Raw genomic sequence first — 56809 nt, 5'->3', positions numbered from 1 at the left:
CCACTCGGAGATGAAGCCGTGGCCGCCGTAGATCTGCATCGCGTGGTTGGTCGACTCGAACGCGTTGTCGGTCAGGAACGCCTTGATGATCGGCGTGAGCAGCGCGACGAGGTCGGCCGCTTCCTTGCGCACCGCTTCGTCGGCGTGCGACAGTTCCTTGTCGATCTGCAGCGCGGACCAGTACGTGAACGCGCGCGCGCCTTCCGCGTAGGCCTTCTGCGTAAGCAGCATGCGGCGCACGTCCGGGTGCACGATGATCGGGTCGGCCGGCTTGTCCGGCGCCTTCGGGCCCGTCAGCGAGCGCATCTGCAGGCGTTCCTTCGCGTACGTCAGCGAGTTCTGGTACGCGACTTCCGTGAGGCCGAGGCCCTGCATGCCGACGCCGAGGCGCGCGGCATTCATCATCACGAACATCGCGTTCAAGCCCTTGTTCGGCTCGCCGACCATCCAGCCCTTCGCGCCGTCGAGGTTCATCACGCACGTCGAATTGCCGTGGATGCCCATCTTGTGTTCGATCGAGCCGCACTTGATGCCGTTGCGTTCGCCCGGCTCGCCCGAAGCGTCCGGAATGAACTTCGGCACGATGAACAGCGAGATCCCCTTCGTGCCTTGCGGCGCGTCCGGCAGGCGCGCGAGCACGAGGTGGACGATGTTCTTCGACATGTCGTGCTCGCCGCTCGAGATGAAGATCTTCGTGCCGCTGATCGAGTACGAGCCGTCGCCGTTCGGTTCGGCCTTGGTACGCAGGATGCCGAGGTCGGTGCCGCAGTGCGGCTCGGTCAGGCACATCGTGCCCGTCCATTCGCCCGACACAAGCTTCGGCAGGTATTGCTGCTGCAGTTCCGGCGCGCCGTGCGCGTGCAGGCATTCATACGCGCCGTGCGACAGGCCCGGATACATCGTCCATGCCTGGTTCGCCGAGTTCAGCATTTCGTAGAGTGCGTTGTTCACGAACGCGGGCAGGCCCTGGCCGCCGTATTCCGGATCGCAGCCGAGCGCCGGCCAGCCGGCCTCGACGTATTGCCGATACGCTTCCTTGAAGCCGGTCGGGGTCTTCACGACGCCGTCGCCTTCATAGGTGCAGCCTTCGCGGTCGCCGACCTGGTTCAGCGGGAACAGTACCTCGGAGCAGAACTTGCCCGCTTCCTCGAGGACCTGGTTGATCGTGTCGGCGTCGAGGTCCGCATGCTTGGGCATTTGCTTGACTTCGGCTTCGACGTTCAGAAGCTCGTGCAACACGAATTGCATGTCGCGCAGCGGCGCGGCGTACTGTCCCATGACTCTCTCCAAAGGTGGGCAAAACGGCTCGAGCTCCTGGCGGGCGGTTCACGCGCCGCTAACGGCTCTCGCTCTGATACGAAACAATCGTCTTTTCCAGCGCGGCCCACGTGAGGCGCACGGCGTCCGGCGAATGCAGGAAGCGTGCGTCGTGATGCAGGCCGAGCGTGAAGCTGTACAACTCGAAGAGCATCAGTTCCGGATCCGTGTCCGTGCGCAGATGCCCTTCTTCCATCGCCTGCGAAATGGCGCGCAGCAACGCGGCACGCCAGGCGGTCACGCTCGCGATCAACTGCTCGCGCACGGGGCTGTCCGGGCGGTCGTCGTACTCCACTGCGCCGCTGATGTAGATGCACCCGGTCGTCACCTCCTGGATGCGCTTCTCGATCCAGCGCGCCAGCATCGCCCGAAGACGCGGCAGACCGCGCGACTCGCGCAGGCTCGGAAAGAACACCTCGTTTTCGAAACGATGGTGATACTCGCGCACGACCTCGACCTGCAGGTCTTCGCGCGAACCGAAGTGCGCGAACACGCCGCTCTTGCTCATCTGCATGCGCTCGGCCAGCAGGCCGATCGTCAGCCCCTCCAGCCCGTCACGGCTGGCGAGGTCCAAAGCAGCTTCGAGTATCGCGGCACGCGTCTGTTCGCCTTTTCGCATAGCTATTTCTGTAACCGTTCGGGGGTTCGAATAAAATCGAACGGCCGTACTATTATTGAGTGCGGCCGCTCGCGAAACAAGGAAATTATTAGAAACCGGTGTCTAACCGAGCCGCTATTTTGCGCGATTCCGGCGAGACCGGAGCGGCTTTTCCGCACGAACGTGCGGACAGATTTTTTGAAGCGAATACTTAGTCGGCGTCAATCGTAACCGCCGACCGTCAGCGCCTTCATCACGACACGATACGTGGTGTACGCGAGCCAGTTCAGCAGCCGCTCGACGCGCGGGCGCGCGGCGAAGCGCGCGGCGTCGATCTCCCGGCCTTCGGCGAACGCGGTGGCGATCGCGTCGCGCAACTGGTTCGTCACCGCATCGTAGCGCACCAGCACGACGTTCGCTTCATTGTTCAGCATCAGGCTCAGCGCGTCCAGATTCGACGAGCCGACCGTCGCCCAGTTGTCGTCGATCACGGCGACCTTGCCGTGCAGGATCGTCTTGTCGTATTCGGCGACGCGCACGCCCGCGCGCAGCAGCGTGTGATAGAGGAACGGCACGGCCGTATCGAGCGCCGCGAACTCCTTGCGGCCTATCAGCACCCGCACGTCGACGCCGCGCCGTGCCGCGCCCGTCAGCGCGCGGCGCAGCTTGCGGCCCGGCATGAAATACGGATTCGCGAGCAGGATCCGCTGGCGTGCCTGACCGATCGCCGCGAGATAGGCCTTCTCGATCGCGCGGCGGTTCACGACGTTGTCGCGCGCGACGAACGCGACGCTCGGCTCGGTCACGACCCGCAGCGCGCCGGCCTTGATCCACCGGTGGCTGCGCATCCAGCGCCGGAACATCTCCGGGAACGCTTCGCCGCCGTGCAGCCCGGCCGCGTACTGCGCATAGGGCTTGTGGCCGAACTGGATCCGGTGCCACTGCAGCTCGAACGCGGCGCGCACGTCGGACACCGCGGGCCCGACCATCTCGACCGCGAAATCCCAGCGCGGGAACGGCAGCGTCGCGCTGCCCTGCGTGTAGTCGTCGACGATGTTGATGCCGCCGCAGAACGCGACCGCATGATCGATCACCGCGAGCTTGCGGTGCGTGCGCGAGAAGCCGAAGCGGCCGAACAGGAAGCGGTTGTAGACGCAGTGCTCGACGCCGGACTCGGCCCACGTGTCGAACAGCGGCAGGCGCGCGGTGCCGATGCCGTCGGTGATCACGCGCACGCGCACGCCGCGCTGCACCGCGCGGATCAGCGCGGCCGACACCGGGCGACCGGCGTCGTCGTCGCAGAAGATGTAGGTTTCGAGCATCACCTGCTCGCGGGCGGCGTCGATCCGATCGATGAGCGCCTGGAAGAATTCGCCGCCGGTTTCGCACAGCCGCACCGTATTGCCGGCCGTAAACGCGAGCCGCGACGCGGAGCCCCGCTCCTGCAGGAACATCTGCCGCAATTGCGCGAAACGCTTGCGGGTCTCCGCATTCATGCGGACGAGCCGTGCGGCGCACGCGCGAGTGCCACGCGCGCGGGCAATTGCAGGATCGCTTCGGCGTTCGACGGCGAGAAGCAGCGCGCGGCCGCTTCGCGGAAAGGCAGCCACGCATGATCGACATGCTCGCGCGGCGACAGCGTCACGTCGACGCGATGCGGCACGCACAGGCCGAACCAGTGCTCGACGTTGCGCGTGACGCCCGGCGCATAGCGGTGCAGGTATTGAGGATAGATCGTGTATTCGATCCGGTGATGCCAGTCGACGAGCGCGGTGGCCGGCACGTCCGGCGTGCCGATCGCGATGCCGGTCTCCTCGGCCACTTCGCGCGCGGCGGTGAGCGCGAGCGGCTCGTCGAGCGCGTCCTTCGAGCCGGTGACCGATTGCCAGAAATCGGACTGGTCGGCACGCTTGATCACGAGCACATCGAGCTCGGGCGTGTAGATCACGACGAGAACGGATTCGGGGATTTTCGGCGGCTTCGTCATCTTTGTTTCATGCGGCACGGGGCCGTGCGTCGGCCCGTGCCCGGAACGTGCGGCAAGTGCTGCGACTGTACCGCAAAAAATGAAAAAGGCGCATCGCTGCGCCTTTTTCAGGGGTGTCGTGTGGGCATGACCGCACACACGACCTGCGCGGCGGCGTTACGCCTTCGGCTGCTCCGGCTGACGCAGCCGGATGTGCAGTTCGCGCAGTTGACGCTCGTCGACCGGGCTCGGCGCCTGCGTGAGCAGGTCCTGCGCACGCTGCGTCTTCGGGAAGGCGATCACGTCGCGGATCGAATCGGCGCCGGCCATCATCGTGACGATGCGGTCGAGACCGAATGCGATACCGCCGTGCGGCGGCGCGCCGTACTGCAGCGCGTCCAGCAGGAAGCCGAACTTCAGCTGCGCTTCTTCCGCGCCGATCTTCAGCGCGCGGAACACCTTGCTCTGCACTTCCTCGCGGTGGATACGCACCGAGCCGCCGCCGATTTCCCAGCCGTTCAGCACCATGTCGTACGCCTTCGCGAGGCAGCGGCCCGGGTCGGTCTCGAGGTACTCGAGGTGCTCGTCCTTCGGGCTCGTGAACGGATGGTGCGCGGCGACGTAGCGCGCGTCTTCGTCGTCGTACTCGAACATCGGGAAGTCCACGACCCACAGCGGCTTCCAGCCGGCCTGGACGAGACCGTTCGCCTTGCCGAATTCCGAATGGCCGATCTTCAGGCGCAGTGCGCCGAGGCTGTCGTTGACGACCTTCGCGCGGTCGGCCGCGAAGAAGATGATGTCGCCGTCTTCAGCGCCGGTGCGCTCGAGGATCGCCGCGATGGATGCGTCGTGCAGGTTCTTGACGATCGGGCTCTGCAGGCCGTCGCGGCCCTTTGCCTTCTCGTTGACCTTGATCCATGCGAGGCCCTTCGCGCCGTAGATGCGCACGAATTCCGTGTAGCCGTCGATGTCGCCGCGCGACAGCTCGCCGCCCTTCGGCACGCGCAGCGCCGCGACCCGGCCGTCCTTCGCGTTGGCCGGCGTGCTGAACACCTTGAAGTCGACGTCCTTCATCGCGTCGGTCAGCTCGGTGAATTCGAGCTGCACGCGCAGGTCCGGCTTGTCCGAACCGAAACGCGCCATCGCTTCCGAGTACGGCATCACCGGGAATTTCGCGTCGAGCTCGACGTCGATCGTCGTCTTGAAGATGTGACGGATCATGTCTTCGAACAGGTCGCGGATTTCCTGCTCGCCGAGGAACGACGTCTCGCAGTCGATCTGCGTGAATTCCGGCTGGCGGTCGGCGCGGAGGTCCTCGTCGCGGAAGCACTTGGTGATCTGGTAGTAACGGTCGAAGTTCGCGACCATCAGCAGCTGCTTGAACAGCTGCGGCGACTGCGGCAGCGCGAAGAACTGGCCCGCGTTCACGCGCGACGGCACGAGGTAGTCGCGCGCGCCTTCCGGCGTGCTCTTCGTCAGCATCGGCGTTTCGATGTCGATGAAGCCCTGCTCGTCGAGGTACTTGCGCGCCTCGATCGCGACACGGTAGCGCAGGCGCAGGTTGTGCTGCATCTGCGGGCGGCGCAGGTCGAGCACGCGGTGCGTGAGACGCGTCGTTTCCGACAGGTTGTCGTCGTCGAGCTGGAACGGCGGCGTGACCGACGCGTTCAGCACGTTCAGTTCGTGGCACAGCACTTCGATCTTGCCGCTCTTCAGGCCAGCGTTGACCGTGCCGTCCGGACGGTTGCGCACGAGACCCTTGATCTGCACGCAGAATTCGTTGCGCACGCCTTCGGCGGTCGCGAACATCTCGGCGCGATCCGGGTCGCATACCACCTGCACGAGGCCTTCACGATCGCGCAGGTCGATGAAGATCACACCGCCGTGATCGCGGCGGCGCTGCACCCAGCCGCACAGCGACACGGTTTGGCCCAGCAGGTGTTCGGTCACGAGACCGCAGTATTCAGTACGCATCGACATGATGTTTGCTTTCGTTCGGTTTGATCAACGGGCGCCGCAACGCGCGGCCCGGGCGATGATTCTTTACTTACAGCGGCGGCTCGACGGGGCGGCGGGCGGGCGCCGGAGCCGGCGCCGAAGGCGCCACGACGCCCATCGAGACGATGTACTTGAGCGCGGCATCGACCGACATGTCGAGTTCGATGACTTCGCTCTTCGGCAGCATCAGGAAGAAGCCCGACGTCGGGTTCGGCGTCGTGGGCACGTACACGCTCACGTACTCTTCCGTCAGATGGTTGACCACGTCGCCGCCGGGCGCGCCGGTCAGAAACGCGATCGTATACGAGCCGCGGCGCGGGTATTCGATCAGGAGCGCCTTGCGGAACGCGTTGCCGCTGCTCGACAGCAGCGTGTCCGATACCTGCTTGACGCTCGTGTAGATCGGCCCGACGACCGGGATGTGACGCACGACCGCGTTCCACCACGTGACGAGCTTCTGGCCGATGAAGTTCTGCGTGGCCAGCCCGACCACGAAGATGAACGCGAGCGTCAGCACCGCGCCGATCCCCGGCAGATGGAAGCCGAGCATCCGCTCGGGCTGCCACGATTCGGGCAGCAGGAGCAGCGTCTGGTCCATCGTGCCGATGATGAGGCCGAGCACCCACAGCGTGATCGCGAGCGGGACGAGAACCAGCAGGCCGGTCAGGAACACCGTTTTCAGGGTCGTCTTTTTCATCATCTGCCGTCAATGAACCGCGCTGGAAGCGCGGGTTGGTCGCGACCCGGCCGGGCCGCGACGGTCAACTGCCGGCGGCGGGCGTCGCGGCCGGAGCCGGCGCGGCGCTCGTCGCCGTGGTGCTGCCCGAACTGCTCGACGCAGCCGGCGCGGCCGCGGCGGGTTCAGCCGTGGCGGGTGCTGCCGGCGCCGCGTCGCCCGAGCCGCCGCGGAAATCGGTGACGTACCACCCCGAGCCCTTCAGCTGGAAACCGGCGGCGGTCACCTGTTTGCGAAAAGCATCCTTCCCGCATTCAGGGCATTGCGACAGCGGCGCGTCGCTCATCTTCTGGAGCACGTCCTTCGCGAAACCGCACGCTTCGCATCGATAGGCGTAGATCGGCATGATATTTTTCCCGCAGAAACTGGAAACGGCTTGCAAAACCTTGAATTATAGCCGAAACCCGGGCGCGCTCCGGCATTGGCCGTGACGCCCGCGCATCAGCGGCGACGCCACGTGAGCCAGCGCTCGTGCCCGTCGAACACGGCCAGCGAATCGGTCACGGGCAACTCCTCGACCAGCTCGAAGTGCGGGGCAAGCAGCGCATCGAGTTCCGCACGCTCGATCCCGAACGGCGGCCCCTTCGGTTTCGCCACCACGAAGAAATAGCCGGCCAGCAATCCGTCCGCGGGCAGCAGCTCGGCCATCCGCGCCGCATAGCCGGCGCGCAAGCTCGGCGGCAGCGCGCACAGGAACGCACGCTCGTACACCCACTGCACGTCGAACGGCGGCCGGTACTGGAAAAAATCGGCCTGCTCGACGACGTCCGCATGCGCGCCGAGCTGTGCCTTCGCGGCAGCGACCGCCTGCGCGGCGAAATCGATCGCACGCACCGGCCAGCCGGCCTGCGCGAGCCATCCGGCCTCCTGCGCGCTGCCGCAGCCGGGAATCAGCACCGCGCACGGCTCGAGCCGATGGGCGAACTCACGAAAACCGTCCGGCACGCCGCCGAATTCCCACGGCGTCACGCCGCGTTCGAAGCGCTCGTTCCAGAACGACGCGCTACCCGGGTCGCGCGTCGCGAAATCGGCGGCCGACGGTGCGGCCGGTTGCTTCGGATCGGACATCGCCATGCTCCTTTCGATCAAGCGCCGTACGCGAGCGCGAGCAGCACGCGCGCGACCAGCGCCCCGACGCCGACGGCCAGGCCGAAGATCAGCAACGCCTGCAGCAGCCGGTTCGTCCGTTTCTGCTCGACGAGGACCTGGCGCATCAGCTCCTCGCTCGCGGCGCGCGGTGCGTCGTGGCGCGCGGCCATCGCATGGTGAATCAGGCGCGGCAATTGCGGCAGCGTCTTGCTCCACTGCGGCGCCTCGACCTTGAACCGCTCGTACCAGCCGCGCAAGCCGATCTGCTCGGTCATCCAGCGCTCGAGATACGGCTTCGCGGTCTTCCACAGGTCGAGCTCGGGGTCGAGCGAGCGGCCGAGCCCTTCGACGTTCAGCATCGTCTTCTGCAGCAGCACGAGCTGCGGCTGAATCTCGACGTTGAAGCGGCGCGACGTCGAGAACAGGCGCATCAGCACCTGGCCGAGCGAGATGTCCTTCAGCGCGCGGTCGAAATACGGCTCGCACACCGCGCGGATCGCGCTTTCGAGCTCCTCGACGCGCGTCTCGGGCGGCACCCAGCCCGATTCGAGGTGGAGCGTCGCGACGCGGTGGTAGTCGCGCTTGAAGAACGCGAGGAAGTTCTGCGCGAGATAATTCTTGTCGAAATCGGACAGCGCACCGACGATCCCGAAATCGAGCGCGATATAGCGGCCGAACGTGTTCGGATCGAGGCTCACCTGGATGTTGCCGGGGTGCATGTCCGCATGGAAGAAGCCGTCGCGAAACACCTGCGTGAAGAAGATCTCGACGCCTTCGCGCGCGAGCTTCTTGATGTCGACGCCGGCCGAGCGCAGCGTCTCGACTTGGCTGATCGGCACGCCGGTCATGCGCTCCATCACGAGCACCTGCGACGTCGAGAAATCCCAGAACATCTCGGGCACGAGCAGCAGGTCGAGGCCCGCGAAGTTGCGGCGCAGCTGGCTGCCGTTGGCGGCCTCGCGCATCAGGTCGAGCTCGTCGTGCAGGTACTTGTCGAATTCGGCGACGACCTCGCGCGGCTTCAGGCGCCGGCCGTCGGCCCACATGCGCTCGGTCCAGATCGCGATGTCGCGCATCAGCGCGAGATCGGAATCGATGACGGACAGCATGTTCGGGCGCAGCACCTTGACCGCGACGGCCTTGCCCGCGTGCACGCCCTCCTTGAGCTTCGCGAAATGCACCTGCGCGATCGACGCGCTCGCGATCGGCTCGCGCTCGAATTCGTCGAACAGCTCGTCGACCGGCGCGCCAAGCGACTTCTCGATGATCGCGATCGCGACCGCCGAATCGAACGGCGGCACCTGGTCCTGCAGCTTCGCGAGTTCGTTCGCGAAATCGACCGACAGCAGATCGCGGCGCGTCGACAGCACCTGGCCGAACTTCACGAAGATCGGGCCGAGGCTTTCGAGCGCGTGGCGCAGCCGCACGGCGGGCGGATCGGAATAGCGGCGGCCGATCGTCGTGATCCGCAACAGCAGCTTCACGCGCCGGTCGTCGATCCGGGACAGCATCACTTCGTCGAGACCAAAGCGGATGACGGTGTAGACAATCTTGATGAAACGGAAAATGCGCATGCCCTGCGGCCCTCAGTGCGCGCCGCGCGGGCCGGAACCCGTGCGCGCGCCGATTTTTTGTTCGAGTCGCTCGACCCGCTTTTCGACCCGTGCGAGCGCATCGCGTGCGCGCGCCAGTTCGGCGTCGAAGCCGCCGAGCGACGCGCGCCGGACGACTTGCGGGTTCTCGTCGAGCCAGTATTCGGCGACGGAATCGAGCACGTTGCGGCCAGTGCGGCGCGCGCGCGCCCCGGCGTCGCGCACGACCGTCGCGATCCGGTACGCCGCCGCGTCGCCGACCAGCTTCGCGAGATCTTCTTCCGGTTCCCAGCGCAGGTGCTCGGCCAGCTTCGCGATCTGCGTCGCGAATTCCGCGTCGCCTTCGATCTTCACGTGCTTCATCACGGCCGCCTGGCCGCCCTGCAGGAACGCGGCGAGCGTGTCGCCGGCCAGCGCGATCGACACGTCGACCTGTTGCGCATCGTGCGCGTCGACGGCCGACAGATAGCCGTCGGGCTGCACCAGCAGCGTGAGCGTGACGGGAGGCACGTCGATGCGGGCAGTCTTGCCCGCATAGGGAATCAGGCGGTCGCGCGCCCACGATTCGCGCGCGAGCAGGTGATTGACGGCAGCAGCAAAAGGCTTGGCGGCAAAGGTCATCGGGCTGGGAAAGAAAAAACCCGCGCGGGCCGGGCGCCCACGCGGGTTTCTATTGTAACGTCGGATCGTCGGCAGACCGTGCCTGACCGTACACCCGGGCGGCAAGCGGTCGCAGTGCGGCGGCCGTCGCCCGGGCGCCCGGCGGCGCGGGCCGCCGGCCACGCTCAGTGCGTGTTGATCTGCTGGATACCCGCGAGCAGCCAGCCCTGACTGCCCGACTTCGACAGGTTCCAGACTTCGTCGAACGGCGCGGCCGACGTATTCGCCGATTCGCGGATCAGGCCGTGGAAGCGCACGCTCGCCGACTGCTCGATGCCGCGATCCTCGATCGCGACCAGTTCCGCGTCGAGCTGCACGACATCGGTCTGGTTCGCTTCGTTGCCGCGCGAATCGAGGTCGATCTTGATCTCGGCGAACATTTCGGGCGTCGTGAACTCGCGGATGTCGGCCAGGTTGCCCTGGTCCCACGCCGCCTGCAGGCGCACGAAATAGACTTTCGCGCTGCGCAGGAACGCTTCGGTGTCGAAGCCGGCCGGCACCTGCAGCGGCGCCGCTGCCGCCGCGGCCGCGCCGGCGGCCGCTGCACCGCCGCCGCCGAACACGCCCTGCGCTTCGTTCGCATAGCTGCTGCCGCTACCCGCGTAGTTGCTGCCGGTGTTGCCCTGCTGGAACGACGGGCTTTGCGAGTAGCCGCCCGACGACGACGCAGCGCCGCCGACCGAATACGCCGGCTCCTGCGGGCGACGGCGGTTCATGAACTTGCGGATCAGCCAGATGCCGACCATGGCGAGCAACGCGATCACGATGACGTTCGCCATCATGCTCGCGAATGCGCCGCCGAGGCCGAAGTGCGACAGCAGCGCCGCGATGCCGAGGCCGGCCGCGAGCCCGGCGATCGGCCCGAGCCAGCGCGAGCGGTTGGGCTGCGCGGCCGGCGTGGGCGCAGCCGGGTTCGCACGCTGCGCCTGCGACGGCGCGGCCTGCTGCATCGGCTGCTGCGCAGGCGGCGTGGCCTGGCGCTGCGTGACGGTGGAATTCTGGCGGCCGATGCTGCGCCCGCCGCCCATGCGCCGGGCTTCGGCGTCGAGCGATGCGAACGTGCCGGCCGTGAGCAGGCCGACCATCAGCAGCGTGCCGACCCGTCGAGCCCACGGCTTCGACGGTTTGCTACGGTTGAACAACGAACGCGATTCAGACATCAGCTTCTCCGAATGTAAGACGAATGTAGGGAAAGAACCCCTTAGTACTTGGTCCCTAGGTGTAAAGCTACCACGCCACCTGACAAATTGTAATATTTGACGGCATCGAGGCCCGCTTGTTCCATCATCGTCTTCAGCGTGTCCTGATCGGGGTGCATCCGGATAGATTCAGCAAGATACCGATAACTTTCAGCATCTTTCGCGAACTTGTCGCCAAGCCACGGTAATACTTTGAAAGAATACAGATCGTACGCTTTTTTCAGCGGGTCCCAGACTTTCGAGAATTCCAGCACCATCACGCGGCCGCCGGGCTTCGTCACGCGGCGCATCTCGGCCAGCGCGGCATCCTTGTGCGTCATGTTGCGCAGCCCGAACGCGACCGTGACAACGTCGAAGTAGTTGTCCGGAAACGGAATTTTCTCGGCGTCGCACAGCAGCGACGGCGTCACGACACCCTTGTCGAGCAGCCGGTCGCGGCCGACGCGCAGCATCGATTCGTTGATGTCGGTATGCCAGACCTCGCCCGTCGGCCCGGCCGCCTTCGCGAACGACCTGGTCAGGTCGCCGGTGCCGGCCGCGATGTCGAGCACCTTGAAGCCCGGGCGCACATTCGCCTGCGCGATCGTGAACGCCTTCCACGCGCGGTGCATGCCCGCCGACATCAGGTCGTTCATCAGATCGTAGTTGCTCGCGACCGAATGAAACACGCCCGCCACTTTCTTCGCTTTTTCGTTTTCCTCGACGCTTTCGAAGCCGAAGTGGGTTTTGCTCATCGCGTTGATCCTCAGTAAATGGCAAGACGGCGCCGAGCGGGCGCCGTCGATTTCAGTGGCAGTGGCCGTGCGGCGCGCCGGCCGCCTGCATCGGCGCGTCGCGCTCGACGCCCGCCGCCTTCAGTTTGTCGAAATAGTCGCGCCACAGCGCGTCCTGCTGCGTCGCCAGTTCGTACAGCAGGTCCCACGAGTAGATGCCGGTCGAATGGCCGTCGGAGAACGTCGGCTGCAGCGCGTAATTGCCCACGCCCTCAAGCGCGGTGATCGTCACTTCGCGCTTGCCGGTCTGCAACGTCTCCTGGCCCGGTCCGTGGCCACGTACCTCGGCCGACGGCGAATACACGCGCATCAGCTCGAACGGAATCCGGAAGTTCTCGCCGTTCGGGTACTGCAATTCGAGCACGCGCGATACCGCGTGCACGACGACGCCGGACGGAATCGGCGTCGTGGAAGTCAAACCGCTCATGGCTGCCTCGAATCGGTCATGCGTTGAATTTCCTCGCGCACCGCATTGTGCAGCAGCGAGGCCTGTGCCGCGCGCGAGCGCAGCAGCGCCTCGGACACGCTGCGCTGGCGCGGCGCCCACACGGGCTGCGGGAAATGGGCATCGTTGGAAAAGCGCGGAATCACGTGCCAGTGCACGTGCGGCACCATGTTGCCGAGGCTCGCGAGATTCACCTTGTTCGGCTGCATCACGCGGCGCACGGCCCGCTCGACCGCGTAGACCACGCGCATCAGATGTGCCCGCTCGGGCTCGCCAAGATCGGAGAACTCGGCCACGTGCGCGCCCCAGATCACCCGGCAGAAGCCCGGGTAGTCGTGCTCGCCCGTCGCGAGCACGACGCGCAGCACGTCGTCCTGCCAGAGCACCTCGCCGCCGTCTTCACGGCAAAACACGCATTCCATCGTCGCTCCCATGTGGACGGGCGCCGGCATGGCTGCACCGGCGCCCGCTCATTCCCGGCCCGATCGGGCGGTCGTCATGCCCGCATTAGACCAGCACGCGCTCGATCCCGCCATGGTTCGCCCGTGCGACATAATCGGCCATCCAGTTCTCGCCGAGCACCTGGCGCGCGATCTCGACCACGATGTAGTCGGCTTCGAGGTTCGCGTCCTCGTTGTAGCGCGACAGCCCCTGCAGGCACGACGGGCAGCTCGTCAGGATCTTCACGTCCGGGCCGCCCGCGCTCGCGGCGGCCGGCACCGGCGCGTCGCCGGCCACCACCGGAATCGCGCGCAGCTTCGCAGCGCCCTTGCGGATCTCCTCTTCCTTGCGGAAGCGAACCTGCGTCGAGACGTCCGGCCGCGTGACCGCCAGCGTGCCCGATTCGCCGCAGCAGCGATCGTTCTTCTCGATCCGGTAGCCGTCCTTCTCCGCGCCCATCAGCTCGTTGACGAGCTTGACCGGATCCATCGTCTTGATCGGCGTGTGGCACGGGTCGTGATACATGTAGCGCGTGCCCGACACGCCGTCGAGCTTCATCCCCTTCTCGAGCAGGAACTCGTGGATGTCGATGATCCGGCAGCCCGGGAAGATCTTGTCGAATTCATAACCCGCGAGCTGGTCGTAGCACGTGCCGCACGACACGACCACCGTCTTGATGTCTAGGTAGTTCAGCGTGTTCGCCACCCGGTGGAACAGCACGCGGTTGTCCGTGACGATCTTCTCGGCCTTGTCGTACTGGCCCGAGCCGCGCTGCGGATAGCCGCAGCACAGGTAGCCCGGCGGCAGCACCGTCTGCACGCCCGCTTCCCACAGCATCGCCTGCGTCGCCAATCCCACCTGCGAGAACAGCCGCTCGGAGCCGCAGCCCGGGAAGTAGAACACCGCTTCCGAATCGACGGTCGTCGACTTTGGGTTGCGGATGATCGGCACGATCTTGTTGTCCTCGATGTCCAGCAGCGCGCGCGCCGTCTTCTTCGGCAGGTTGCCCGGCATCTTCTTGTTGACGAAGTGGATCACCTGCTCGAGCGCGGGCGGCTTGCCGGTCGTCGCCGGCGGGTGCTGCGTCTGCTTCGTCACGACCTTCTTCAGCATGTCGTTCGCGAAGCGCTGCACCTTGTAGCCGACGCCCATCATCACGCCGCGCGCGAGGTTGATCGTCTGCGGATTGGTCGCGTTCAGGAAGAACATGCCCGCCGCATTGCCGGCGTTGAATTTCTTCTTGCCCATCTTGCGCAGCAGGTTGCGCATGTTCATCGTGACGTCGCCGAAGTCGATCTTCACCGGGCACGGCGTCGCGCACTTGTGGCACACCGTGCAGTGGTCGGCCACGTCGTTGAACTCGTCCCAGTGCTTGATCGACACGCCGCGGCGCGTCTGCTCTTCATACAGGAACGCCTCGACCAGCAGCGACGTCGCGAGGATCTTGTTGCGCGGGCTGTACAGCAGGTTCGCGCGCGGCACGTGGGTCGCGCACACCGGCTTGCACTTGCCGCAGCGCAGGCAGTCCTTCACCGAATCGGCGATCGCGCCGATGTCGGACTGCTGCATGATCAGCGACTCGTAGCCCATCAGCCCGAAGCTGGGCGTGTACGCGTTGCGCAGATCGGCGCCGTCGAGCAGCTTGCCCTTGTTGAAGCGGCCGTTCGGGTCGACGCGCTGCTTGTACGCGCGGAATTCGGCGATCTCGTCGTCGGTCAGGAATTCGAGCTTCGTGATGCCGATCCCGTGCTCGCCGGAAATCACGCCGTCGAGCGAGCGCGCCAGCTTCATGATGCGTGCGACCGACGCGTGCGCGTCCTGCAGCATCTCGTAGTTGTCGGAGTTGACCGGGATGTTCGTGTGGACGTTGCCGTCGCCCGCGTGCATGTGCAGCGCGACGAACACGCGGCCGCGCAGCACGCGCTTGTGGATCGCCTGCGCTTCGTCGAGGATCTGCTTGAACGCGCCGCCGTTGAAGATCGCGCGCAGTTCCGCGCGGATCTCCTGCTTCCACGAAATGCGGACCGTGCGGTCCTGCGTGATGTGGAACACGGTCGCGCCCGGCTGCTCGTCCGCGCGATCCGCGAACTTCTCGGCGAGCGCCTCGTAGCCGAGCTGCACCAGGTAATGCTGCGCCTCGCGCAGCGGCTGGTCGAGCCGGTCGCGCACGAATTCCCAGCGTGCCCGCACGCGCTTGAGCAGCTCCAGCGCCTGCTGCACGCGATCCTCGAGCAGCTCCGCGCTCGGGATCTCGTTCGCGTCGTCGGTCTTGCCGAGCGGCAGGTTGCCGCCGCGGAAGAACGCCTCGAGCGCGTCGACGAGTTGCAGCTTGTTCTTCAGCGACAGCTCGATGTTGATCCGCTCGATGCCGTCGGTGTACTCGCCCATCCGGTTCAGCGGGATGACGACGTCCTCGTTGATCTTGAACGCGTTCGTGTGCTTCGCGATCGCGGCCGTGCGGCTGCGGTCGAGCCAGAAGCGCTTGCGCGCCTCCGCGCTGACCGCGACGAAGCCCTCGCCGCTCTTGCCGTTCGCCATGCGGATCACTTCGGACGTCGCGTGCGCCACCGCGTCGGCATCGTCGCCGACGATGTCGCCGATCAGCACCATCTTCGGGAATGAATTGCGCTTGCTCTTGGTCGCATAGCCGACCGCGCGCAGGTAGCGCTCGTCGAGGTGCTCGAGGCCCGCGAGGATCGCGCCGCCCTGCTTCGACGTCTCGAACAGGTAGTCCTTGATCTCGACGATGCTCGGGATCGCCTCGCGCGCCTGGCCGAAGAATTCGAGGCACACGGTGCGCGTGTGCGCGGGCATCTTGTGCAGCACCCAGCGCGCGGACGTGATGAGCCCGTCGCAGCCTTCCTTCTGCACGCCCGGCAGGCCGGCGAGGAACTTGTCGGTCACGTCCTTGCCGAGCCCTTCCTTGCGGAACCGGCGGCCTTCGATCTCGAGCATCTCGGTGCGCAGCAGTTTCTCGCCCGGCGCATACGCGCCATCGAACCACTTCAGCTCGAAGCGCGCGACCGCGATGTCGTGGATCTTGCCCTGATTGTGCTCGTGGCGCGTGACTTCCAGCCAGTTGCCGTCCGGGTCGACCATCCGCCACCACGCCAGGTTGTCGAGCGCGGTGCCCCACAGCACGGCCTTCTTGCCGCCCGCGTTCATCGCGACGTTGCCGCCGATGCACGATGCGTCGAGCGAGGTCGGATCGACCGCGAACACGTAGCCGGCCGCTTCCGCCGCTTCGGTCACGCGACGCGTGACGACGCCCGCACCGGAGAAGATCGTCGGCACCTTGTGCGCGACGCCCGGCAGCTCGGTCAGCTCGACCGCGCCGAGCTGTTCGAGCTTTTCGGTGTTGACCACCGCGGAGAACGGCGTGAGCGGCACCGCGCCGCCCGTGTAGCCGGTGCCGCCGCCGCGCGGGATCACGGTCAGGCCGAGCTCGAAGCACGCCTTGATCAGCGCCGCGATCTCGGCTTCGGTATCGGGCGTCAGCACGACGAACGGGTATTCGACGCGCCAGTCGGTCGCGTCGGTCACGTGCGACACGCGCGACAGCCCGTCGAAGCGGATGTTGTCCTTCTGCGTGCAACGGCCGAGCGCCTTGGTCGCGCGCCGGCGCAGCTCGGCCATCTTGTCGAATTCGTCCGCGAACTCGTCGACCGCGCGCTGCGCGGCCGTCTCGAGCATCTCGACGCGCGATGCGCGCTCGCGGCCCGCGTCGTCGCGGTGCTCGGTGAGATCCGCACTGCGGCGCTTGCCGATCTCGGTCAGGCGGTGGTTCAGCGCCTCGATCAGCAGCGCGCGGCGCTTCGGGTTGTCGAGCAGGTCGTCCTGCAGGTACGGGTTGCGACGCACGACCCAGATGTCGCCGAGCACTTCATACAGCATCCGTGCCGAACGGCCCGTGCGGCGCTCGGCGCGCAGTTCGTCGAGCACCGCCCACGCCTCCTCGCCGAGCAGGCGGATCACGATCTCGCGATCCGAGAAGGACGTGTAGTTGTAGGGAATCTCGCGCAAGCGGGGCGCGGGGTCGGCGGCGACGGCGGCGGCCGCGCCATGCGGATCGAAAACTTGTGGTGCGTTCATGTTCGGACGACTCGGAGGGCCGATACCCCGTGCACGGGCGTCGGCAAGCGCGTGGGCGCAATCTTGGGGAAATCTGTTCTGTTACCAGGCGCGCGGCTGTCCTTCATGGGGCCGGAGCGGGCGACTCGCCCCTCGTGGCCGGCGACAGGGCCTGGCGGCACTCGGAATCATCAGCACGATCGCGCGCGGCGCGCATGCCGTTCGGCCGCGGGGCTGGCTGCGCGCGGCGTCGGCTTCAACGGTGCGATCCGAGGGTGCCTCTGCATCTTCCGAATCCTTGATTCAAAACGGAATTCTAACCCATGATCGGGCCGCCCGTGACACGCCGGACAGGTCGTGGGGCTATCGCCGCGAGCCGCGCCGGGCGGGGCTCCGCGCGGTTTCGCGCGATCATTCGCCGTCCGTCCGGTCGGTAACCGCGCGGTTAAACCGGTAAAAAACGCCTCCGACGGCGCGAATGCCCTGCCCGCACGCGCACACGACCGGGGACGACCGCCCGCCCGGCATGCCGCTTGCGTGCGGGCGGACCCTTGGCGCTATCATTGACCCTTTACCGTCCGCATCCGCACTGCACGCGAGCACCCATGGCATCCCACGATTACCTGAAGAAGATCCTCACCGCGCGCGTCTACGACGTCGCGATCGAGACGGAACTCGAACCGGCCCATAACCTGTCGGCCCGGCTGCGCAACGCCGTTTACCTGAAGCGCGAGGACAACCAGCCGGTGTTCTCGTTCAAGCTGCGCGGCGCATACAACAAGATGGCGCACATTCCGGCGGACGCGCTCGCGCGCGGGGTGATTACCGCCTCGGCCGGCAACCACGCGCAGGGCGTCGCGTTCTCGGCGGCCCGGATGGGTGTCAGGGCCGTGATCGTCGTGCCCGTCACGACGCCGCAGGTGAAGGTCGACGCGGTGCGCGCGCACGGCGGCCCGAGCGTGGAGGTGATCCAGGCGGGCGAGTCGTACAGCGACGCGTACGCACACGCGGTCAAGGTGCAGGAGGAGCGCGACCTCACGTTCGTCCATCCGTTCGACGATCCGTACGTGATCGCCGGCCAGGGCACGATCGCGATGGAGATCCTGCGTCAGCACCAGGGCCCGATCCATGCGATCTTCGTGCCGATCGGCGGCGGCGGGCTTGCCTCCGGCGTCGCCGCGTACGTGAAGGCGGTGCGCCCGGAGATCAAGGTCATCGGCGTGCAGGCCGAGGATTCGTGCGCGATGGCGCAGTCGCTTGACGCGGGCGAGCGCATCGAGCTGAGCGAAGTCGGCCTGTTCGCGGACGGCACCGCGGTGAAGCTCGTCGGCGAGGAAACCTTCCGGCTGTGCCGCGAATTCCTCGACGGTGTCGTAACGGTCAACACCGACGCGCTGTGCGCGGCGATCAAGGACGTGTTCCAGGACACGCGCAGCGTGCTCGAGCCGTCCGGCGCGCTCGCGGTCGCGGGCGCGAAGCTGTACGCGGAACGCGAAGGCATCGAGAATCAAACGCTCGTCGCGGTCACGTCCGGCGCGAACATGAACTTCGACCGGATGCGCTTCGTCGCCGAGCGCGCGGAAGTGGGCGAGGCACGCGAAGCCGTGTTCGCGGTCACTATCCCCGAGGAACGCGGCAGCTTCAAGCGCTTCTGCTCGCTGGTCGGCGATCGCAACGTCACCGAGTTCAACTACCGGATCGCCGATGCGCAATCCGCGCACATCTTCGTCGGCGTGCAGATCCGCCGTCGCGGCGAATCGGCGGAGATCGCCGCGAACTTCGAATCGCACGGCTTCAAGAGCGTCGACCTGACGCACGACGAGTTGTCGAAGGAACACATCCGCTACATGGTCGGCGGCCGCTCGCCGCTCGCGCTCGACGAGCGCCTGTTCCGCTTCGAGTTTCCGGAGCGGCCGGGCGCGCTGATGAAGTTCCTGTCGTCGATGGCGCCGGACTGGAACATCAGCCTGTTCCATTACCGTAACCAGGGCGCGGACTACAGCTCGATCCTCGTCGGGCTGCAGGTGCCGCAGGCCGATCGCGCCGAGTTCGAACGCTTCCTCGCGGCGCTCGGCTATCCCTATGTCGAAGAGAGCGCCAACCCGGCGTACCGCCTCTTCCTGTCGTAAAGGCGTCACACGATGAATCCCGAACATTCCCCGCTCGGCAAGGCCACCGTCTACGCGGCGCAGTACGACGCGTCGCTGCTGTTCCCGATCCCGCGCGCCGGCGCGCGCGAGCAGCTCGGCATCACGTCGGCGCTGCCGTTCTTCGGCACCGACATCTGGAACGCGTACGAATTGTCGTGGCTCAACGCGCGCGGCAAGCCGCAGGTCGCGATCGCGACGTTCTACGTGCCGGCCGAATCGCCGAACATCGTCGAATCGAAGTCGTTCAAGCTGTATCTCGGCTCGTTCGCGCAGTCGAAGTTCGACTCGCTCGACGCGGTGCGCGACGTGCTGAAGCGCGACGTGTCGGCCGCGTGCGGCGCAAGCGTATCGGTGCAGCTGGTGTCGGCGCACGATTTCCGCAAGCTGGAGATGGACGAGCTCGACGGGCTGTCGCTCGACCGGCTCGACCTCGACACCGACGTGTACGAGCCGGACCCGTCGCTGCTGTCGGCCGCGGATGCCGCGGACGAAGCGCCGGTCGAGGAAACGCTCGTGTCCGACCTGCTGCGCTCGAACTGCCCGGTCACGGGCCAGCCCGACTGGGGCAGCGTGCAGATCCATTACGTCGGCCCGCAGATCGACCATGCGGGGCTGCTGCGCTACATCATCTCGTTTCGCAATCACACGGGCTTTCACGAGCAGTGCGTCGAGCGGATCTTCCTCGACATCCTGCATGCGTGCAAACCGGTGAAGCTCGCTGTGTATGCGCGCTATACGCGCCGCGGCGGGCTCGACATCAATCCGTTCCGCACGAACTACAACCAGCCGATGCCGGATAACGCGCGGACGGCGCGGCAGTAAATCGAGCAATGCTGGCGGGCATGTCGAAGCCCGCCGGCAGATCGATGCGCACGGACGGACGGCCTTTCACGGCAGTGCGGCCAATTGCGCGGCGCCCCATTTCCTTTCTACGGCAGCACGATGCAGGATCGCGAGCGTAACGGATTCGCGCTTGCGGCCACGCACCTTTCGAAGCACCCATCGCCGGAATAGCGAATGGCGCAACCCTTCGGACGTATCGTGTCGCGCTCTCGTCGACAGGATTTTATTCAAAGCGTAAAAATTCAGTGCCGACGCAACGGGGCCGGCGCACACCAATGCGCCGGCCCCGTCACACAACAATCCGCCCTCGCCGCGCTACTTCGCCGGCGCCTTGTAAGCAATACAATCGACCTCGACCTTGCAGTCGATCACCATGCTCGACTGCACGCACGCACGTGCCGGCGGATGCTCGCCGAAGTACGAGACGAACACCTTGTTGAACGACGCGAAATCGCGCGCGTCGTCGAGCCACACGCCGCAGCGCACGACGTGCTCGAGGCCGTAGCCGGCTTCCTTCAGGATCGCGATCACGTTCTCGATCGTCTGCTTCGACTGCGTGACGATCCCGCCTTCGACGACCTCGCCGTTCACCATCGGCGTCTGGCCCGACACGTACAGCCAGCCATCTGCCTCGACCGCGCGTGCAAACGGCATCACCTGGCCGCCGGTCCCCTTCGCTTCGCCTACGCCATATCGCTTCATCGTTTCACTCCTCGTTTGTCGACCAGCGTCGGCGCTTCAGCGCTGACTCCGGTCCCATGCAACGCTCGGTTGCGGATGCGCGCGCCGGCTGCTGCGGCACGCATGGAAGATCGGAATACGGGCGTTCAGAACGCCGCATCGGCACCGGCCGGCACGCGCTCGCCGCGCGCGACGAAACCGCCGGCGCGCTCGCCGGTCGGCTGGCCGTTTTCATAAGTCAGCACGCCGTTGACCCACACCGCGTCGATCCCGTGCGCGGGTTGCTGCGGCTTGTCGAACGTCGCGGCGTCGATCACGCGCGCCGGATCGAACAGCACGAGATCGGCGTGGTAGCCGACGTGCACCTCGCCGCGGCGCGCGATCCCGAAGCGGCGCGCGGACAGCGACGTCATCTTGCGGATCGCCTCCTCGAGCGGCAGCAGGTTCGTGTCGCGCACGTAGTGGCCGAGCACGCGCGGAAACGCGCCCCACAACCGCGGATGCGGCAGCGGATCGTTCGGCAGCCCGTCGGAGCCGACCATCGTCGCCGGATGCGAAAGGATGCGACGCACGTCGTCCTCGGACATGTTGTGGTACACGGCGCCCGCCGGACGGATCCGCTGCGCGGCCTCCTGCTCGGTCACGCCCCAGTCGGCCGCGATCGCCTTCAGCAGCTTGCCCGCGACTTCCGGGTGCGGCTCCGACCACGTAATCGTGATGTCGATGTCGCCCGTCACCTGCTTCAGGTCGAGCGTCGACGAACTGCGGCTGTACGGATAGCAGTCGCAGCCGACCGGCTGGTAACGGCGCGCACCTTCGAGCGACGCGAGCACCTCGGTGCTGCGCCCCCAGTTCGACGGACCCGCGCACTTCAGGTGCGAGATCACGACCGGCACCTGCGCGTGGCGGCCGACGCGGTAGGCCTCGTCCATCGCATCGAGGATCGCGTCGAATTCGGTGCGCATGTGCGTCGTGTACAGCGCGCCGGCTTTGGCGAGCGGCTCGGCGAGCGCCATCACTTCCTCGGTCGGCGCCGCGAACGCGGAGCCGTATGCGAGGCCTGATGACAGGCCGAGCGCGCCGTTCGCGAGCGCCTCCTCGAGCTGCGCGCGCATGCCGGCGATCTCGCCATCGGTCGCCGCGCGGTCGAGGCGGTCCATCTGGTTGTTGCGCAGCGCCGTATGGCCGACGAGCGCCGCGACGTTCACGGCCGGGCGCGCATCGTTCACGGCCGCGACGTAAGCGGCGAAGCTCGGGTACTGGAACGCATCGCGCCCGCCGAGCAGGTTCATCGGGTCGGGCGGATCGCCCGCGAGCGTCACCGGCGACGCGCTGATCCCGCAGTTGCCGACGATCACGGTCGTCACGCCCTGCGAGATCTTCGGGATCATCTCCGGCGCCCGGATCACGTGCGTGTCGTCGTGCGTGTGCACGTCGACGAAACCCGGCGCCAGCGCACGGCCGTTCGCGTCGACGACGTTCTCGGCGAGCCAGTTCGACAGGTTGCCGATCGCCGCGATCTGGCCGTTGCGGATCGCGACGTCGCGCGTAACGGGCGGTGCGCCGGTGCCGTCGTACAGTTGCGCGCCGACGATCAGCGTATCGGCCGCTTCGGGATGCGAATGCATGGTCAGTCTCCTACCGGTTGACGGTCTCCGCCGCCGCGATGCGCATCGAGTGCGTGCTTGATGCGGCGCAGCGATTCTCGGCCCGCATCGCCGAGCCGCAATGCGACTCCGGTGACGAGCACGTCGATCGCCATCATCATCGCGTAGCGCGATGTCGAAGGCTTGTAAATGAAATCGGTTTCGAATGCGACGACGGGAATCAGATGGTCGGCGAGCTTCGCGAGCGGCGACGCCGGCGCGGTGATCGCGATCAGCTTCGCGCCGTAGCGCTTCGCGAGCCGGCAGCTCTCGAGCAGCTCGGGCACGCGCCCGCTCACCGACAACGCGACGACGACCGCGTCGCTCGACAGCGTCGCGGCCACCATCCGCTGCAGCAGGCCGTCCTGGTAGCTCGCGACCGGCCGGCCGAACCGCACGAGCCGGAAGCGCAGCTCGTCGGCAAGCGCGGTCGAGCCGCCGCCCTGTCCGTACACGTAAATCATTTTCGCGCCGGCGAGCAAGTCGGCCGCCGCGTCGAACGACGTGTTGCGCAGCAACTGGTGGTTGTGCGCGAGCGCCACGCGAATCTCGTCGTAGACCATCGACGCGGGGCTCGTGTCGTCGGCCGGCGCGTCGTCGGACGGCACCAGAAAGCGCTGGCCGACGGCCGCCGCCTGCGCGACGAGCACCTTCAGCTCGCGCACGTCGCGGCAGCCGACGGCCTTCGCGAAACGCGTGACCGTCGCGACGCTGACCTCCGCGTCGCGCGCGAGCGCGCCGATGCTCGCATGCGCGGCGCGCGCCAGATCGGCGAGGATGAACGCGGCGACCTTGCGCTCGGCTTCGCGCAGCTCGGGCGCGCATTCGGCGATCCGCGCGACGATGTCGAGGACCGGCGGGGCGGCCTGAGCCGGATGGGGCTCGACGGCGGGCGAAGCGGACGGGGAAGCGGGCGTATTCATCGGCGGCAAAGGGTGCGAAGCTGGATGTTATTAAATAACATCACCGCGCAGATGCTACTTTCTGTACCATTTGCATGTCAACTTCAGTGCAATGCATAGTGATGATGGAGCGGGATGACATGAAAGTTACAAACTATCAGGAAGCGACGATCGATCCGTTCGGCAAGGGTCTGGGCAATCTGCCGAGCGCGAGCGTGCCGCTCGGCGATGCGGGCCGGCTCGAATGGAACCTGCTCGCGGAAGACGTCAGCCTGCCGGCCGCCGTGCTTTACGCGGATCGCGTCGAGCACAACCTGAACTGGATGCAGGCGTTCGTGCAGAAATACGGCGTCAAGTTCGCGCCGCATGGCAAGACGACGATGGCGCCGCAACTGTTCCGCCGCCAGCTCGACGCCGGCGCGTGGGGCATCACGCTCGCGACCGCGCACCAGACGCAGGCCGCGTATCACGGCGGCGTGCGGCGCGTGCTGCTCGCGAACCAGCTGGTCGGCCGCCAGAACATGACGATCATCGCCGGGCTGCTGTCCGATCCCGATTTCGAATTCTTCTGTCTCGTCGATTCCGCGGACAGCGTCGATCAGCTCGGCCGCTTCTTCGGCGACGCGAAGAAATCGCTGAACGTGCTGATCGAGCTCGGCGTGCCGGGCGGCCGTGCGGGCGTGCGCGATGCCGCGCAACGCGAGGCCGTGCTGGCCGCGATCGCGCGCTATCCGGACACGCTGAAGCTGGCCGGCATCGAACTCTATGAAGGCGTGCTGAAAGAGGAAGGCGAGATCCGCACGTTCCTGCAGCAGGCGGTCGCGCTCACGCGCGAACTGGCCGAAGCCGGCCGCTTCGCGCGCACGCCCGCGATCCTGTCCGGCGCCGGTTCGGCGTGGTACGACGTGGTCGCGGAAGAATTCAAGAAGGCGTCCGACGCGGGCTTCGCGGAAGTCGTGCTGCGCCCGGGCTGCTACCTGACGCACGATGTCGGCATCTACAAGAAGGCGCAGACCGACGTGTTCGCGCGCAACCCGATCGCCCGCTCGATGGGCGAAGGGCTGCTGCCGGCGCTGCAACTGTGGGCGTACGTACAGTCGGTGCCGGAGCAGAATCGCGCGATCGTCGCGCTCGGCAAGCGCGATGCGGCGTTCGACGCGGGCCTGCCCGAGCCGGCGCGCCATTTCCGTCCGGGCCGCGACGCCGCGCCGCGCGACGTCGCCGCCACCGAAGGCTGGGCCGTCACCGGGATGATGGATCAGCACGCGTACCTGCAGATTCCGCCGGGCGCGGACGTGAAGGTCGGCGACATGGTCGCGTTCGACATCTCGCACCCGTGCCTGACGTTCGACAAGTGGCGCCAGGTGCTCGTGCTCGATCCGCAATTCCGCGTGACGGAAGTCGTCGAAACCTTCTTCTGACGCATGCCGCGCGCCGCGCCGCCCTGCCGCTCGCGCGGGGCGGCCGTCACGCGCGCTTCAATCTGCCGGAGTACACTGCGCTTTCGTCCTCGGGGCCCGTCGTCGCCGTCATGCACGGCGCGACCGGGCCTTCAACGCTGTTTCACGGGAGAAAGCCATGGCCGCGAAGAAGATCCTGTTCCTGACCGGCGATTTCGCCGAAGACTACGAAACGATGGTGCCGTTCCAGGCGCTGCAGGCCGTCGGCCACCACGTCGACGCAGTCTGCCCGGGCAAGCGCGCGGGCGACAAGATCAAGACCGCGATCCACGATTTCGAGGGCGACCAGACCTACACCGAGAAACCCGGCCACCAGTTCACGCTGAATGCGGCGTTCGACGACGTCGATGCGGCGCGCTACGACGCGCTCGCGATCGCGGGCGGCCGCGCCCCCGAGTATCTACGACTGGATCCGAAGGTGATCTCGCTCGTGCGCGAGTTCGCCGAAGCCGGCAAGCCGATCGCGGCGATCTGCCACGCGGCGCAACTGCTCGCGGCCGCCGACGTGATCCGCGGCAAGCGCATTTCGGCGTACCCGGCCTGCGCGCCGGAGGTGAAGCTCGCGGGCGGCGAATACGCGGACATCCCGGTCGACGCGGCCGTGACCGACGCGCCGTTCGTCACCGCGCCCGCGTGGCCCGCGCATCCGGCCTGGCTTGCGCAGTTCCTCGCGCTGCTCGGCACGCGCATCGAGCTGTAAACGAAGTTGAAATGAAATGAGGCAACACGCCGGCCGGCGGCGGGTTCGAGCGCCCCGTATGCCGCGCCGGTCGCGTTCGGCCGAGGGGGGAACCCGTCGGGCCGCTTTCCGCCCCTTCCCGCCTGTCAGTGCGGCGCCGGTGTCGACCCGACGTCCGCGATCCGCGTTTCCAGCATCGCGAGCGCACCCGACAGCGCATTCAGCACGTCGTCCGGCAGCTGCGCCATCGTCTGTTCGAGAAACGCCTTGCGGCGCGGCAGGCACGCGTCGAACGCCGCGCGGCCTGCGTCCGTCAGCGTGACGTTGGTCACGCGGTTGTCGCGCGCGTCCGATTCGCGCTCGATCCAGCCGAGCGCGTCGAGCGACTTCAACTGACGCGTGAGCGCGCCCGGATCGATGCGCAGCACTTCGACGAGCTTCTTCTGCGACGAATGTCCGCCCATCGTGTGCAGCGCGACCATGATGCGCCAGCGCGGCATCGGCTGCCCGACGTGCGCTTCGAACGCGGTCATGAACGCGCGATACGTGCGTCCGAATTGCTGCAAGATCGCGACGCGGTCCTGTTCTTCCATGCGCTGATTTCGTTCCGGTGAATCGTTGAGTCGTCGAATCGCTCGCTCGCCTGCTCGGTCAATCGGCCGCGACGTGCGGTTCGATCTTGCGCCGCAGCGCGATCGGCGGCACGCGACGGCACTGCCACACCGACACCACGGCGACGACGGCCGCCATCGCGACGCCCAGGTGAATCGCGCCGACCAGCGATTCGCGGGCCGCTTCCAGCAGCAGCGCGCCATTATGCCCGGCACGCGTCAACTCCGCGACGAGACCGCCCTGCGCCGCGCGATCGATCAGGATCTGCGGATCGGCGAGCCGCGCGTGCCACTGCATCGCCTGATCGGCCGACAGCGCGCTGCGCACGCCGCTCGAATACATCTGGTTGACGAGCGTGCCCGTGAGCGCCGTGCCGAGCATGCCGCCGACCATCCGCAGCGACTGCAGCAGCGCCGTCGCGATGCCGAGGTGCTCGCGGCCGGCCGTCTGCTGCGCGAACACGGTGAGGTTCGGCAGCACGAAGCCGAGCCCGATGCCGCCCGCGACCATCAACGCCATCAGCATCCAGGTCGGCGTCGTGTGGGTCGACACGACGATGCCCGCGCACGCGATCGCGAACAGCGCGAAGCCGACGTGCAGCATCGCGTTCGGATGGCGGATACGCGTGACGACGCGGCCGTTCATGATGCTGCCGATCGTGATGAACACGACGAGCGGCGTGATCACGAGCCCGGCCTCCTTCGGCGACATCCCGAAGCCGCCCTGGAACAGCAGCGGCGCGTAGAACAGCAGCGAGAACATCGAGAAACCGGCGAGGATCGCGAGCACGAAGAGCGCCGACAACGCGCGGTTGCCGAACATGTCGAACGGCAAGATCGGCTGCGCGCAGCGCTTCTCCCAGTGCCACAGGCCGACGCCGGCCGCGACCGCGACGACGAGCAGCAGCGACGCCCAGCTCGCGACGCCGTACTTCGGCAGCCATTCGACGAACAGTTGCAGCGCGCCGAGCGACAGTGCGATCAGCAGCGCGCCGGGCCAGTCGAGCCGCATCTTGCGATCGTGCTCGACGTGGCGCAGGTGCGGCAGGTAGCGCCACACGAAGAACAGCGACAGCAGGCCGACCGGCAGATTCACGTAGAACACGGAGCGCCAGCCGAACGACTGGGTCAGCACGCCGCCGAGCGACGGGCCGACCGCGTTCGCGATGCCGAACGCGGAGCTCATCAGCACCTGCCAGCGCAGCCGCACGACGGAATCGGGGAACAGGTCGGGAATGCATGCGAACGCGGTGCCGACCAGCATCCCGCCGCCGATGCCCTGCAGCCCGCGCGCGAGGACGAGATACAGCATGTCGTCGGCCATCCCGCACAGCACCGACGCGCCGGTGAACACGACGATCGACACGATCACGAACGGCTTGCGGCCGTAATAGTCGCCGAGCCGGCCGAAGATCGGCACGGTGATCACGGAACTGAGCAGGTACGAGGTCGCGACCCACGCGTACAGGTCGAAGCCGCGAAGTTCGGCGACGATGGTCGGCAGCGCGGTGCCGACGACCGTCTGATCCAGCGCGACCAGCATGGTGACGAACGAGATCCCGATCATCGCGAGCAGCGATTCGCGGAACGGCAGGACTTGCCCGCTCGAATGGTGGGCGGCAGTATGGACGGGCATTTTTTGTCGATGCAACTTTTGCCGAGTCAAAGAATCTCAAAATTCTAGCATGCGGGAGTAATCTAGGCTGGCGATGGGTCAAGGCCCGTTCACGCCAAGGAGAAAGATGGAACCGATTTCAATCACCCCCGCCACGACGCTGTCGCCGGAGGACCGGGACGCGCTGCGGCGCGCGAAGCAGGTGCTGGAAAGCCCGTCGCTGACGATGAAGCTGACGGGCGTGCTCGGCGCGCCGGTCGAGAAAATGATCGCGCGGCTGCCGGACTTCGCGACCGGCAAGATCAACGATGCGACGCAGCTCGCGCTGCGCAAGTGCCTGAACATCGCGCTGCGCACGCTTGGCAAGCCGCAGTCGCCGGATGCCGAGCCCGAGAAGCCCAGCAACCTGCTGCACAAGCTCGCGGTCGCGACGACCGGCGCGGCGGGCGGCGCGTTCGGCTTTCTCGCGCTGCCGGTCGAGCTGCCGGTGACGACCACGCTGATCTTCCGTTCGGTGTGCGACATCGCGCGCAGCGAGGGCGAGAACCTGACGTCGGTCGATACGCAGTTGCAATGTCTGGCCGTGCTCGGCATGGGCGGCAACCCGGACAAGCAGGAGGAGGACGCCGATCTCGGCTATTTCGTGCTGCGCGGCGCGCTCGCGCAGGCGATCTCGAAGGCGTCGTCGGACATCACGGCGAAAGGCATCGCCGCGCACAGCTCGGCGGCCGTGTTCAAGCTCGTGCAGACGGTGGCCTCACGCTTCTCGGTGCAGGTGACCGAGCAGATGGCCGCGAAGTCGATCCCGGCGATCGGCGCCGTGCTCGGCGCGACCGTCAACACGCTGTTCATCGACCACTTCCAGCAGATGGCGCACGGCCACTTCACCGTGCGCCGGCTCGAACGCAAGTACGGGTCGGTGGCCGTCAAGGCAGCCTATCAGGCGATCGACGCCTCGCCGACGCGCTGAACCGCACGCTCGACCGCGACGCGGCGCAGGAACGCGGCCGCGCGGTCGAGCGCATCGCGCGCTTCCGGCACCATCGGCGCGTACAGCTGCCACACGTGCGGCATGTCGGGCCACACCTCGATCTCCACCGCCACGCCGGCCGCCTTCGCCTTCTCGGCGACGCGGCGCGAATCGTCGAGCAGCACCTCGGTGCTGCCGACCTGGATGTACAGCGGCGGCAGACCCGCGAAATCCGCGTAGAGCGGCGACGCGTACGGATTCGTCGCCGGCTCGTCGCCGAGATACAGCGTCGCGGCCTTCGGCAGCGCCGCGGCCGCGAACATCGGGTCGAGGCCGTCGTTGCCGCGCATCGTGCCGCCGGTGCCGGCCAGGTCGGTCCACGGCGAGAACAGGATCGCGCCGGCCGGCAGCGGCTCGCCGCGATCGCGCAGCGCGACGAGCGTCGCGAGCGCGAGGCCGCCGCCCGCCGAATCGCCGCCGAACACGATCGATTCGGGCGGCGTGCCGAGCGCCAGCAGTTGCCGGTACGCGGCGAGCGCATCGTCGAGCGCGGCCGGAAAGCGGTTTTCGGGCGCGAGCCGGTAGTCGAGCGAGAACGAGCGCACACCCGCGCGCTTCGTCAGGCCGAACACCAGCGGCCGGTGGGTTTTCGTCGAACAGAAGTAGTAACCGCCGCCGTGGAAATACAGCAGCGTGCGGCCGGGCCCGCGTGCCGCGCCCGCGTCGGTGCGTTCGAGCCATTCGCCGCGCAGCGGCGCGTCGCCGGCGCCGTAGCACTGGCGCAGCCGGTAGCCCGACGGCGCGCGGCGCGGCACGATCATCCTCAGGTCGGTAAAGCGCCGGGCACGCGCGGGGTCGAGCACCTCGCGCGTGGTTTCGGGGCGAAACTGCCAGCGCAGCAGCCAGCAGGCGAACTTGCTTTGCCAACTCATCGGACGCACTCCGTCATCACAGTGTGACGATGGTACGTGCGAACGTTCCCGCGTCGCTCGACAAGTGCCTCTATATCAAACACCGACGCTCAGTTCGCCGGCATCACCTGGCCGCGGATCTCGCCGGACGGGTGTTCCTTCGTATGAATATTGAAGTACCACTTGCCGCCCATCAGGTCCGTGACCTGTGCGTCGGTGAGTTCCTTCGAGCCCTTGATCGGACTCGCCAGCTCGTCCTTCGGCACCGGCACCTGTACGCCGGCGTTCTGGCCGACCGGCGCGGGCCCGTGGAAATGCGCGGCGGTGGCCGGCCCCGTGAGGTGTTCGTAAGTGACCGTCCACTGCAGCATGTGCGTGGCCGTGTCGTAGGTGGCGGCGACGGCGCCCGAACCCTTGGTCGCCGTCGGCGGTACTTCGCTCGACGGCTGCAGACTGGCGGACAGGCGCACCGTTTCCGCAACGGCGCTGCCGGCGGCGAGCACGCCCGCGAACAACGCGACCTGGAGCAAACGCAGCTTGAGCATGGATTCTCCTTGTACGACGGGGGACACCGCCCGAGCGGCGGCGCCACACAGGATGGTAGTCGATTGCCGGCCAATCCGGCAGCCTGCCGAAACCTGGAAGAGACCTTTGCAGCACGGCCCCTGAATCCGCGCACGGGCTTTCGCTACACTTCGTTTCACAGTTGCTTGTTTCCTTCGTCCGAAGGAGTCTGCGAGTATTCACGCGGCCGCCCGGCCGCGTTTTTTTTGCGTGTCTCCGGCGGCTAGAGGCATGCCGCGCACGAATGCCCCTTTCCGAAATACCAAGCAGGACGAATCATTTTTCGTCTCGCTCGAGTCGCGATCGGCGCGCGTACCCGCATGTTGTCACGATACGTGTAATACGTTATTGCGCGAACCCGGGTCGACACGTGTTTTCCCGAGCACGAAAATGATCGCGTGTTGTCGTGACTGGAAAGTGAACCGTGCCGGCCCGTCTCCCGATACCCTGCCCGACCCGCCCGTCCGCGTCCGCCCGCTGCTGGCGGCGCTCTGCTCCGTCGCCGGCCTCTACGGCGCGCCCGTCGACGCGCAGGAATTCTCGCTGTTCGCCGGCCCGCTGTGGGGCGGCAGCCAACGCACGTATTCGTGGGCGTTCGATTACCAGGAAGGCTTGAGCACGCACACCGCGCTCGGCTTCACGTGGTACAACGAAGGGCACATTCCGAATCACCACCGCGATGGCCAGGCGGTGCAGTTCTGGGGCCGCGTGCCGCTCGCGAACCGCCGCCTGGTGCTGTCGGCGGGCGCGGGCCCGTATCGCTACTTCGACACGGTGCCGGCCGCCGAAGGCCGCGGTTACTCGAATACACATGGCTGGGGCGTACTGACGAGCGTGCGCGCCGCGTACTACACGTCGCACCGCTGGATCGCGCAGCTTCAGGTCAACCGCGCGCAGGTGTTCAGTGGGCCCGACACGACGTCGGTGATGTTCGGCGTCGGCTACCAGCTCGATGCGCCCGCCACGCCGGGCCCGCGCGACACCGCGCTGCCGCGCACGCGCAAGGTCACGGACAACGAAATCACCGCGATGCTCGGCGAGACGATTCTCAACAGCCGCTCGTCGCCGTCGACGCTCGGCGGCAGCGTCGAATACCGGCGCGGCCTCACGCGTTCGATCGACTGGACCGCGACATGGATGTACGAAGGCGCGAAGCAGGCGGTCCGCCGCAACGGGATCGCCTCCGAGCTGTGGCTCACGCGTGCGTTCCTGAACGACAAGGCCACGCTGTCGGCCGGCGCCGGCGCGTATTTCACCGTCAACCAGCGCAAACGCGACGGCCAGCCGGGCCCGGGCGACGGCCGGTTCTCCGGCATCGTGTCGATCTCGGCCAGTTACCGGATCTCCGGGCGCTGGCTCACCCGGATCACGTGGAACCGCGTGGTCACGCGCTACGATCGAGACACCGACGTGATCCAGGCCGGCCTCGGCTATCGGTTCTAGTCGGCGCACGCATCGGGCGCGCCGCCCGCGTCACGCGCGATAGCCCGGATCGATCCGGTCGACGATGCGCTGCAGCGCATCGAACGCGTCCTGTCCCGCGCCATGCTTCGGATCGAAATTCAGTGAATCGCGCACGCACCCTTCGAGCACGGACGGCGCGATCGGCAGCGCATCGCCGATCGCATGCGTCGCGATCTGCACCTCGCACGCGCGATTGAGCAGCCACATCAGCGAGAACGTCTGCGCGAGCGTTGCGCCGATCGTCACGGGCCCGTGGTTGCGCAGCAGCAGCACGGGCCGCCCGCCCGCGCTCTCGACGATGCGCCGGCCCTCCTCGAGATGCACGGTGATGCCTTCGAAGTCGTGATACGCGATCTTCCCGTACAGCTGCGCCGAATAGAAATTCGAGAACGACAGCCCGTCGCGCGAACAGCACACGGCCATCGTGGGCGTCGTGTGCACGTGCATCACGCAGTGCGCATCGGGCAGCGCCGCATGGATCGCGCTGTGGAACGTGAAGCCGGCCGGATTGATCGGCCAGTCGGCATGGCCGATCACGTTGCCGTCGATGTCGATCTTCACGAGGTTCGACGCGCACACCTCGCGGTAATGGAGCCCGAACGGGTTGATCAGGAAATGTCCGTCCTCGCCCGGCACGCGCAGCGAGATATGGTTGTAGATCAGCTCGGTCCAGCCGAGGTAATCGAAGATGCGGTAGGCGGCCGCGAGCTGCACACGCGCCGGCCATTCGGCTTCGGAGAAGCGCGCGGGACGCGTGAACGGCTGGTTCGGTACACGTTGCATGGGGAACTCCGGTTGGCGCGCGCGCGGCCGCGGCGCATGGCGGTGCGCATCGTCCATCGTCTGACGGCACCGCGCGCGGTGCGTGCATGCACGTGCGGCGGCGCGTCGTTCGGCGCCGTTCCGCCCCGCATTTTTCGACGGAGCCCGCAGCGCCCTTCACGATATGCATATCGTTGCGCACACAACCATAGCATCTTTCCCCGCGCACCGGAATCGCGGGTTTTGCCGGAGCCGCTCCGGCCCTTACAACTGGTCGTCGACCGGCAGCAGCCTGAAGATGCCGGTCATCACGTTGCGCATCAGCCCGGCATGCGGGTCGACGTGATAGGTGGTGGTCTGACCGCCTTCGGTGCCCGTCCATTCGAGTGCGGGCGGGCTGCCGTCGGTTCGCGTCGCGAGCGTGACGCGGTAGCTTTCGTCCGGCTGCGTCACGCGCGCGAAGATCGCCGCGGCCTGCTGCGCGAGCACCGGGCTGTGGATCACGAGCGCGAGTTCGGTGTTCAGGTGCGCGGAACGCGGGTCGAGGTTCAGCGAGCCGATCACGACGATTTGCCGGTCGATCACGTACGCCTTCGCATGCAGGCTCGCGCGCGAACGCGAGCCGAACAGCCGCGCGGACTCCTGGTCCGGCTGCGACTTGAATTCGTACAGCTCGACGCCGCGCTGCAGCAACGGCACGCGATACGGCGCATAGCCGGCCTGCACCGCGACCGCGTCGGTCGCCGCGAGCGAATTCGTCACGATCGCGACGCGCACGCCGCGCGCGGCCGTGTCGCCGAGGATCTTCACGCCGGCGTCGTGCGGCACGAAGTACGGCGAAAACGCGAGGAATTCCTTCTGCGCGCCGCGCGTCAGCTCGGCCAGGCGCTGCATCGGAGGGCTCACGTACGTGCCGGTCGGCTGCGCGACCTTGGTCGGCGCGTCGACCTTGAATTCGGCCGGCGCCCACACGAGTTCGAGTTCGTCGCGCGCGATCTGCCGTGCCAGCGGCGTCGCGTTCAGCGGCTTCGCGTTGTACGGGTCGGCATTCTTGCGCCAGTGGTCGCGCAGCTCGTCGCGCATCGCGTCGAGATCCTTCGGATCGAACTTCTGATGATTGAGGACGCGCAACGGATAGCTGCTCGCGCTCGCCCAGTAGTCGTCGAAGCTCTTCGAGATGTCGTTCGTCACGGGGCCGGCCGCCAGCACGTCGAGATCGCGGAACTGCAGCGTCGGGCTCGCACTGAAATATTCGTCGCCGAGATTGCGGCCACCGACGATCGCGAGCTGGTTGTCGGCGATCATCGCCTTGTTGTGCATCCGGCGCGTGAAGCTGTCGATCCGCGTGAAGAAGTTGGCCGTGCGCTCCATCACGCCGCGCTGCGATGCGCCGAACGGGTTGAACACGCGGATCTCGATGTTCGGGTGCGTATTCAGCGCGGCCATCACGCGGTCGATATCGTCGAAGTTCAGGTCGTCGACCAGCATCCGCACGCGCACGCCGCGATCGGCCGCGTACAGCGCCGCGCCGAGCAGCAGCTTGCCGGTCGTATCCTCGGTCGCGATGTAGTACTGCATGTCGAGCGTCTTCGTCGCCGCACGCGCGAGCGCGATGCGCATCTGCAACGCGGTGGCGCCGTCGGCCAGCAGCCGGAAGCCCGACTGCGCCGGATGCGCGGCTGCCGGCGCGGCCAGCGCATCGCGCAGCGGCGTCGCGGTATCGGCCGGCAACGCGTGGGAGACGGGACGATCGAGCGAAGTGGCGGGCGGATGCGTCGCGCACGCAGCGAGCGGCAGCAGCGCGCAGACGATCAGCGCGCGGGCCTGGCGGCATGCGGCGCGCCACGACAGCGCGGCCGGTGCGCGCCGGATCAAGGACGTGAGCACGGAAGCTTCCTCGACAGTCGGATCAATGGGCACGTCATCGCCGCGGCGCGCGGCTGACAAGCGGTTCCGGTCGATTCTAGTGGGCGCCCGACGAACCGGTCAATTAGGTCGGGCCGCGTAGGCCGGGCCGCATAGGCCGAACCGCGTAGGCCGGATCGCGTAAGCCGGCCGCCCTGCCCGCGCCGCGCAGCCGCCCCCCACGCCGTCCACAGCCGCTCGTGACGCATACCCGACGCCGCGCGGGCTGGTGCGGCCACTGGTCCGACCAATCTCATGCCACGTCGCCGCTGCGCTCGAAATGGCTGCGCACGTAGTCGATATGCGTCTGCATCGCGGTGCGCGCCTCTTCGGGCCGGTGCGCGCAAATCGCCTCGCACACGACCCGGTGCTGCAACAACAGCAACTCGGATGCCTGCTCGTCCTCCGTCGTCATCCCGGCCACGTTGATCGAGATGTGCTCGCGCAGCATCCCGATCACGCTCGTATGCAGATGCAGGAACATCGTGTTGTGCGACGCGAGCGCGATCGCCTCGTGCAGCTTCGCGTCGGTCGCGGCTTCGACGGCCGCGTCGTCGTTCGCGTGCGCGGTGTCGAGCTCGCGCAGCAGCGCGCGGATCCGGCGCCGGTCGTTCGCATCGGCCCGCAGCGCGGCGAAATAGGCGGTCGCGCCTTCCAGCACGCGGCGGAATTCGAGGATGTCGTCGCGCAGCGCCGGATGATCGGCGACCAGCTGGCCCCACGGCGACGCGATGCCGGCGCGCAACTGGTCGGTCACGTAGACGCCCGCGCCGCGCCGGCTCTGCAGCAGCCCGCGCGCGACGAGCCGCTGGGTCGCCTCGCGCACCGTATTGCGCGCGACGCCGTACTGCTGCGCGAGCACGCGCTCGGCCGGCAGCCGCGCACCGGCCGGCCACGTGCCGTCGAGCAGCGCCGTCTCGATCTTGCGCATCACGCCTTCGGTCCGACCCCGTGCCGTCATCGCTGCCATCGTCGTGTCTCCCGTGGAATGCGTGCCGCGCCGATTGGCCCAACCAATTTGAGCTGTGGCGCGGACGCGGGAATTATGCAGCGAAATCGACGCTCCGCACGCCGGACCGTCGCCTCTGGAGCGAGACATGAACTCAAGGCCGTACCCCACCGCCCCCGCGCACGTGTATCTGTTCGCGACCTGCCTGGTCGACCTGTTCGTCCCCGAAGCGGGGCTCGACGCGGTCCGCCTGCTGGAACGCGAAGGCCTGACCGTCCATTATCCGCGCGGCCAGAGCTGCTGCGGGCAACCGGCCTACAGCAGCGGCAATCCCGATGAAGCGCGCCGTGTCGCGGCCGCGCAGCTCGACCTGTTCGCGCAAGCGTGGCCCGTGATCGTGCCGTCCGGCTCGTGCGCGGGCATGATCCGGCACCACTGGCCGGCGCTGTTCGCCGACGATCCCGTTCACGGCCCGAAAGCGCGCGCGATCGCGGAACGGACCTACGAACTCGCCGAATTCCTCGTCCATGTGCTCGACGTGCGGCTCGACGCGGTCATGGCCGGCGCCGGGCCCGACGAACGCGTCGTGCTGCACACGTCGTGCGCGGCGCGGCGCGAGATGGGCACGCGCGTGCACGGCGTCGCGCTCGTCGACGCACTGCCGGGCGTGACGCGCATCGAACACGAACGCGAATCCGAATGCTGCGGCTTCGGCGGCACGTTCTCGCTGAAGCATCCGGACATCTCCGGCGCAATGGTGGGCGACAAGGTCGCGTCGGCTTGCGCGACCGGCTGCGACCGGCTCGTGTCCGCGGACTGCGGCTGCCTGCTGAACATCGGTCACGCCGCCGCCAAGGCCGGCGCGGCGCTGCCGGTCGAGCATCTCGCGAGCTTCCTGTGGCGCCGCACGGCCGGCGCCGCATCGTTGCGCGGAGACGGGCAATGAGCGCGCGCGACGCGATCCTCGCGCGGCTGCGCGCCGCCGCGCCGGGCGTCGCCGCAACCACGGCTCCCGCGCTCGACGCACGCATCGACTCGCATTACGACACTCGTCGCGCATCGGCCGGGCACGCTCCCGAGGCGCGCGTGCAGGCGATGCAGACCGCGCTCGCCGCGTCGCACGCCGAAGTCTGGTGCGCGAGCGCCGACGCATGGCCCGCGCAGCTTGCCGCACGCCTCGCCGACGCCGGCGTGCGCCGCCTGCTGCTCGACCCGGCCCGCGCCGAATCCGCGGCACTCGTCCGCGCGCTGCCCGATACGGTCGGGCCCGTGCCGTTCGACCGGCCGATCGACGCATGGAAGGCCGATCTGTTCGACACGATCGACGCGGGCTTCACCGTCGCACGCTCGGGCATCGCGGCGACCGGCACCGTCGTGCTCGCGCCCGATGCCGGCACGCCGCGCACGGTGTCGCTGGTGCCGCCGCTGCATGTCGCGCTCGTGCACGCGAACACGCTGCATGCCGACCTGCACGCCGCCGTGCACGCGGAGCGCTGGCAAGCCGGCATGCCGACCAACCTCGTGCTGGTATCCGGTCCGTCGAAGACCTCCGACATCCAGCAGACGCTCGCCTATGGCGCGCACGGCCCGCGCCGCCTGTGGGTCGTGATCGTCACCGATTCGGCCGGGCCGCCGGCTACCCCCGCTTCCGAGGACCTGCCGCGATGAGCGACCACACGCTGCAATTCGTCGCCCCCGGCGACTTCAAGACCCGCGCGCGCGCCGCGCTCGACGATCCGGCGCTGCGCCGGAGCTTTCGCGGCGCGATGGACTTCCTGCAGGGCAAGCGCGCGACGCAGTTCCCCGACGACACCGAGCTGCAGCAGTTGCGCGATCTCGGCGAAGCCGTCCGCCAGCATGCGCTCGCGCAATTGCCGGCGCTGCTCGAACGGCTGGAGACGAAGCTCACCGCGGCCGGCGTGCACGTGTACTGGGCCGAGACGGCCGCCGACGCGAACGCGATCGTGCTCGGCATCGCGCAGACGAGGAAGGCGCGCCGCGTGATCAAGGGCAAGTCGATGGCGAGCGAGGAAATCGAGCTGAACCATTACCTCGCGGAGCACGGCATCGACTGCATCGAATCGGACATGGGCGAATTCATCGTGCAGCTCGCGGGCGAGAAGCCGTCGCATATCGTGATGCCGGCGATCCACAAGACCCGCGGCGACATCGCCGAACTGTTCGAGGCACACCTGCCCGGCACGCGCTACACGGAAGACGTCGACGAACTGATCCAGACCGGCCGGCGCGCGCTGCGCCGCGCGTTCGCCGACGCGGACATCGGCCTGTCCGGCGTGAACTTCGCGGCGGCCGACACGGGCACGCTGTGGCTCGTCGAGAACGAAGGCAACGGCCGCCTGTCGACGACGGTGCCCGACACGCACGTCGCGATCATGGGGATCGAGAAGGTCGTCGAGAAGCTCGAGCACATCGTGCCGCTGTCGAGCCTGCTCACGCGCTCGGCCACCGGCCAGGCGATCACGACCTACTTCAACCTGATCTCGGGCCCGCGCCGCGACGGCGAACGCGACGGCCCGCGCGAGTTGCACCTGGTGCTGCTCGACAACGGCCGCACGCAGGCGTACGCGGACGAACAACTGCGCGCGACGCTGCAGTGCATCCGCTGCGGCGCGTGCATGAACCATTGCCCCGTCTATACGCGCATCGGCGGCCACGCGTACGGCACGACCTACCCGGGCCCGATCGGCAAGATCATCTCGCCGCACCTGCTCGGCCTCGACGCGACGGCCGACCTGCCGACCGCGTCGACGCTGTGCGGCGCATGCGGCGAGGTGTGCCCGGTGCGCATCCCGATCCCGCAATTGCTCGTGCGGCTGCGCACCGAGGCGAACCGCAAGCCCGACGAGCCCGTCGCGCATCCGTTGCGCGGCCAGGGCGCGAACTATCACCGCGCGGAAGAACTCGTGTGGCGCTTCTGGTCGGGCGCGTTCGCGCATCCGCGCGCGTACCGCGCGTTCCGCTGGACCGCGACGCGTCTGCGCGCGCTGACGCCCGCGAAGCAGATGGGCTGGACGCAGCACCGCACGCCGCTCGAACCGGCGCCGCGCAGCCTGTCCGACCTGCTGCGCGCACGCGGCCAGCCCGAATAGCGCATCCCGTTTCAAACCCGTACCCCTATAAATCCATGGAGGAGACACCCATGCAGGTTTGGCATCAGATCTACACCCCGCTCGGCAGCCTCGGGCTGTCGGCACTCGTCGCCGCGATTCCGATCATCTTCTTTTTCGTCGCGCTGGCCGCGCTGCGGATGAAGGGCCACGTCGCGGCCGCGATCACGCTGCTGCTGGCGCTCGGCGTCGCGATCCTCGCGTACGGAATGCCCGTGCCGCAGGCGCTCGCGGCGGCCGGTTTCGGCTTCGCGTACGGCATCTGGCCGATCGCGTGGATCATCGTCGCGGCCGTGTTCCTGTACAAGATCGTCGTGAAGACCGGCCAGTTCGACGTCATCCGCGCGTCGGTGCTGTCGATCACCGACGACCAGCGGCTGCAGATGCTGCTGATCGGCTTCTCGTTCGGCGCGTTCCTCGAAGGCGCCGCCGGCTTCGGCGCGCCCGTCGCGATCACGGCCGCGCTGCTCGTCGGCCTAGGCTTCAAGCCGCTGCATGCGGCCGGCCTGTGCCTGATCGCGAACACCGCGCCGGTCGCGTTCGGCGCGATGGGCATCCCGATCATCGTCGCCGGACAGGTGACGGGCATCGACCCGTTCCACATCGGCGCGATGGCCGGCCGCCAGTTGCCGCTGCTGTCGCTCGCGGTGCCGTTCTGGCTGGTATTCATGATGGACGGGCTGCGCGGCGTGCGGCAGACCTGGCCGGCCGCGCTCGTCGCGGGCGGCAGCTTCGCGGTCACGCAGTATTTCACGTCGAACCACATCGGACCCGAGCTGCCGGACATCACGTCGTCGCTCGTCAGCCTCGTGTCGCTCGCCGCGTTCCTGAAGGTCTGGCAGCCGAGCAGCGCGAGGCAGACGGCGGGCGCGATCGTCGCGTCCGGCGGCGGCGCGGCGCTCGCGGGGTTCGGCGCGGGCGGCAACGGGTCGGGCGCGAGCCGCCAGGCGTCGCCGTACACGCTCGCGCAAACCGTGCGCGCGTGGTCGCCGTTCCTGATCCTGACGGCCGTCGTCACCGTGTGGAGCATCGCGCCGTTCAAGGCGCTGTTCGCCGCGCACGGCGCGCTCGCGTCGACCGTGCTGAAGTTCCACGTGGCCGGGCTCGACCAGCTCGTCGTGAAGACCGCGCCGATCGCCGCGACGCCGAAGGCGCTCGACGCGGTGCTGAAGATCGATCTCGTGTCGGCGGTCGGCAGCGCGATCCTCGTGACCGCGCTGATCTCGATGGCGCTGTTGCGGATGAAGCCGCGCGACGCGTTCGTCACGTTCGGCGAGACGCTGAAGGAACTGACGCGCCCGATCCTGTCGATCGGCCTCGTGCTCGCGTTCGCGTTCGTCGCGAACTACTCGGGGATGTCGTCGACGCTCGCGCTGATGCTGGCCGCGACCGGCGGCGCGTTCCCGTTCTTCTCGCCGTTTCTCGGCTGGCTCGGCGTGTTCCTGACCGGCTCGGACACGTCGTCGAACGCGCTCTTCTGCTCGCTGCAGCAGGCGACCGCCCATCAACTGGGCGTGCCCGAAACGCTCGCGGTCGCCGCGAACACGACCGGCGGCGTGACCGCGAAGATGATCTCGCCGCAATCGATCGCGGTCGCGTGCGCGGCGACGGGCCTCGTCGGCAAGGAATCCGAGCTGTTCCGCTTCACGGTGCGGCACAGCCTGCTGTTCGCGGTGATCGTCGGGCTCATCACGCTCGTACAGGCGTACGTGCTGCCGGGGATGGTGCCGTAAGCGGCAACGTGCACGCCCGAAAAACAAAAAACCCACGCCCGAACGAGCGTGGGTTTTTCATTTCGCGTGCCGATCGCCGGCGTCGACGACCGGCGATCGGTTACGCAATCAGCTGCTGAATCAGCTGCCTTTCGCGATGCGATCCTGGATATGCTGCGCACGGCTCGCCGACGACGGGTGCGAGCTCATCATCGAGCTCTGGCCGCCGTCCATCTGCGCGAGCTTCTGGAAGCCGGTGACGAGGCCCTTCTGGCTCATGCCCTTCTGCTTCATCAGGTCGAACGAGTAGTCGTCGGCCGCGCTTTCCTGCGACTGCGAGAACTGCGCGTTGATGAACTTCTCGGTGATGTCGCCGAGCTGCGAGCTCGACAGCGCCGCCACACCCGGCGATGCCGCGCCGGCCGCGCTGCGCGCCGCGCTCACGGCGTAGGCCGTCTGCATCGCCTTCTTCGAGTGACCGAGCGCGACATGGCCCATTTCATGGCCGATCACGCCGCGCAGCTCGTCGTCGTTCATCATGTCCATCAGGCCGCTGTACACGCGCACGCAACCGTTGCCCATCGCCCACGCGTTGACGTCCTTGGTCACGTAGACCTTGTAGTTGATCTTCTGGCCGTTCAGCGTCATGTCGCCGAAGCCCTTCATCACCTTCGTCAGGCGCTTCGCGTAGGCGCTGTTGGCCGGCGCGATCTTCGACTCGGCGTCGCTCGACTTGCACGATTCGTTCGACAGCGCGGCGATGTCGCTGTCCGACAGCGTCGCTGCCTTGTACAGATTGGTCCCCGCCGACGTCAGGCTGTTCGCGTCAAGGCCCTGTACCCCGCCGCACGCGCTCAACAGAAACGCCACGCCACACGCCGCCACCGCTTTCTTGAGTTGCATCCCGGAATCCCTCGATAGTTGTATTTGGGAGCGGCGATTTTGCATAATCCGGCAGAAAATTACCAGATGTTTACATCCGATGACACGTTGATTACTCAGCGGATTGAAATGACCCGGCGATCTGGCACCGTATTGACGACAAAAATCATGGCAATCGCCGCACGCCGGTACGGCGATCGGGGAAGGAGAATGGACGGGCCTGCGCTCAGGCCGTCTGGTCGCGGCGCCGCGTCAGGCGGCGTGCGACCAGCATCGGCAGCCGCATCGCGAAGCCGGTGAAAAGCCGCAAGTGCATCCACGCGAGCAGCGCGTTGTCGCGACCGTAGTGAAAGTGCGACACGCCGCCTTCATGGCGGCCGAAATAGCGCACCGGTGCGTCGATGCGGATCGGGCGCACGCCGGCCCAGCACAGCCGCACGGCCGCTTCGGGATCGAAGTCGAAGCCGCGCATCCACGGCTGGCGCCGCATGATCGCCGCCAGCGGCGCGACCGGATAGACCCGAAAGCCGTACAGCGAATCGCCGATCCCGGCCCACAGCGTCTCGAGGTCGGCCCACGCGTTCGACAGCCGGCGCCCCTGCACGCGCAACTGCGGCGCGCTCCCGTCGAACTTCGGCACGCCGAGCACCATCGCGTCGGGTGCAGCCTGCGATGCCGCCATGAAAGCGGGAATCAGGTCGGCCGGATGCTGGCCGTCGGAATCCATCGTCAGCACGTGCGTGAAGCCGCTCGCGGCGGCCGCGTCGAGCCCCGCGAGCACCGCGGCGCCCTTGCCGCGATTCTCCGGCAGCACGATCACGCGCAAGCCGGGATCGCGCTCGGCCATCGCCTGCAGCCGTTCGGCGCTGCCGTCGGTGCTGCCGTCGACGACGACCCACACCGGATTCCACTGCTCGCGGGCATTGTGCACGGTCGTGTCGACCTTGGCGCCCGGGTTGTAGCTCGGAATCAGGACGAGATGGGTGGACGAGGCGTGCAGCTCGGACATGGGAACAACCGATGGCGAAGACGGGGATCCTGACAAAAGTGTATGACGTGCCGACGACCGCCGGCACGCGTCGTCGACACCGGCCGCATGCGGGGCCGGTTGCCGGATCGTGAGGCCGTCGCGCTTCATGACAGCCACTCCACGGCATGACCGGCGCTGGCCTCGATCTCGACCAGCAGGTCGTCGCGACACACGTCCGCGTGAACGAACAGCGGCCGCACGTGGGGACCGGCCGCCTCGCGCAACACTTGCCCGATCGCGGCCAGCGTCGCGGTATCGCCGGCGTCGCGCACGTAGACGCGATAGCTGAGGTCGGCGAGCGAGAACGGGCCGTGCCCCTGCCGCGCGGCCTGCTCGAGCACCGCCGCGAGGTTCGCGACCGTCTCGCGCGTCTGCGCGACGACGTCGCCGCAATGCACGGTGCGGTGGCCGACGATGCTCGCGGTGCCCGATACGAACAGCACCGGCGCCGCCTCGCCGTCGGCCCATGCGGCGGCGCGCGCGAACGTCGGCGCACGCGGGCCGTACTGCGCCGGATAGTGATACGCGCTGACCTGGCGCGGATTCTCGATGGAATCGGCCGGCGTTCGGCTCGCGAGGAAGTAAATCGCGAGCGGTGCGGCCGGCGACGCGTCACCCGTGAGCGGCACGACCGAGCCGAGCGCGCATGCGGCCGGCACGCCGCCCGTCGATGCACGGCGGCACGCGTCGAACGCCTGCTGACGGCCGATATTGAACTGACGATAGCGCTCGATCCCGCCCTGCACCGCATTGATCGCCGGCACGGTATTCCAGATCCGCAGCGGATGCGGCATGCCGAGCGTATCGAGCAGGTCGAACAGCGCGCGGTACGCGTCGAACGTCGCGCGTTCGAGCGGCGTGCCGCCGTCGCGCGGTGCGTCGTATGCGGCGTCCGTCTCGTGCACGACGAGGCTGCCGAACACGAGCCCCGCCGCTTCGCTGTAGCGATAGCGCAGCGCACCTCGCTGCTCGCTGCACAGGTCGTGCGCATCGCATTGCCACAGTTCGCAGACGGCATCGCCCGCTGCGACCTCGGCGCCGAGCAGCATCATCTGCACCGGCGCGACCGGCAGGCCGGGCGCGGCATCGGTCAGCATCCGCACCATCGTCTCCGCGCGCGACTCGTCCGGCGTTCCCGCTGCGCCGATGCACACCGCGCCCAGTACGCCGGGAAACACGCGATCGAGTCCGTCGCCACGGCTATCCGCATCGTGCAGCAGCGCGACGAGCCGCGCATGGCTCATCCGGACGAGCCGCAGCGCGCGGCCGCCGGCGTGCGCGAACGGCGCGGCGGCAGACAACGGGGGACACGGGCGCCGTTCGGCGTGGACTGGATGCACGGACACTTCGATTTCCTCACTAGATGGCGTTGGCCGCCGCCCGACATCGCGGCCCTGCACCGCGTTGCGTTACGTCAGGCCAGCGCGACGCGCTTCGTCATGCGAGCCCGCCGTTGACGGACAACACCTGCCCCGTCACATAGGCCGCGGCGTCGGACACCAGATACGCGACCATCGCCGCGACTTCGTCGGGCCGGCCCGCACGCTGCGCGGGCACGAGCTGCTTGATGCGTTCGGCCGGAAACGCGTGCTCGGCCATCGGCGACGCAATGATGCCGGGCGCCACCGCGTTCACGGTGATGCCGCGCGACGCGAGCTCCAGCGACAGCGACTTCGTCGCGCCGATCAGCCCCGCCTTCGCGGCTGCGTAATTGGCCTGCCCGCGATTGCCGGTCACGCCGGCCACCGACGCGATGTTGACGATCCGCCCGCGCCGCGTGCGGATCATCGGCAACAGCAGCGGCTGCGTGACGTTGAAAAAACCGTTGAGCGTCACGTCGATCACGCTGCGCCATTGCTCGCGCGACATGCCGGCCATCGGCGCGTCGTCGTGAATGCCCGCGTTGTTGACGAGGATCTGCACCGGCGCGTCGTCGATGAACGGCTGCAGCGCGGCGAGCGTCGCATCGGCGTCGGTCACGTCGAACGCGATCGCGTGCGCGGCGCCGCCGGCCGCGACGATCTGCTGCGCGACGGCCTGCGCCTGCGCGAGATGGCGGTTCGCATGCACCCACACTTCATGGCCGGCCTGCGCGAGCGCCGTGCAGATCGCCTGCCCGAGCGCGCCGCTGCCGCCCGTCACGAGCGCCCGCATCGAATGGCTCCGTTCATCGCGTTGTTCACCTCGCTAGACGCGGCCGCGCATCGTCCTTCGAGCGCCGCCGCATGCCGTCTTCACCGTTGCGCTACGCCCGTGCGCTACGCCGTCACTTCGTGCGATGCGCGGCGACGTAAGCAGCCAGCGCACCGAGCGTCGCAAAGATCGTCTGGTTGTCAGGATTGTCCGAGCGCAGTTCGAAGCCGTACTTCTTCGAAATCAGCAGCGCGATTTCCAGGATGTCGATGGAATCGAGCCCGAAACCTTCGCCATACAGCGGCGTAACGGCCGTCACTGTGTCGAGCGGGACGTCTTCGAGATTCAATTCGCCGATGATCAGCGTGGCGAGCTCTTGTTCCAGTGCGTTCATCATGCGTGCGAGCAGGCGGCCATGGCAGCGGGAGGCGCCCGGAAACGGCAAACCGTCGGGCACGCCCGGCGCGTGCCAATCTCCGTCCCTCCGGCGTCTGCCGGCTTCCCCGCCTGCGTCGTTTGGGGATCGTTTGTAAAAGTTACGCGGATTCTAGACGAAGGGTATCGGGCCGTATACCGCGAATGGTTACAAGACTGGCGAGCCGCCGCGACGGCCCGTTTCGAACCCGAATGCACGAGACGCTTGAGCCGCTTCGGATGGAAATGGACCGACCCCGCGAAACCGGTCGCCCGGTGCCATACAATCGGTTACAAAACCCGGTCGCGGCCGCCCCGAACCCGCGCTGCCGCGGCCCTAAAATGAGCGTGCCCGACCACCGGCCCGGACCCGCGTCCCGGCCACCATTCATATGATGTTTGACGGCCCGCCCCCGCGCCCGTCCACGATCCGCCCGATGTCTCCCGTGATGCCGTGTCCGCCCTTGCGCTCCGTTCCGATTCGCCCGCCCGTCGGCCGCTGCAGCCCGGCCGCCGGCCGGAGTGCGCGCCGCGCGCCCGGAGGCCGCCGATGAGCCGGCTGCTGCCCGTCGTGCGCGGCGCCGCAGCGGTCGGCGCCGTGGCCGCGTACCAGGCCGGCGCGCATTACGCGAGCGCGACACCCGGCGCGCACGGCTTCGGCCTCGCGATGGCGCTCGTGCCGCCGCTGCTGCTCGCACTGGGCGTCGCGCTGCGCTCGCCGCGGCGCGCGTGGCTCGTGCCGGCATGGCTGCTGGCCGCCGCCGCGCTGTGGGCCGCGCGCGCGCCGCTCGCTCGGCACTTCGAATGGGGGCTGTATCTTGAACACGCGAGCTTCAACGTCGCGATGGCGCTGCTGTTCGGCCGCACGCTCGCGGCCGGCAAGGTACCGCTGTGCACGCGCTTCGCGGCGATGATCCACGGCACGGTCACGCCGGCCGTCGCGCGCTACACGCGGCGGATCACGCTCGCATGGACGCTGTTCTTCATCGCGATCGCCGCCGTGTCGACGCTGCTGTTCGCGACCGCGCCGATCGTCACGTGGTCGACCTTCGCGAACTACCTGTCGCTGCCGCTCGTCGCCGTGATGTTCGCCGCCGAGCATGCGTGCCGGCGTGTCGCGCTGCCGCACGAGCCGCGGCCGCGAATGATCGACGCGGTGCGCGCGTATCGCGCGTCCACCCACGCATCGCAGGCCTCGCGATGAATTCATGACCGGCGCGGCCCCACGGCCGCGCCGGCCTTCGTACCCGTCTTGACCGATTTATGCCGACTCACCCGCTGGTATTCCATGCCTCGCCCGACCAGACGATCGCCTGGCGCGACGGCTCGCCCGTCACCGTGCGCGCGTTCATCGCCGACGTCGCGCGCGTGGCCGCGGCGCTGCCCACCGGCGGCCACGTGTTCAACGTGTGCCGCGACCGCTATCGCTTCGCGGTCAGCCTGTGCGCGGCGCTCGTCGCCGGCAAGATCAGCCTGCTGCCGTCGACGCACACGCCGGAAATGGTCCGCCAGCTCGCGTCGTTCGCGCCCGACGCGTTCTGCCTGCACGATGCGCCCGATTGCACGATCGACCTGCCGCGCTTCGCGTATCCCGATGCCGCGCCCGGCGAACTCGCGAGCGATGCGCCGTTCGCCGTCCCGCGGATCGACGCGGCGCGGATCATGGCCTACGTGTTCACGTCCGGCTCGACCGGCGCGCCGGTGCCGCACCGCAAGACCTGGGGCTTCCTGGTCGGCTGCGTGCATGCGGCGGCCGATCGCCTCGGGCTGCTCGATGGCCGCGCGGCCACGCTGATCGGCACGGTGCCCGCGCAGCACATGTACGGCTTCGAATCGACGGTGCTGCTCGCGCTGATCGGCGGCCTCGCGTTCAGCAATCGCCAGCCGTTCTACCCGGGCGACATTCGCGACGAACTCGACGCGATCCCGCAGCCGCGCGTGCTCGTCACGTCGCCGATCCACCTGCGTGCGCTGCTGTCGGCCGGCCATGCGCTGCCGCGTGCGGCGCTGGTGCTGTCGGCCACCGCGCCGCTGTCGGAAAAGCTCGCGTGCGAAGCCGAGGCCGCGCTCGGCGCGCCGCTCGTCGAGATCTACGGCAGCACCGAGACCGGCCAGATCGCGACCCGTCGCACGTCACGAGGCGCGGCGTGGGAACTGTTCCCGGGCATCCGGCTCGACGCACGCGACGAACCGGACGGCGACGACGGCGGGCCGACCGTGTGGGTATCGGGCGGGCACGTCGAGGCGCCCGTGCCGATGGGCGATGCGCTCGAACTGCTCGACGACGGCCGGTTCCTGCTGCACGGCCGCAAGGCCGATCTCGTCAACATCGCCGGCAAGCGCACGTCGCTCGCGTACCTGAACCATCAGCTCAACGCGATTCCCCAAGTGGTCGACGGCGTGTTCTTCATGCCCGACGAAGCCGGGCCGGCACAGGGCGACACCGCCCTGGAGCCGGTCACGCGCCTCGTCGCGCTGGTCGTCGCGCCGACGCTCGCGGCGGCCGATCTGCAACGCGCGCTGCGTGAGCGGATCGATCCCGCGTTCATGCCGCGCCCGCTCGTGTTCGTCGATGCACTGCCGCGCAATGAAACGGGCAAGCTGCCGCGCGACGTGCTGGCCGCGCTCGTTGCGCAACATGCGCGCGCGACGGCCGCGCCGCCGGCCGAGCACGACCCGGCCGGCCCGCCCGTGCTCGCGTTCACGATCGCCGCCGACCATCCCGCGCTGCCCGGCCATTTCCCCGGCCATCCGGTCGTGCCGGGCGTCGTGCTGCTCGATCATGCGATCCACACGATCGGCGCGGCGCTGAACCGCCCGCTGCATGCGTGGCGGCTCGGGTCCGCGAAATTCCTGAGCCCGGTCGCGCCCGGCGAGCCGCTCGCGCTCGCGTACGACGCCGCGGCCAGCGGCGCGATCCGCTTCACGGTGCGCGCCGGGTCGCGCGAGGTCGCGACCGGCGTGCTGTCCGCGCCGCCGGCCGCGCAGGACGGCGCGCAGCCATGAAGCGCACCGCATGGGCCGAGCGCCAGGAGCGCAGCAACGCGGGCCTGCTGCGCGCGATGACGTGGATCTCGCTGCGCTTCGGCCGGCAACGCGCGCGCATCGTGCTGCACCTGATCGCGACGTATTTCGTGCTGTTCTCGCCGGTCGCGTGCGCGGCGTCGCGCGACTACCTGCGGCGCGTGCTCGGCCGCCCCGCACGCTGGCGCGACGTGTATCGGCACGTGTTCACGTTCGCGGCGACGATCCACGATCGCGTCTACCTGATGAACGAGCGCTTCGACCTGTTCGACATCCGGCTGCACGGCGAGACGCTCGTCGACGACGCGCTCGCGGGCGGGCGCGGCGCGTTCCTGATGGGCGCGCATCTCGGCAGCTTCGAGGTCGTGCGCGCGATCGGCCGCACGCATCCGGATCTGCGCGTGGTCGTCACGATGTACGAGAAGAACGCGCACAAGATCAACGCGACGCTCGCCGCGGTGAACCCGGCCGCGCAGCCGGAAGTGATTCCGCTCGGGCAGGTCGACTCGATGCTGAAGGTGCGCGAGCGCCTCGATGCGAACTGCATGGTCGGCATGCTCGCCGACCGCACGCTGCTCGATGACGCGGCCGCGTCGCTACGACGCTTGCCGCTGCTCGGCGCGCCGGCCGCGTTCCCGCTCGGCCCGCTTTACATGGCCGCGATGCTGAAGCGCCCGGTGATCTTCATGACGGGCCTCTATCGCGACGGCAACCGCTACGATGTGCACTTCGAGACGCTCGCCGATTTCTCCGACGTGCGGCGCGACGCGCGTGCGGCGGCGGTCGATGCAGCGCTCGCGCGCTACGTCGCGCTGCTCGACAAGTACTGCCGCATGGCGCCGTACAACTGGTTCAACTATTTCGATTTCTGGCAAGGCGGCGATGCCGAGGCCGCGCGCCGCGACGCGGTGCACGCCGCCGCCGACCTGCCCGCCACGAGGGATTCCGACGCATGATCGCCGTTCGCCGCCGCCCGTTCCCGTTCTCGCTGCCCCGCCTCGCCCGCGTGCTCGCCGCCGGCGCCGCCGCAGTCGCGCTGGCCGTGCCCGCGCACGCGGCCGACGCTGGTTCGGCGTGGAGCCTCGACCGGCTGATGTCGACGCTCGCGCAGCACAAATCGGGCCGTGCGACCTTCACCGAGACGAAGTACCTGTCGATCGCCACGCAGCCGGTCGAATCGTCGGGCGAGCTGGTGTTCGTCGCGCCCGACCATCTGGAAAAGCACACGCTGAGCCCGAAGCCCGAACACCTCGTCGTCGACGGCGACATGCTCACCGTCGAGCGCAACGACCGCAAGTACACGCTCGCGCTCGCGCGCTATCCGGAGCTCGGCGCGTTCATTGACAGTATCCGCGCGACGCTCGCCGGCAACCGCTTCGCGCTCGAACGGGTGTACAAGGTCGCCCTGTCCGGACGCGGCGACGACTGGACGCTGACGCTCACGCCGCTCGACTCGCGGATGCTGAAAGTCGTCAGCACGATCACGCTCGACGGCACGCGCGACGTGTTGCGCAGTGTCGCGATCCGGCAGGCCGACGGCGATCGTTCGGTGATGCGCCTGCAACCCGTGGCGGCGAGCGCGAACTGATGGACGATCGCACGCGCCCCTCCCCCGTCGCGCACCGCCAGCCCGCGTGGCGGCAGCGCGCGGTGCTCGTGTGGCTGCTCGCGCTCGTCGCGTGCGGCGTCGCGATCGGGCGTGCGCACTTCACGGCCGACCTGTCCGCGTTCCTGCCGAATGCGCCGAGCGCCGGGCAACGCGTGCTCGTCGATCAGTTGCGCGACGGCATCGTGTCGCGCCTGATCCTCGTCGCGATCGACGGCGGCGATGCGAGCACGCGCGCCGCGCTGTCGCGGCGCGTCGCCGGCACGCTGCGCGCCGATCCGCGGTTCGCGGCCGTGCACAACGGCGAAGCCGCGAACGACGCGCGCGACCGGCAATTCATCTTCGATCACCGCTATCTACTGAGCCCGGCCGTCACGCCGCAACGCTTCAGCGCCGACGGCCTGCACCGGGCGCTCGGCGACAGCCTCGATCTGCTGAGTTCGTCGGCCGGCCTCGTCGCGAAGGCGATGCTGCCGCGCGACCCGACCGGCGAAGTCGCCGCGCTCGTCGACGGCCTCGACAGCGCGGCCGAACCGGCGAGCCGCGACGGCGTGTGGGCGTCGCGCGACGGCACGCGCGCGGTGCTGGTCGTACAGACGGCCGCCGCCGGCTCCGATACCGATGCGCAGGCACGCGCGATCGACACGGTGCGGCGCGCGTTCGCCGCCGCGAAACGGGCCATCCCGAATGCAGCGGCAACCACGCTCGCAATGACAGGCCCCGGCGTGTTCTCGGTCGACACGCGCGACACGATCCGGCACGACGTCGAACGATTGTCGACGGCAAGCGTCGTGCTGATCGTCGCGCTGCTGCTCACGCTGTACCGTTCGCCGCGCACGCTCGCGCTCGGCCTGCTGCCGGTGCTGACGGGCGTCGCGGCGGGAATCGCGGCGGTCAGCGTCGCGTTCGGCACGGTCCACGGGCTGACGCTCGGGTTCGGTACGACGCTGATCGGCGAAGCCGTCGACTATTCGATCTACCTGTTCGTGCAATCGGCGCAGGACGGCACGCGCGGCGCCGCGCGCCCGGCCGACGCGACGCGCGCGTGGGTCGCCGCGTACTGGCCGACGATCCGGCTCGGCGTGCTGACGTCGGTGTGCGGCTTCGCGTCGATGCTGTTCTCCGGATTCCCGGGCCTCGTGCAACTCGGGTGCTATTCGATCGTCGGGCTGACGGCCGCCGCGCTCGTCACGCGCTTCGTGCTGCCGCACCTGCGCGGCGAGCATGTCGCGATCCGCGACGTATCGCGCGTCGGCGCCGTGCTGGCGCGCGCGGCCGACGCCGCGCCGCGGCTGCGCTGGCCGCTCTTGGTGCTCGTGGTCGCCGCATGCGCGACCCTCGCGCTGCATCGCGACAGCCTGTGGAGCCGCGAGCTCGCCGCGCTCAGCCCCGTGCCGGCGCCCGCGCAGGCGCTCGACGCACGGCTGCGCGCGGATGTCGGCGCGCCCGACGTGCGCTACCTCGTCGTGATTGCCGCGCCGACCGAGCAGGCCGCACTCGAAGGCGCGGAAAAAATCGCCGCGCAATTGCAGCCCCTCGTCGATCGCGGCGTGCTCGGCGGTTTCGAAAACCCCGCGCGCTATCTGCCGAGCGACGCCGCGCAGCGCGCGCGCCAGGCGAGCCTGCCGGATGCGAACGCGCTTGCCGCACGGATGCGCGATGCCGTCGCGCACCAGCCGATCGCGGTGAAGCCCGACCTGTTCGCGCCGTTCCTCGCCGACGTCGACACCGCGCGTCGCGCGCCGCTGCTGACGCGCGCGGACCTGCGCGGCACGTCGATGGCGCTCGCCGTCGATGCGCTGCTGACCGAACGCGACGGCCGCTGGAGCGCGATGCTGCCGCTGCGTGCGCCGGACGCCGCACGCACCGCGCAGCCGGCGCCGAGCCTCGATGCCGCGCCGATTCGCGCCGCCGTCGCGCGCGCGGGCGTGCCCGATGCGCTGTTCGTCGACATGAAGACCGAAGCCGATCGGCTGTACGTGAGCTACGTGCACGAGGACATCCGGCTGTCGCTCGCAGGATTCGCCGCGATCGCCGTGCTGCTGCTGATCGCGCTGCGCTCGCCGCGCCGCGCCGTGCGCGCCCTCGCCCCGCTCGTCGCGGCCGTGCTGGTCGTGACGGCCGGCTTCGCGCTCGCCGGCGTGCAGCTGACGATCCTGCACCTCGTCGGGATGCTGCTGATCGTCGCGGTCGGCTCGAACTACGCGCTGTTCTTCTGCCGGCGCGACGACGCGCAGCCCGTCACGCCGTACACGCTGGTGTCGCTGCTGATCGCGAACCTCGCGACGGTCGCCGGCTTCGGGCTGCTCGCGCTGTCGCGCGTGCCGCTGCTCGAAACCTTCGGGCTGACCGTCGGCCCCGGCGCGATGCTCGCGCTCGCGTTCGCGGCGATTCTCGCGCCGCGCGCCGCGACGGCGGCCGGCAATCGTGAACGAGGAGGCCGCGCATGAGTGCGCCGTCGTCGATTCCACCGCGTGACGCCGGCGACGCGCGGCGCTGGAAACCCACGCCGCTGATCGCGGGCACCGCCGCGCTGCACGCGGGCGCGGCCGCCGCCGTGATCGCGCAACCGGCCGCGTGGCCGTGGGCCGTCGGCAGCGTGGTCGCGTCGCACCTCACGCTGACCGCGGCCGGCCTGTGGCCGCGCAGCACGCTGCTCGGCCCGAACTGGACGCGCCTGCCGCCCGGCGCGGGCCGCCGCATCGCGCTGACGATCGACGATGGCCCGGACCCGGACGTCACGCCGCGCGTGCTCGACCTGCTCGACCGTCACGACGCGCGCGCGACGTTCTTCTGCATCGGCGATCTCGCGCGCCGTCATCCGCAGTGGATCGAGGCGATCGTCGCGCGCGGCCATGCGGTGGAGAACCACAGCCAGCGGCACCGCCATACGTTCTCGCTGTCGGGGCCGGCCGCGCTGCGACGCGAAATCGCGGCCGCACAGCAGACGCTGACCGATCTCGCCGGCACGCGTCCGCTGTTCTTCCGCGCGCCGGCCGGCCTGCGCAATCCGTTTCTCGAACCGGTGCTGTGCGAACTCGGCCTGCAACTCGCGAGCTGGACGCGGCGCGGCTTCGACACGCGTGCGCACGACGCCGCGACCGTCACGCGCCGCCTGCTGCACGGCCTCGATGCGCGCGACATCCTGCTGGTCCACGACGGTCATGCGGCGCGCGATGCGCGCGGCGAACCGGTCGTGCTCGACGTGCTGCACGCGGTGCTGCGCGCGGCCGCCGACGCGCAGTTGCACTGGACCACCCTGCGCGCGGCGCTCGCGCCCGAACCGTCCGGCCAGCCGGGCGTTCCGGCACCCCCCGTTTGATAAAATCTGACCTCGAACGGCGCGCCCGCCAGCCCTGCTGCGGCGCCCGTTCCGGCCCCCGGATGCGACCCTCGTGAAACCTCTCCTGCTCTCGCACTTCACCGCCACCAGCTGCATCGGCCGCGGCCTCGACGCGACCCTCGATGCGCTGCGCCACGCCCGCAGCGGGCTCGTGCCGTGCGACTTCGAGCGTGCGGACCTCGACACGTGGATCGGCGCGGTGGACGCCGTCGATACGCAACCCGTGCGTGCCGATCTCGCCGACTTCGAATGCCGCAACAACCGCCTCGCGCAACTCGGCCTGACGCAGGACGGCTTCGACGCCCGCGTCGCGGCGGCCGTCGCGCGCTACGGCGCCGCACGCGTCGGCGTGTTCGTCGGCACGAGCACGGCCGGCATCCTCGAAACCGAACGCGCATACCAGCGCCGCGACCCGGCGAGCGGCGCGCTGCCGGCCGACTTCCGCTATGCGCACACGCACAATCCGTATTCGCCGGCCGCGTTCGTGCGCGCGTATTTCGCACTGCGCGGGCCGGCGATGGCGATCTCGTCCGCGTGCTCGTCGGGCGCGAAGGTGTTCGGCTCCGCGCGACGCATGATCGAGGCCGGACTGATCGACGCGGCCGTCGTCGGCGGCGTCGATTCGCTGTGCCTGACCACGCTGTACGGCTTCAATTCGCTCGAACTGCTGTCGCGCCGGCCGTGCCGGCCGTTCGACGTCGCGCGCGACGGCATCTCGATCGGCGAGGCCGCCGCATTCGCGCTCGTCGAACGCGTCCCCGCGCCGCCCGCCACGCTCGACGACGACGCGATCCTGCTGCTCGGCATCGGCGAATCGAGCGACGCGCACCACATGTCGTCGCCGCATCCGGAAGGGCTCGGCGCGCGCGCCGCGATCGAGCAGGCGCTCGCGTCCGCCGGCCTCGGCGCGCACGATATCGACTACGTGAACCTGCACGGCACGGCGACGCCGAGCAACGATGCAGCGGAAAGCCGCGCGGTCGGCGCGCTGTTCGCCCGCACACCATGCAGCTCGACGAAGGGCGCGACCGGCCACACGCTCGGCGCGGCCGGCGCGCTGGAGGCGATCGTCGCCGCGCTCGCGCTGCGCGAGCAGTTCGTGCCGGCCGGCGTCAACACGACGCAGCCCGACCCGGCGCTCGCGGCCGATTACGTGCTCGCGAGCCGCGACACGCGCGTACGCGCCGTCCTTTCCAACTCGTTCGGCTTCGGCGGCACGAATTGCAGCCTGATCCTCGGCCGCGCCGATCACGCCCGCCGTTGAGGCTCGCCATGACACTGACCGCCTTCATCGAAAGCATCGGCCTCGTCGGGCCGGGATTGAACGACTGGCCGCACGCGGCCGACGTGCTCGCGGGCCGCGCGTCCTATGCGCCCGCCCGCACCGAGCTGCCGCCGCCGGCCGGCCTGCCGTCCGCCGAACGGCGTCGCACGGGCCCCGTCGTGCGCGCCGCGCTCGCGGTCGGCCACGAAGCGGTGGCCGCGAGCGGCTTCGACGCCGCGACGCTCGCGACCGTGTTCAGCGCATCCGGCGGCGACGGCCAGAACTGCCACGCGATCTGCGAAACGCTGGCCGGCGATGATCGACAGCTGTCGCCGACCCGCTTCCACAACTCGGTGCACAACGCCCCGGCCGGCTACTGGAGCATCGCGACCCGCGCGACGGCGACGTCGAACGTGCTGTGTGCGCATGACGGCAGCTTTGCCGCCGGCCTGCTCGAAAGCCTGTGCCAGGTCGTCGTCGATCGCGTGCCGAGCCTGCTGATCGCGTACGACACCGACTATCCGGAACCGCTGCGCACGGTGCGCCCGATCGGCGACGCGTTCGGCGTCGCGCTCGTGCTCGCACCTCAAGCCGGCGAGCGCACGCTCGCCCGCATCGACGTGCAGCTCACCGACGCAGCCGCGACAACGCTCGCCGATGCCGGACTCGACGCACTGCGCGCCGGCAATCCGGCCGCCCGCGTGCTGCCGCTGCTCGAGGCGCTCGCCGCGCGGCGGTCCACGCGCGTCGTGCTCGATTACCTGGCCGATACGCGCGTGCAGGTCGACGTCGCGATGCCCGAACCCGTCGCGGAGCGCGCGCAATGACCGCAACGGCCGCATTGACGCCGCCGCTCGACCATGCGTGGATTGCCGCGCACATTCCGCACGCCGGCACGATGTGCGTGCTCGATTCGGTCGATGCGTGGGATACCGAACGAATCCGCTGCACCGCGACGAGCCACCGCGATCCGCACAACCCGCTGCGTGCGCACGGCCGGCTCGCATCGGTCTGCGGCATCGAATACGCCGCGCAGGCGATGGCCGTGCACGGCGCGCTGCTCGGCGCGCACGAAGCGCGCCCGCGCGCCGGCTATCTCGCGAGCGTGCGCAACGTCGACGCGTTCGTCGATCGGCTCGACACCTTCGAGCAGCCGCTCACCGTCGACGCGCACCGTGTGAGCGGCGACGGCCGCTCGGTCCTGTACGGCTTCGCGCTGCGCTGCGGCGAGCGCGTGCTGCTGTCCGGCCGCGCGGCGGTGATGCTCGACGCATCGGCCGCCGGCGCGTTTCAACCGGCGCCTGCCGGCAACACGAATCCTCGATGACGAGGCTTACCTCAAGGAAACCGGTCGTGAAAGTTCGTCAGTTCATTGGCGCCGCGCTCGTTCTGGCGCTGCTCAGCCCGCTCGCACACGCGGACATGTCTGAAGTGAAGCAGGACATCAAGCGCGACTCGAAGGAAGCCGCGCACAAGACCGGCGACGCGGCGCGCAGCTTCGGCCACGCGACCGCGAGCGCCGCGAAGGCGGTCGGGCACGGCGTCGCCCATGCGTCGCGCGAAGGCTGGGAAGCCACCAAGCGCACGACGAAGCGGATCTTCCACAAGAACGACTCGGACGAGTCGGCTGGAAAAAGCGAAAAGAACGACTGATCACGCGTCCCGCGCGCATTGCCGAAGGCATGCGCGCGGGACGTGACCACGCATCGATCGATCGCCGATTGCGACGCGCCGGCGCCGCCGTCAGCGTGCGCCGCGCATGCGGCGCGGCGACCTCGCCGGCCTGCGCGCGAAGCACTTGCCGTACGCGACCAGCCAGCAATCGCGATGATCGAAGTTCCGCAGCAGCCGCGCGCGGCGCCGCTCGAGCCAGTAGAGCGAGATCGTCATCGCCAGCGCGACGGCCAGCGCCGCGCCGCCGATCACGAGTCCCATCCAGGTGTCGCCCATGCGTTCTCCGGAATGCGAGGCCGAAGCGGCGCGCCTGCCGCCGCTCCGGCACGGGATAGTGGGGAACGCGGCCTGCACGGGTCCGAACGCCGTGCGGGCCGCCGCGCGTCAGTGCATGTGCTGACCGCCGTTGATCGCGATGTTGGAACCCGTCACGAAGCCGGCCTCCTCCGAGCACAGGTAGGCCACCAGCGCCGCGACTTCCTCGGGCTTGCCGAGCCGGCCCGCCGGAATCTGCGGGAGGATCTTCGTGTCGAGGATGTCCTGCGGGATCGCGGTGACCATCTTCGTCGCGAGATAGCCCGGCGACACCGTGTTCACCGTCACGCCCTTGCGCGCGACCTCGAGCGCGAGCGACTTCGTGAAGCCGTGCATGCCGGCTTTCGCCGCCGCGTAGTTGGTCTGGCCGACCGATCCCTTCGAGCCGTTCACCGACGAAATGTTGACGATGCGGCCCCAGCCGCGCTCGACCATGCCGTCGCAAACCGGCTTCGTCATGTTGAACACGGAGTCGAGGTTCGTGCGGATCACCGCGTCCCAGTTGACCTTGTCGAGCTTGCGCAGCGTCATGTCGCGCGTGATGCCCGCGTTGTTCACGAGAATGTCGACCGGGCCGACGTCCCGCACGATCTTCTCGATGCATTGCTGGCACGAGTCGTGATCGGCCACGTCCACGGGGTACGCATCGAACGCGCGGCCGGCCGCATGCATCTCGGTCAGCCAGCGGTCCGCGTTGGCGTTGTTGGGCGAATACGTGACGACTACCCGGTGACCCGCATCGTTCAACCGGATGCTGACCGCTTCACCAAGGCCACCCATGCCACCCGTCACAACTGCAATTCTCTTAGTCATCCTATTCACTACCGACAAAAAAGTAATCGATGAAAGGCCGGGCGACGGCATCGCAATGCGGCCGCCCCGCCGCTTCGATGTGCGTGCGACCCCCGCATCGCGGGCGCGGCGCGCACCGTCACCTCGCGCGTATTGTTGACCGCCTGTCTTGCGCGAAAATCGCCTGGCTCACCCGCGGCGCCGATCCGCGCCGCAAGCGAACCGTGCCGTCAGCCCCGGCTCAGTCGCGCTCGACCGCGAGCGCGACACCCATCCCGCCGCCGATGCACAGCGACGCCAGCCCGCGCTTCGCATCGCGCTTGACCATCTCGTGCAGCAGCGTCACCAGGATCCGGCAGCCCGATGCGCCGATCGGGTGGCCGATCGCGATCGCCCCGCCGTTCACGTTCACCTTCGACGTGTCCCAGCCCATCTGCTTGTGCACCGCCAGCGCCTGCGCCGCGAACGCTTCGTTGATTTCCATCAGGTCCAGGT

Annotated in this window: 52 protein-coding genes and 1 pseudogene (1 of these 53 cut by a window edge); 20 read left to right on the top strand and 33 right to left on the bottom strand. The window is 68.5% G+C overall.

Going from position 1 to position 56809, the window contains the following annotated elements; all coding sequences use genetic code 11:
* From C4B30_RS11955 to C4B30_RS11885, 15 genes are all read right to left on the bottom strand, one after another.
* Positions 1–1278, bottom strand: the 5' portion of a protein-coding gene (locus C4B30_RS11955) for an acyl-CoA dehydrogenase C-terminal domain-containing protein (RefSeq protein ID WP_027785393.1). Its footprint begins 510 nt before the window's first position; 1278 of the gene's 1788 nt are visible here — the first part of the coding sequence; the start codon lies at positions 1276–1278; its stop codon lies beyond the left edge, outside the window.
* Between the two features lie 58 nt (positions 1279–1336).
* The gene (locus tag C4B30_RS11950; RefSeq protein ID WP_006485742.1) at positions 1337–1936 is read right to left on the bottom strand and encodes a TetR/AcrR family transcriptional regulator; all 600 of its coding nucleotides are present in this window, start codon (positions 1934–1936) and stop codon (positions 1337–1339) included.
* A gap of 200 nt (positions 1937–2136) precedes the next feature.
* Complete coding sequence (gene clsB / locus C4B30_RS11945; RefSeq protein WP_027785394.1) at positions 2137–3411, bottom strand: cardiolipin synthase ClsB; 1275 nt, start codon at positions 3409–3411, stop codon at positions 2137–2139.
* The gene (nudB, locus tag C4B30_RS11940; RefSeq protein WP_027785395.1) at positions 3408–3902 is read right to left on the bottom strand and encodes a dihydroneopterin triphosphate diphosphatase; all 495 of its coding nucleotides are present in this window, start codon (positions 3900–3902) and stop codon (positions 3408–3410) included. The genes clsB and nudB overlap by 4 nt, the downstream gene beginning before the upstream one ends.
* Positions 3903–4058: 156 nt before the next feature.
* Positions 4059–5861 carry an aspartate--tRNA ligase gene (aspS, locus tag C4B30_RS11935; protein ID WP_059820390.1) on the bottom strand — a complete coding sequence of 601 codons (1803 nt, stop codon included), beginning with the start codon at positions 5859–5861 and terminating at the stop codon, positions 4059–4061.
* Positions 5862–5928: 67 nt separating this feature from the next.
* Positions 5929–6579, bottom strand: coding sequence for a DUF502 domain-containing protein (locus C4B30_RS11930; RefSeq protein ID WP_027785397.1), 651 nt, complete (start codon positions 6577–6579; stop codon positions 5929–5931).
* A 61-nt stretch (positions 6580–6640) separates the two neighbouring features.
* Positions 6641–6961 carry an FmdB family zinc ribbon protein gene (locus C4B30_RS11925; RefSeq protein WP_027785398.1) on the bottom strand — a complete coding sequence of 107 codons (321 nt, stop codon included), beginning with the start codon at positions 6959–6961 and terminating at the stop codon, positions 6641–6643.
* Positions 6962–7056: 95 nt separating this feature from the next.
* A complete protein-coding gene (locus C4B30_RS11920) occupies positions 7057–7683 on the bottom strand; it encodes an SAM-dependent methyltransferase (RefSeq protein WP_027785399.1) in 627 nt (208 codons plus the stop codon).
* A gap of 17 nt (positions 7684–7700) precedes the next feature.
* The gene (ubiB, locus tag C4B30_RS11915; protein ID WP_027785400.1) at positions 7701–9278 is read right to left on the bottom strand and encodes a ubiquinone biosynthesis regulatory protein kinase UbiB; all 1578 of its coding nucleotides are present in this window, start codon (positions 9276–9278) and stop codon (positions 7701–7703) included.
* Between the two features lie 12 nt (positions 9279–9290).
* The gene (locus tag C4B30_RS11910) at positions 9291–9917 is read right to left on the bottom strand and encodes a ubiquinone biosynthesis accessory factor UbiJ (RefSeq protein WP_027785401.1); all 627 of its coding nucleotides are present in this window, start codon (positions 9915–9917) and stop codon (positions 9291–9293) included.
* A 164-nt stretch (positions 9918–10081) separates the two neighbouring features.
* Positions 10082–11116: a Tim44 domain-containing protein gene (locus C4B30_RS11905; RefSeq protein WP_027785402.1), complete on the bottom strand. Its 1035-nt coding sequence runs from the start codon at positions 11114–11116 to the stop codon at positions 10082–10084.
* A 41-nt stretch (positions 11117–11157) separates the two neighbouring features.
* Positions 11158–11889, bottom strand: coding sequence for a bifunctional demethylmenaquinone methyltransferase/2-methoxy-6-polyprenyl-1,4-benzoquinol methylase UbiE (ubiE, locus tag C4B30_RS11900; protein ID WP_027785403.1), 732 nt, complete (start codon positions 11887–11889; stop codon positions 11158–11160).
* 52 nt (positions 11890–11941) lie between these two features.
* Positions 11942–12355, bottom strand: a complete 414-nt coding sequence (locus C4B30_RS11895) for a gamma-butyrobetaine hydroxylase-like domain-containing protein (protein ID WP_027785404.1) — start codon at positions 12353–12355, stop codon at positions 11942–11944.
* Positions 12352–12795, bottom strand: coding sequence for an HIT family protein (locus C4B30_RS11890; RefSeq protein ID WP_027785405.1), 444 nt, complete (start codon positions 12793–12795; stop codon positions 12352–12354). The genes C4B30_RS11895 and C4B30_RS11890 overlap by 4 nt, the downstream gene beginning before the upstream one ends.
* Positions 12796–12880: 85 nt before the next feature.
* Complete coding sequence (locus C4B30_RS11885; protein ID WP_027785406.1) at positions 12881–16906, bottom strand: DUF3683 domain-containing protein; 4026 nt, start codon at positions 16904–16906, stop codon at positions 12881–12883.
* A gap of 584 nt (positions 16907–17490) precedes the next feature.
* On the opposite strand from C4B30_RS11885, the gene ilvA reads away from it, so the two are divergent.
* Positions 17491–19014, top strand: coding sequence for a threonine ammonia-lyase, biosynthetic (gene ilvA, locus C4B30_RS11875; RefSeq protein ID WP_027785407.1), 1524 nt, complete (start codon positions 17491–17493; stop codon positions 19012–19014).
* Between the two features lie 12 nt (positions 19015–19026).
* Complete coding sequence (gene queF, locus C4B30_RS11870) at positions 19027–19857, top strand: NADPH-dependent 7-cyano-7-deazaguanine reductase QueF (protein WP_027785408.1); 831 nt, start codon at positions 19027–19029, stop codon at positions 19855–19857.
* Positions 19858–20193: 336 nt separating this feature from the next.
* Here queF and C4B30_RS11865 read toward each other — a convergent pair whose 3' ends face one another.
* From C4B30_RS11865 to C4B30_RS11855, 3 genes are all read right to left on the bottom strand, one after another.
* On the bottom strand, positions 20194–20580 hold the full coding sequence (locus C4B30_RS11865; RefSeq protein ID WP_006751946.1) for a RidA family protein: 387 nt from the start codon (positions 20578–20580) through the stop codon (positions 20194–20196).
* A gap of 125 nt (positions 20581–20705) precedes the next feature.
* Positions 20706–22187, bottom strand: coding sequence for an N-acyl-D-amino-acid deacylase family protein (locus C4B30_RS11860; RefSeq protein ID WP_027785409.1), 1482 nt, complete (start codon positions 22185–22187; stop codon positions 20706–20708).
* A gap of 2 nt (positions 22188–22189) precedes the next feature.
* Positions 22190–23128 carry a MurR/RpiR family transcriptional regulator gene (locus C4B30_RS11855; protein WP_027785410.1) on the bottom strand — a complete coding sequence of 313 codons (939 nt, stop codon included), beginning with the start codon at positions 23126–23128 and terminating at the stop codon, positions 22190–22192.
* Between the two features lie 119 nt (positions 23129–23247).
* On the opposite strand from C4B30_RS11855, the gene C4B30_RS11850 reads away from it, so the two are divergent.
* Both C4B30_RS11850 and C4B30_RS11845 read left to right on the top strand, forming a co-directional pair.
* Complete coding sequence (locus C4B30_RS11850; RefSeq protein WP_027785411.1) at positions 23248–24528, top strand: amino acid deaminase; 1281 nt, start codon at positions 23248–23250, stop codon at positions 24526–24528.
* A gap of 157 nt (positions 24529–24685) precedes the next feature.
* Positions 24686–25267: a DJ-1/PfpI family protein gene (locus C4B30_RS11845; RefSeq protein ID WP_006487930.1), complete on the top strand. Its 582-nt coding sequence runs from the start codon at positions 24686–24688 to the stop codon at positions 25265–25267.
* 125 nt (positions 25268–25392) lie between these two features.
* On the opposite strand, the gene C4B30_RS11840 is transcribed toward C4B30_RS11845, so the two are convergent.
* Positions 25393–25839 carry a MarR family winged helix-turn-helix transcriptional regulator gene (locus C4B30_RS11840; protein ID WP_027785412.1) on the bottom strand — a complete coding sequence of 149 codons (447 nt, stop codon included), beginning with the start codon at positions 25837–25839 and terminating at the stop codon, positions 25393–25395.
* 58 nt (positions 25840–25897) lie between these two features.
* Positions 25898–27493: an MDR family MFS transporter gene (locus C4B30_RS11835; RefSeq protein ID WP_027785413.1), complete on the bottom strand. Its 1596-nt coding sequence runs from the start codon at positions 27491–27493 to the stop codon at positions 25898–25900.
* 106 nt (positions 27494–27599) lie between these two features.
* Here C4B30_RS11835 and C4B30_RS11830 point away from each other — a divergent pair, with 106 nt between their 5' ends.
* A complete protein-coding gene (locus tag C4B30_RS11830) occupies positions 27600–28442 on the top strand; it encodes an EcsC family protein (RefSeq protein WP_027785414.1) in 843 nt (280 codons plus the stop codon).
* On the opposite strand, the gene C4B30_RS11825 is transcribed toward C4B30_RS11830, so the two are convergent.
* The gene (locus C4B30_RS11825) at positions 28412–29374 is read right to left on the bottom strand and encodes an alpha/beta hydrolase (protein WP_027785415.1); all 963 of its coding nucleotides are present in this window, start codon (positions 29372–29374) and stop codon (positions 28412–28414) included. The genes C4B30_RS11830 and C4B30_RS11825 overlap by 31 nt on opposite strands.
* An 89-nt stretch (positions 29375–29463) precedes the next feature.
* Positions 29464–29898, bottom strand: coding sequence for a CHRD domain-containing protein (locus C4B30_RS11820; protein ID WP_027785416.1), 435 nt, complete (start codon positions 29896–29898; stop codon positions 29464–29466).
* A gap of 496 nt (positions 29899–30394) precedes the next feature.
* Here C4B30_RS11820 and C4B30_RS11815 point away from each other — a divergent pair, with 496 nt between their 5' ends.
* Positions 30395–31360 (top strand): hypothetical protein, encoded by a 966-nt coding sequence (locus tag C4B30_RS11815; protein WP_051421415.1) that lies wholly within the window; start codon positions 30395–30397, stop codon positions 31358–31360.
* Between the two features lie 30 nt (positions 31361–31390).
* Here C4B30_RS11815 and C4B30_RS11810 read toward each other — a convergent pair whose 3' ends face one another.
* The 3 genes from C4B30_RS11810 to C4B30_RS11800 form a co-directional block, all read right to left on the bottom strand.
* Positions 31391–32164: a class II aldolase/adducin family protein gene (locus tag C4B30_RS11810; RefSeq protein WP_027785418.1), complete on the bottom strand. Its 774-nt coding sequence runs from the start codon at positions 32162–32164 to the stop codon at positions 31391–31393.
* A gap of 243 nt (positions 32165–32407) precedes the next feature.
* Positions 32408–34030, bottom strand: coding sequence for a phospholipase D family protein (locus C4B30_RS11805; protein WP_027785419.1), 1623 nt, complete (start codon positions 34028–34030; stop codon positions 32408–32410).
* A 271-nt stretch (positions 34031–34301) separates the two neighbouring features.
* Positions 34302–35018: a FadR/GntR family transcriptional regulator gene (locus C4B30_RS11800; protein ID WP_027785420.1), complete on the bottom strand. Its 717-nt coding sequence runs from the start codon at positions 35016–35018 to the stop codon at positions 34302–34304.
* 127 nt (positions 35019–35145) lie between these two features.
* On the opposite strand from C4B30_RS11800, the gene C4B30_RS11795 reads away from it, so the two are divergent.
* Genes C4B30_RS11795 through C4B30_RS11780 form a run of 4 tightly spaced genes read left to right on the top strand, consistent with a single transcriptional unit; the run spans position 35146 to position 39858 of the window.
* Entirely contained in the window at positions 35146–35943 is a 798-nt protein-coding gene (locus C4B30_RS11795) for a (Fe-S)-binding protein (protein ID WP_027785421.1), read from the top strand.
* Positions 35940–36665 carry a LutC/YkgG family protein gene (locus C4B30_RS11790; protein ID WP_027785422.1) on the top strand — a complete coding sequence of 242 codons (726 nt, stop codon included), beginning with the start codon at positions 35940–35942 and terminating at the stop codon, positions 36663–36665. Before C4B30_RS11795 ends, C4B30_RS11790 begins: the two co-directional genes overlap by 4 nt.
* Positions 36662–38107: a LutB/LldF family L-lactate oxidation iron-sulfur protein gene (locus C4B30_RS11785; RefSeq protein ID WP_027785423.1), complete on the top strand. Its 1446-nt coding sequence runs from the start codon at positions 36662–36664 to the stop codon at positions 38105–38107. Before C4B30_RS11790 ends, C4B30_RS11785 begins: the two co-directional genes overlap by 4 nt.
* A gap of 50 nt (positions 38108–38157) precedes the next feature.
* Positions 38158–39858 carry a lactate permease LctP family transporter gene (locus tag C4B30_RS11780; RefSeq protein WP_027785424.1) on the top strand — a complete coding sequence of 567 codons (1701 nt, stop codon included), beginning with the start codon at positions 38158–38160 and terminating at the stop codon, positions 39856–39858.
* Positions 39859–39978: 120 nt separating this feature from the next.
* Here the strand turns inward: C4B30_RS11780 and C4B30_RS11775 are convergent, their stop codons facing one another.
* From C4B30_RS11775 to C4B30_RS11755, 5 genes are all read right to left on the bottom strand, one after another.
* A complete protein-coding gene (locus C4B30_RS11775) occupies positions 39979–40740 on the bottom strand; it encodes a M48 family metalloprotease (RefSeq protein ID WP_027785425.1) in 762 nt (253 codons plus the stop codon).
* 205 nt (positions 40741–40945) lie between these two features.
* The gene (locus tag C4B30_RS11770; RefSeq protein ID WP_027785426.1) at positions 40946–41728 is read right to left on the bottom strand and encodes a glycosyltransferase family 2 protein; all 783 of its coding nucleotides are present in this window, start codon (positions 41726–41728) and stop codon (positions 40946–40948) included.
* Positions 41729–41853: 125 nt separating this feature from the next.
* On the bottom strand, positions 41854–43149 hold the full coding sequence (locus tag C4B30_RS11765; RefSeq protein ID WP_027785427.1) for a chorismate transformation enzyme, FkbO/Hyg5 family: 1296 nt from the start codon (positions 43147–43149) through the stop codon (positions 41854–41856).
* 37 nt (positions 43150–43186) lie between these two features.
* Complete coding sequence (fabG, locus tag C4B30_RS11760) at positions 43187–43903, bottom strand: 3-oxoacyl-ACP reductase FabG (protein WP_027785428.1); 717 nt, start codon at positions 43901–43903, stop codon at positions 43187–43189.
* Positions 43904–44015: 112 nt separating this feature from the next.
* Positions 44016–44276: a phosphopantetheine-binding protein gene (locus tag C4B30_RS11755; protein ID WP_027785429.1), complete on the bottom strand. Its 261-nt coding sequence runs from the start codon at positions 44274–44276 to the stop codon at positions 44016–44018.
* Positions 44277–44846: 570 nt separating this feature from the next.
* Between C4B30_RS11755 and C4B30_RS11745 the strand changes: the two genes are divergently transcribed.
* The 10 genes from C4B30_RS11745 (at position 44847) to C4B30_RS11700 (ending at position 55186) form a co-directional block, all read left to right on the top strand.
* Positions 44847–45500, top strand: coding sequence for a membrane protein (locus C4B30_RS11745; protein WP_027785430.1), 654 nt, complete (start codon positions 44847–44849; stop codon positions 45498–45500).
* 59 nt (positions 45501–45559) lie between these two features.
* Entirely contained in the window at positions 45560–47302 is a 1743-nt protein-coding gene (locus tag C4B30_RS11740; protein ID WP_027785431.1) for an acyl-CoA synthetase family protein, read from the top strand.
* Positions 47299–48276, top strand: a complete 978-nt coding sequence (locus C4B30_RS11735; RefSeq protein WP_027785432.1) for an LpxL/LpxP family acyltransferase — start codon at positions 47299–47301, stop codon at positions 48274–48276. The genes C4B30_RS11740 and C4B30_RS11735 overlap by 4 nt, the downstream gene beginning before the upstream one ends.
* Positions 48273–48908 carry an outer membrane lipoprotein carrier protein LolA gene (locus C4B30_RS11730; RefSeq protein WP_027785433.1) on the top strand — a complete coding sequence of 212 codons (636 nt, stop codon included), beginning with the start codon at positions 48273–48275 and terminating at the stop codon, positions 48906–48908. Before C4B30_RS11735 ends, C4B30_RS11730 begins: the two co-directional genes overlap by 4 nt.
* Positions 48908–51376: an MMPL family transporter gene (locus tag C4B30_RS11725; protein WP_027785434.1), complete on the top strand. Its 2469-nt coding sequence runs from the start codon at positions 48908–48910 to the stop codon at positions 51374–51376. Before C4B30_RS11730 ends, C4B30_RS11725 begins: the two co-directional genes overlap by 1 nt.
* Positions 51373–52248 carry a polysaccharide deacetylase family protein gene (locus C4B30_RS11720; RefSeq protein ID WP_051421407.1) on the top strand — a complete coding sequence of 292 codons (876 nt, stop codon included), beginning with the start codon at positions 51373–51375 and terminating at the stop codon, positions 52246–52248. The genes C4B30_RS11725 and C4B30_RS11720 overlap by 4 nt, the downstream gene beginning before the upstream one ends.
* Before the next feature lie 73 nt (positions 52249–52321).
* Positions 52322–53533, top strand: a complete 1212-nt coding sequence (locus C4B30_RS11715; RefSeq protein WP_027785435.1) for a beta-ketoacyl-[acyl-carrier-protein] synthase family protein — start codon at positions 52322–52324, stop codon at positions 53531–53533.
* Between the two features lie 8 nt (positions 53534–53541).
* The gene (locus C4B30_RS11710) at positions 53542–54360 is read left to right on the top strand and encodes a beta-ketoacyl synthase chain length factor (RefSeq protein ID WP_027785436.1); all 819 of its coding nucleotides are present in this window, start codon (positions 53542–53544) and stop codon (positions 54358–54360) included.
* On the top strand, positions 54357–54860 hold the full coding sequence (locus C4B30_RS11705) for a hotdog family protein (protein ID WP_027785437.1): 504 nt from the start codon (positions 54357–54359) through the stop codon (positions 54858–54860). Before C4B30_RS11710 ends, C4B30_RS11705 begins: the two co-directional genes overlap by 4 nt.
* Complete coding sequence (locus tag C4B30_RS11700) at positions 54857–55186, top strand: hypothetical protein (protein ID WP_027785438.1); 330 nt, start codon at positions 54857–54859, stop codon at positions 55184–55186. Before C4B30_RS11705 ends, C4B30_RS11700 begins: the two co-directional genes overlap by 4 nt.
* A gap of 90 nt (positions 55187–55276) precedes the next feature.
* Here the strand turns inward: C4B30_RS11700 and C4B30_RS11695 are convergent, their stop codons facing one another.
* From C4B30_RS11695 to C4B30_RS11685, 3 genes and pseudogenes are all read right to left on the bottom strand, one after another.
* Positions 55277–55483, bottom strand: a complete 207-nt coding sequence (locus C4B30_RS11695; protein ID WP_027785439.1) for a hypothetical protein — start codon at positions 55481–55483, stop codon at positions 55277–55279.
* A 108-nt stretch (positions 55484–55591) separates the two neighbouring features.
* Complete coding sequence (gene phbB / locus C4B30_RS11690; RefSeq protein ID WP_027785440.1) at positions 55592–56335, bottom strand: acetoacetyl-CoA reductase; 744 nt, start codon at positions 56333–56335, stop codon at positions 55592–55594.
* Positions 56336–56555: 220 nt separating this feature from the next.
* Positions 56556–56809 (bottom strand): annotated as a pseudogene (locus tag C4B30_RS11685) (acetyl-CoA C-acetyltransferase); the annotation flags it as partial.

It is taken from the genome of Burkholderia sp. BE12, from assembly GCF_002959955.1.
GTDB lineage: Bacteria > Pseudomonadota > Gammaproteobacteria > Burkholderiales > Burkholderiaceae > Burkholderia.
This window is presented reverse-complemented; position numbering and strand designations above follow the sequence as displayed.

Bases quoted from the DNA above. Each gene is read 5' to 3' on its own strand.
- C4B30_RS11950 (WP_006485742.1), bottom strand. From the start codon at position 1,936: ATGCGAAAAGGCGAACAGACGCGTGCCGCGATACTCGAAGCTGCTTTG.
- clsB (WP_027785394.1), bottom strand. From the start codon at position 3,411: ATGAATGCGGAGACCCGCAAGCGTTTCGCGCAATTGCGGCAGATGTTC.
- nudB (WP_027785395.1), bottom strand. From the start codon at position 3,902: ATGACGAAGCCGCCGAAAATCCCCGAATCCGTTCTCGTCGTGATCTAC.
- aspS (WP_059820390.1), bottom strand. From the start codon at position 5,861: ATGTCGATGCGTACTGAATACTGCGGTCTCGTGACCGAACACCTGCTG.
- C4B30_RS11930 (WP_027785397.1), bottom strand. From the start codon at position 6,579: ATGATGAAAAAGACGACCCTGAAAACGGTGTTCCTGACCGGCCTGCTG.
- C4B30_RS11925 (WP_027785398.1), bottom strand. From the start codon at position 6,961: ATGCCGATCTACGCCTATCGATGCGAAGCGTGCGGTTTCGCGAAGGAC.
- C4B30_RS11920 (WP_027785399.1), bottom strand. From the start codon at position 7,683: ATGTCCGATCCGAAGCAACCGGCCGCACCGTCGGCCGCCGATTTCGCG.
- ubiB (WP_027785400.1), bottom strand. From the start codon at position 9,278: ATGCGCATTTTCCGTTTCATCAAGATTGTCTACACCGTCATCCGCTTT.
- C4B30_RS11910 (WP_027785401.1), bottom strand. From the start codon at position 9,917: ATGACCTTTGCCGCCAAGCCTTTTGCTGCTGCCGTCAATCACCTGCTC.
- C4B30_RS11905 (WP_027785402.1), bottom strand. From the start codon at position 11,116: ATGTCTGAATCGCGTTCGTTGTTCAACCGTAGCAAACCGTCGAAGCCG.
- ubiE (WP_027785403.1), bottom strand. From the start codon at position 11,889: ATGAGCAAAACCCACTTCGGCTTCGAAAGCGTCGAGGAAAACGAAAAA.
- C4B30_RS11895 (WP_027785404.1), bottom strand. From the start codon at position 12,355: ATGAGCGGTTTGACTTCCACGACGCCGATTCCGTCCGGCGTCGTCGTG.
- C4B30_RS11890 (WP_027785405.1), bottom strand. From the start codon at position 12,795: ATGGAATGCGTGTTTTGCCGTGAAGACGGCGGCGAGGTGCTCTGGCAG.
- C4B30_RS11885 (WP_027785406.1), bottom strand. From the start codon at position 16,906: ATGAACGCACCACAAGTTTTCGATCCGCATGGCGCGGCCGCCGCCGTC.
- ilvA (WP_027785407.1), top strand. From the start codon at position 17,491: ATGGCATCCCACGATTACCTGAAGAAGATCCTCACCGCGCGCGTCTAC.
- queF (WP_027785408.1), top strand. From the start codon at position 19,027: ATGAATCCCGAACATTCCCCGCTCGGCAAGGCCACCGTCTACGCGGCG.
- C4B30_RS11865 (WP_006751946.1), bottom strand. From the start codon at position 20,580: ATGAAGCGATATGGCGTAGGCGAAGCGAAGGGGACCGGCGGCCAGGTG.
- C4B30_RS11860 (WP_027785409.1), bottom strand. From the start codon at position 22,187: ATGCATTCGCATCCCGAAGCGGCCGATACGCTGATCGTCGGCGCGCAA.
- C4B30_RS11855 (WP_027785410.1), bottom strand. From the start codon at position 23,128: ATGAATACGCCCGCTTCCCCGTCCGCTTCGCCCGCCGTCGAGCCCCAT.
- C4B30_RS11850 (WP_027785411.1), top strand. From the start codon at position 23,248: ATGAAAGTTACAAACTATCAGGAAGCGACGATCGATCCGTTCGGCAAG.
- C4B30_RS11845 (WP_006487930.1), top strand. From the start codon at position 24,686: ATGGCCGCGAAGAAGATCCTGTTCCTGACCGGCGATTTCGCCGAAGAC.
- C4B30_RS11840 (WP_027785412.1), bottom strand. From the start codon at position 25,839: ATGGAAGAACAGGACCGCGTCGCGATCTTGCAGCAATTCGGACGCACG.
- C4B30_RS11835 (WP_027785413.1), bottom strand. From the start codon at position 27,493: ATGCCCGTCCATACTGCCGCCCACCATTCGAGCGGGCAAGTCCTGCCG.
- C4B30_RS11830 (WP_027785414.1), top strand. From the start codon at position 27,600: ATGGAACCGATTTCAATCACCCCCGCCACGACGCTGTCGCCGGAGGAC.
- C4B30_RS11825 (WP_027785415.1), bottom strand. From the start codon at position 29,374: ATGAGTTGGCAAAGCAAGTTCGCCTGCTGGCTGCTGCGCTGGCAGTTT.
- C4B30_RS11820 (WP_027785416.1), bottom strand. From the start codon at position 29,898: ATGCTCAAGCTGCGTTTGCTCCAGGTCGCGTTGTTCGCGGGCGTGCTC.
- C4B30_RS11810 (WP_027785418.1), bottom strand. From the start codon at position 32,164: ATGCAACGTGTACCGAACCAGCCGTTCACGCGTCCCGCGCGCTTCTCC.
- C4B30_RS11800 (WP_027785420.1), bottom strand. From the start codon at position 35,018: ATGGCAGCGATGACGGCACGGGGTCGGACCGAAGGCGTGATGCGCAAG.
- C4B30_RS11795 (WP_027785421.1), top strand. From the start codon at position 35,146: ATGAACTCAAGGCCGTACCCCACCGCCCCCGCGCACGTGTATCTGTTC.
- C4B30_RS11790 (WP_027785422.1), top strand. From the start codon at position 35,940: ATGAGCGCGCGCGACGCGATCCTCGCGCGGCTGCGCGCCGCCGCGCCG.
- C4B30_RS11785 (WP_027785423.1), top strand. From the start codon at position 36,662: ATGAGCGACCACACGCTGCAATTCGTCGCCCCCGGCGACTTCAAGACC.
- C4B30_RS11780 (WP_027785424.1), top strand. From the start codon at position 38,158: ATGCAGGTTTGGCATCAGATCTACACCCCGCTCGGCAGCCTCGGGCTG.
- C4B30_RS11775 (WP_027785425.1), bottom strand. From the start codon at position 40,740: ATGCAACTCAAGAAAGCGGTGGCGGCGTGTGGCGTGGCGTTTCTGTTG.
- C4B30_RS11770 (WP_027785426.1), bottom strand. From the start codon at position 41,728: ATGTCCGAGCTGCACGCCTCGTCCACCCATCTCGTCCTGATTCCGAGC.
- fabG (WP_027785428.1), bottom strand. From the start codon at position 43,903: ATGCGGGCGCTCGTGACGGGCGGCAGCGGCGCGCTCGGGCAGGCGATC.
- C4B30_RS11755 (WP_027785429.1), bottom strand. From the start codon at position 44,276: ATGAACGCACTGGAACAAGAGCTCGCCACGCTGATCATCGGCGAATTG.
- C4B30_RS11745 (WP_027785430.1), top strand. From the start codon at position 44,847: ATGAGCCGGCTGCTGCCCGTCGTGCGCGGCGCCGCAGCGGTCGGCGCC.
- C4B30_RS11740 (WP_027785431.1), top strand. From the start codon at position 45,560: ATGCCGACTCACCCGCTGGTATTCCATGCCTCGCCCGACCAGACGATC.
- C4B30_RS11735 (WP_027785432.1), top strand. From the start codon at position 47,299: ATGAAGCGCACCGCATGGGCCGAGCGCCAGGAGCGCAGCAACGCGGGC.
- C4B30_RS11730 (WP_027785433.1), top strand. From the start codon at position 48,273: ATGATCGCCGTTCGCCGCCGCCCGTTCCCGTTCTCGCTGCCCCGCCTC.
- C4B30_RS11725 (WP_027785434.1), top strand. From the start codon at position 48,908: ATGGACGATCGCACGCGCCCCTCCCCCGTCGCGCACCGCCAGCCCGCG.
- C4B30_RS11720 (WP_051421407.1), top strand. From the start codon at position 51,373: ATGAGTGCGCCGTCGTCGATTCCACCGCGTGACGCCGGCGACGCGCGG.
- C4B30_RS11710 (WP_027785436.1), top strand. From the start codon at position 53,542: ATGACACTGACCGCCTTCATCGAAAGCATCGGCCTCGTCGGGCCGGGA.
- C4B30_RS11705 (WP_027785437.1), top strand. From the start codon at position 54,357: ATGACCGCAACGGCCGCATTGACGCCGCCGCTCGACCATGCGTGGATT.
- C4B30_RS11700 (WP_027785438.1), top strand. From the start codon at position 54,857: ATGACGAGGCTTACCTCAAGGAAACCGGTCGTGAAAGTTCGTCAGTTC.
- C4B30_RS11695 (WP_027785439.1), bottom strand. From the start codon at position 55,483: ATGGGCGACACCTGGATGGGACTCGTGATCGGCGGCGCGGCGCTGGCC.
- phbB (WP_027785440.1), bottom strand. From the start codon at position 56,335: ATGACTAAGAGAATTGCAGTTGTGACGGGTGGCATGGGTGGCCTTGGT.